Source organism: Streptomyces sp. NPDC047017 (assembly GCF_040644175.1).
In the GTDB taxonomy this organism is placed as follows: Bacteria; Actinomycetota; Actinomycetes; order Streptomycetales; family Streptomycetaceae; genus Streptomyces.
Genome location: NZ_JBEYVW010000002.1, coordinates 285,818 through 341,834, shown reverse-complemented (window position 1 = coordinate 341,834; position 56,017 = coordinate 285,818). Strand labels below are relative to the sequence as shown.

The window sequence follows — 56,017 nt, the reverse complement described above, 5'->3', positions numbered from 1 at the left end:
CCACCTCAACGGCTGGCCGGTCCTCGTCTTCATCCTCGGCGCGCTGCTCACGCTCGCGCTGATGGTGCGCAAGGTGCCCGGCGCGATCCTCATCTCGATCGTCACGATGACCGTCGTGGCGGTCGTGATCAACGCCGTCGCCACGGTGCCGTCCTGGGGCCTGACCACCCCGAAGTGGCCCGGCAACCCCGTCTCCACCCCCGACTTCGGCCTGCTCGGCAAGGTCAGCCTGTTCGGCGGTTTCGACAAGGTCGGCGCGCTGACCGGCGTCCTGTTCGTCTTCACCGTGCTGCTGTCCTGCTTCTTCGACGCCATGGGCACGATCATGGGCATCAGCGACGAAGCCCGGCTGACGGACGCGCACGGCCAGATGCCCGGCATGAACAAGGTGCTCTTCGTCGACGGCATCGCCGTCGCCGCCGGCGGCGCCAGCTCCGCCTCGGCCACCACCTGCTTCGTGGAGTCCACGGCCGGCGTCGGCGAGGGCGCGCGGACCGGCTTCGCGAACGTCGTCACCGGCCTGCTGTTCGCCGTCGCGCTCTTCCTCACGCCGATCGCCACCATGGTCCCGTCCCAGGCGGCCACCCCGGCGCTGCTCGCGGTCGGGTTCCTGATCCTGTCCGGTTCGATCCGGGAGATCGACTGGGCGGACTACACGATCGCGGTCCCGGCCTTCGTGACGATGCTGATGATGCCGTTCACGTACTCGATCACCAACGGCATCGGCATGGGCTTCATCACCTTCGTGGTGCTGCGCCTGGCGGCCGGCCGCGCCCGCGAGGTCCCGGTGGCGATGTACGTGGTCGCGGCGGTCTTCGCCTTCTACTACCTGATGCCGGCCCTGGGCCTGACCTGACCGGGCCGGGCCGGGCCTGACCTGCCCTGACCTGGCTGGACCTGACCTGGCCACCGCGCTCAGATGACCCCGCCACCGCGCTCAGGTGACCCCGTAGAACCGTTCCGTCTCCTCCACGGCGGACTGGAACCGTTCGTCGAAGTCATCTCGGATGAGCGTCCGGACGACATAGTCCTGGACGCTCATTCCTCTTTTCGCGGCATGGGACCGGAGCCGGTCGAGCAGCTCGCGGTCCATGCGCAGGCTGAGCACGCTGGTGATCCCCATGGGGACGAGGGTCGCGGCAGCGTTCCGCGCCGGGGGTCGCGTTCCGGACGCGTATCACTCGAACGAGTGAGAAGAGTGCTCCGGTAGTGGCAGGAGTCACGGGCCGTGTGCGTGTCCCCGGTGGTCTTTAGCGAGAGTAATGAGTTACGCTAAAGAACATGCCGGACCTTACCCATGGCGACGACGCCGCCGCCGTGAACTCCCTGCGATCGGCCGTGATGCGGCTGTCCCGTCGGCTCAAGCACCAGCGGGTCGACGAGTCGCTGAGCCCCACCGAGATGTCGGTGCTCGGCACCCTCTTCCGCTGCGGCTCGGCCACCCCCGGTGAGCTGGCCCGCAAGGAGCACGTACAGCCGCCGTCGATGACGCGCATCGTGGCGCTGCTGGAGGCCAAGGGCCTGGTCCGGCTGGAGCCGCACCCCGAGGACCGGCGCCAGAAGGTCGTCACCCAGACCGAGCAGGCCGAGACCATGCTCGAAGAGAGCCGCCGCAAGCGGAACGCCTTCCTGGCCGGCCTGGTCGACGACCTCGACGAGGACGAGTGGGCGAAGCTGCGCGCGGCCGCCCCCGTACTGGAAAAGCTCGCGCACCTGTGAACCACGTCAGCAGCCACCGCCACCGAGGAGGCGACCGTCTTTGAGTACGGGATCCGGAGCAGCTTCCGCCCCCGCACCGGCCACCCACGACTCCCCGCCCGCCCCCGACACCCCTGACACATCCGCCGCACCCACATCCACACCCACACCCATACCCGCACCCGCACCCGCACCCGCACCCGCACCCGGGCCCACACCCCCCGGTCCCCCCGCCGCCTCCCGTAAGTCCTCCCGGTCGATGTTCAGCTCGCTGAAGGTCCGGAACTACCGCCTGTTCTTCCTGGGCCAGGTCGTCTCCAACACCGGTACGTGGATGCAGCGCATCGCGCAGGACTGGCTGGTGCTCAGCCTCACCGGCTCCTCCGCCGCCGTCGGTGTCACCACGGCCCTGCAGTTCCTGCCGATGCTGTTGTTCGGGCTGTACGGCGGTGTCCTCGTCGACCGGCTGCCCAAGCGGCCCACGCTGCTCGCGACGCAGTCCGCGATGGCCCTCACCGGCCTGGCGCTCGCCGCGCTCACCCTCACCGGGCACGTCGAGGTCTGGCACGTCTACGTCGCCGCCTTCGCGGTCGGCCTCGCCACGGTCCTGGACAACCCGGCCCGGCAGTCCTTCGTCTCCGAGATGGTCGGCCCGGGGCAGTTGCAGAACGCGGTCAGCCTGAACTCGGCGAACTTCCAGTCCGCCCGGCTGGTCGGCCCCGCCGTCGCGGGCCTCATGATCACCGGCGTCGGCACCGGCTGGGCGTTCCTCGCCAACGGCCTGTCCTTCGTCGCGCCCATCACCGGACTGCTGCTGATGCGCGCCCGTGAGCTGCACGTGGTCGAGCGCACCCCGCGCGGCAAGGGCCAGCTCCGGGAGGGCCTGCGCTATGTCGCCGGCCGCCCCGACCTGATCTGGCCGATCGTCCTGGTCGGGTTCATCGGCACCTTCGGCTTCAACTTCCCGGTGTGGCTGTCGGCCTACGCCGACACCGTCTTCCACTCCGGCGCGGGCGCCTACAGCCTCTTCAACACGCTGATGGCGGTCGGTTCGCTCGTCGGCGCCCTGCTCGCGGCCCGCCGCGGCACCGCCCGGCTGCGGGTGCTGATCGCGGCCGCCGCGGCCTTCGGCGTGCTGGAGGTGGTGGCCGCGCTGGCGCCGTCGTACTGGCTGTTCGCGCTGCTGATGGTGCCGATCGGGGTCTTCGGCCTGACGGTCAACGTCACCGCCAACACCACGGTCCAGATGGCCACCGACCCGGCCATGCGGGGCCGTGTGATGGCGCTGTTCATGATGGTGTTCATGGGCGGCACCCCGCTCGGCGCCCCGCTCGTCGGCTGGGTCACCGACGCCTACGGCGCCCGGGTCGGTTTCGCCCTCGGCGGCCTGATCTCGCTCGCCGCGGCCGTCACCATCGGCCTGGTCCTGACCCGCCTGGGCGGCCTGCGCGTGTCCGTCGGCTGGCACGGCGGCCACCCGAAGGTGAGCTTCGTACCGCGCGAGCGCCGCGAGACCCCCGAGGAGATGGCCGCGGCCTGAGCCGGCCGGCGGCGACTGCCCCGCCGGGGCGCGGGACGGGGAACCGGGCGCGGGCAGTCGGCGTACAGGAAATCCCGGTGAGATTGATCTTGGCCGGCCGGCACACCGTTCCGCAGGGCGACGGCGTTGAGGGCGAGACCGAGGTCGGCGGGCTGGTCCTCCTGGCCCTCGCGGTACGCCCGGCGGATCTGGTCGCGGCCGCCGTGGCAGATCCTGTCGATCCGGCCCGTACCCGGCGAGCGCGGCGCCGAGCGGGGCCGGGCCCTGTGGCGACCTGCTGCCGGTGGACCGCTTCACGCTCACCCGGCCCCGCCGCGCCCGATCCGCCGGCGGGGGCCGGTCCTCCGGCTTGACTTCGAGCGCGCTCCAAGTCCTGGCGTCGAAGGCGTTCGTCAGCCCTTGAGGTACCGCCCGGTCCGCCGGCCGGAGGAGTATCCGCGCATGATCACCCGAACCACGCTCGGCTCGCCCGGTCTCACCGTCAGCGCGATGGGCCTGGGGTGCATGGGGATGAGCGAGAGCTACGGCGCCGCCGACCGGGACGGCGGACTGGCCACCATCGACCGGGCCCTGGAGCTGGGCATCACGTTCCCGGACACCGCCGACGCCCACGGCACCGGGCACAACGAGGTGCTGGTGGGCCGGGCCGTCCACGGCCGCCGGGACCGGGTGCGGCTGGCCACCAAGTTCGGCATCGACCGCAGTGCCGGCGACCGGGCACGCCGCGTCCGCGGTGCCCGGGACTACGTGCTGCGCTCCCGCGGCGCCTCGCTGCTGCGGCTGGGCGTCGAGGTGATCGACCTGTACTACGCCCACCGCCCGCCCCAGGACGTGGAGATCGAGGAGACCGTCGGGGCGATGGCCGAGCTGGTCGAGGCGGGCAAAGTCCGCCATCTGGGCCTGTCCGAGGTCGACGGCGAGCTGCTGCGCCGTGCGCACGCGGTGCACCCGATCACCGCGGTGCAGAGCGAGTACTCGCTGTGGACCCGCGACGTCGAGGCGGTCACCCCGGTGATGGCCGAGCTGGGGGTCGGACTGGTGCCGTACTCGCCGCTGGGGCGGGGGTTCCTGACCGGCACCCTGGACCGCTCCACCCTGGGCGAGAAGGACTTCCGGCGCGCCAACCCCCGCTTCGCCGGCGAGGCGGGCGAGGCCGACGAGAAGATCGCGCAGAGCGTGCGCGAGGTGGCCGACCGGCTGGGTGCCACCCCGGCCCAGGTGGCGCCGGCCTGGGTGTACGCCCGGACCGAGCGGCTCGGGGTGGCGGTGGCGGCCGTTCCGGGCACCCGCAGCCCGGCCCGGCTGGAGCAGAACGCGGCCGCGCTGGAACTCACCCTGGACGCCGAGGCGCTGGCCGCGCCGAACCCGCTGGGCGACCAGGTGACGGGCGAGCGCTACACCCCCGCGCACACCGCCGAGGTCACCCGGGGGTAGCTGGTGGGCTCGACGCGCCCGCCACCCTTGGCCCGGTGGAACACCGCACTCGGTGATCAGCCTTCGATGACACGAACTCGCGTCCGTCCACGTTCGACGGCACAGGACAGGGACACACTGGCCCCATGAGGCTCTTCGCCGCCGTGCTGCCCCCCGAGGACGTCACCGACGCGCTGGCGGCCGAGGTCGCCGAGTTGCGGAAGCTGCCCGGGGCCGACCGGCTGCGCTGGACCGGGCGGCCCGGCTGGCACTTCACGCTCGCCTTCTACGGCGAGGTCCCCGAGGAGACCGTCCCCGAGCTGGAGAGCCGCCTGGCGAAGGCCGCGCGGCGCACCGAACCGTTCGCGCTGGCGCTGCGCGGCGGCGGTCGGTTCGGGGGCGGCAAGGCGCTGTGGACGGGCGCGGACGGCGATGTACGGGCCCTCGGGCTGCTCGCCGGGCGCGCGATGGCGGCGGCGCGCAAGGCGGGCGTGGCGGGCGCGGCGGGCGCGGACACGGGGGAGCACCGCCCCTACAAGGCCCACCTGACGCTGGCCCGCGGCCGCGACGGAGTGGACGTACGGCCGCAGGTGGAGGCGCTGCGCGCCTTCGGCAGCCGGAGCTGGACGGTGGACGGGATCGTCCTCGTCCGCAGCCGGCTGCCGAGGTCCGGCGTGCCCGGCGAGCAACCCCGTTACGAGCCGGTCGCCCGCTGGGCGCTCGGCGGCGCCGGTTAGTCTCGGACCTGTGGACCCGAAGACCCGGAACCGGATCATGGCCGTTGTGCTGGTGCTGATGCTGGCTGTCGTCGCCGTGGCGGCCGCGCTCGGCAGGTGAGGCCGGAAGACGGCGGAGGCCGGGGGGCGGCGGAGGCCGCGGGGGCGGAGGCCGGAAGGCCGGCCTCCGCCTCCGCCCCCGCCCCCGTCTCACCCCCCGAGCGCCGGGCCGCGGGCGGTCACCAGGCGAACGCCTCCGGCGCCGGCCCCGGACCGGGGAAGATCTCGTCGAGCCCGGCCAGCACCTCCTCGCTCAGCTCCAGCTCGACGGCGCGCAGCGCGGACTCCAGCTGACCGGAGGTGCGCGGCCCGACGATCGGCCCGGTGACGCCGGGCCGGGTGAGCAGCCAGGCCAGCGCGGCCTCGCCGGGCTCGATGCCGTGCTTGCCGAGCAGGTCCTCGTACGCCTGGACCCGCGTGCGGGCGGCCGGGTCGGCGAGGGAGTCGACGGTCCGCCCGGAGGCGCGCCGGCCGCCCTCGGCCTGCTTCTTGAGCACACCGCCCAGCAGCCCGCCGTGCAGCGGCGACCAGGCGATGACCCCGAGCCCGTAGTCCCGCGCGGCCGGGATGACCTCCATCTCGGCGCGCCGCTCGGCGAGGTTGTACAGGCACTGCTCGCTGACCAGGCCGTACGTCCCGAGCCGGGCGGCGGTCTCGTTGGCCTGGGCGATCTTGTAGCCGGGGAAGTTGGAGGAGCCGGCGTAGAGGATCTTGCCCTGCCGTACGAGGGTGTCGATCGCCTGCCAGATCTCCTCGAAGGGGGTGCTGCGGTCGACGTGGTGGAACTGGTAGAGATCGATGTGGTCGGTCCGCAGCCGCTTCAGGCTGGCGTCCACGGCGCGCCGGATGTTCAGCGCGGAGAGCTTGTCGTGGTTGGGCCAGGCTTCGCGGTCGGGGCCCATGTTGCCGTAGACCTTGGTGGCCAGGACGACCTTGTCGCGGCGGCTGCCGTCCTGCGCGAACCAGTTGCCGATGATCGACTCGGTGCGGCCCTTGTTCTCGCCCCAGCCGTACACGTTGGCCGTGTCGAAGAAGTTGATGCCGGCGTCCAGCGCGGCGTCCATGATCGCGTGGCTGTCGGCCTCGTCGGTCTGCGGACCGAAGTTCATGGTGCCGAGGACGAGCCTGCTGACCTTGAGTCCGGTGCGTCCGAGCTGTGTGTACTCCATGGTCTCCAAGCCAACGGCCTGGAGTGCGCTCGAAGCAAGAGCGGAGCGGTCCCTCCGCGGGCCGGCCCCTCAGCCCCGCCGGTAGGCCCCGCCCCAGCCCCACCCTTGGTGCATCGCCGCCGCGAACGCCCCCGCGATCGCGTGCTCGCCCCGTTCGTTGGGGTGGGTGCCGTCGTAGGTGTCGGTGTCGAGGGCGTAGTCGTGCGGCGGGGAGGCCAGCAGCAGCGGGGAGCGCGGCTCGTCCAGGTCGGCGGCGGCCTTCGCCAGCAGTTCGTTGAAGAGGGTCACCTGACCGGCGAAGGGCGGGTCGGTCCGGGCGCGGACGTTCGGGATCACCGGGAGCACGACCATCCGTATGCGCGGATTCGCCGCGCGGGCCGCCGCGACGAAAGCGCGTACGTTGGCCGTGGTCTGCTCGGCGTTGGTGTAGAAGCCGAGGTCGATCAGGCCGAGCGAGACGAGCAGCACGTCCGCGCGGCACTCCCGCACCGCCGGGCCGATCAGCGGCGCCATGTGCTGCCAGCCCTCGCCCCAGCCGGCCAGGTGGGCGCGGGGGAAACCGGGGCCGGCGTCGGCGTAGGCGTACGAGACGGGGGCGTCCGCCGTCTTGTCGTACAGCGTCTCGCGCGGGCCGACCAGCGTGAACGGGCCGTCGTACGTCACGCACAGGTGCTGCCACAGCCGGTAGCGCCATGTGTGTTCGCCCGTGCTTCCGATCGTCATGGAGTCACCGACGGGCATGAACCTGAGCATCCGCTCATAATGAACGATCGGAAGGCGGCCGGAGTGCCCGGCGGGATGTGAGGCCCACCACGCGCGGTGAACACCCGTGCGGGATGGCAGGCTTGGAGGATGCGCCGATCGTCCACCCTGCTCGCCGGGGCCCTTCTCGCGGGTGTGTGCACCGTGTCCGCCGTATCCGCCGTGTCCGCCTCCGCCGCCGACGGGAACAACGGGAACGGAAACAGCGGAAACAGCGGAAACAGCGGAAACAGCGGGAACATCGGGAACAGCGGGAACAGCGGGAACAGCGGGAACAGCGGGAACAGCGGGAACAGCGGGAACAACGGATTCACGATCAAGGATCCGCGGATCAAGGAGTCCAGCGGCCTGGCCGCCTCGCACCTGCACCCCGGCATCTACTGGACCCACAACGACAGCGACGACGGCCCTTACGTCTACGCCGTGGACAGCCGCACCGGCGAGACCGTCGCCAAGGTCACCCTCAGCGGCATCGGCAGGCCGCGTGACGTCGAGGCCATCTCCATCGGCCCCGGCAACGAGATCTACCTCGGGGACATCGGCGACAACCTCGGCGGCACCTGGCCGTACGTGTGGATCTACCGGCTGCCGGAGCCGAAGGTGCTCAAGGACCAGACGGTCCGGGCCACGCAGTACGTGGTGAAGTACGCGGACGGGCCGCGCAACGCCGAGTCGCTGGTCGTGCACCCGAAGACGGGGCGCGTGTACATCGTCGACAAGAACGAGGACGGCGGCCACCTGTTCGAGGGTCCGGCGCGGCTGTCCACCTCCGGGACGAACGTCTTCAAGCCGATCGCCCCCGTCGACCTGTGGGCCACGGACGCGGCCTTCTCCCCGGACGGCACCCGGCTCGTCGTGCGCGGCTACTTCGGCGGCATCTCCTACGCCTGGAACGGCGGCAGGATCCAGCGCGAGGGCCGGCTCGACGTGCCCCTGCAACGGCAGGGCGAGTCGGTCACGTACAGCACCGACGGCACCAAGCTGATGTACGGCAGCGAGGGCGCCGAAAGTCCCGTACAGCCGGAGGACGCACCGGGGGACGGCGGAGGAAGCGGCGCGGGCTCCAAGGCGCCCTCGAAGGACGGGGATTCACAGGCATCGGGCGGCAACGGTGGCGGCGGCCTGTCGGGCACGCTCAAGACCGGCGGGGCGGTGGCCGTCGTCGCCGTGCTGGCGCTGTTCGGGCTGGGGCGCCTGGCGCGGCGCCGGCGGCGGCCGTGAGGAGGACGCACCCAGCGGACACGCCAGACCGGGACGCGCGCGGTTCGGGGAACAGGTGACCACGGCCAGGCACAGGTACGAGGGCCGCTCCAGGTAGAACCCCAGGGACAGGTCGTCACCGGAACCGAGCCGTTCGGTCGCGGAGGCGAGGAGGGCGGCCAGCCGGCCGGGGTCACGCTCGGTCCCGGCCGCGAACCGGGGCGCGTACTCGGCCAGCCGCGCACCGACCCAGTGGGCCGCCTGCCCCGGGTCGGGCCAGGTCCCGCGGACCAGGGACTCCGGCTTGACCAGCCAGTACGCCGTCTCCAGCGGAGGCAACCCGGAAGCGGGAAACTCGGCGGCGACCTCCCGGTACCGCTGGATCAACTCGGGCCGGCTGCCGGGCGGGGGCGGCTCGGGGTGCGGCGGCCGCCGCAGCGCGTCCTGATCGAAGCGGGCTTTCGGGCCGGTCCAGAGGTAACCGTGGTGGTGCACGGGCGGTCCCCTTCGATGGGCGGCCCCGACCGGCCGCGCGGCTCGGAACCGCGGAGACCGGATGGGGCCGTGGGTGCGGAGGAGCCTTCAGAGAGTCAGACCGAACCGCGTCGGATCGATCCCGGCCGCGCTCAACTCCTCCGAGCTGAACCGCAACGGCTCCAGATCGGGCCGCTTGCTGTCACCGAGGGCCCAGGCGTCCTCCCCGAGGCGGGCCAGAACCAGGCACCCCTCGGAGCAGGGCCCGCCGCATGCCTGCACGAAGGTGACGGAGGCGAGGTCGAGGGCGTAGAGGTCGTGTGTGTCGGGCATGGGGGTCCTTCCCGTATCGCCTTGTGGCTGGGTGATTGCTCTGGGTGATGAAGGTAGGACGGGAAGGGTGAACTCGGATGAGAATATTCGCCGTTATTCTCGCGCGGTCACTCTGGATGCATGGACATTCACCTAGCGGAGTCGGAATGCTGTGATCACGGACTCCGGCGAGCGAGGGAAGAGGTGGCTGCGCATGGCGCGGCGGTTACGGTTCAACGGGACGGGGAGCGACATCGACGGATGCCCGGCTGTGCACGAGGACTTGGACAGCGGGGAGGTGATCGTGCACGGTCCCCCGCTGACCGGCACGGACGACCTGGCCCAGCTCCAGCGCTTGTCGGAAGGAGAGGTCGCGGTCGTGGTGCCGCGTGAATTGCTGGTCGACTGGGGGCCGAAGGACAGGGCACGGCAGGCGCGGACGATCGACCTGAACGAGTTCAGAAGCTTGTTCAGGAAGTTCGAACACACCGCCTGGCGCCTGGAAACTCGTCGGCGGTACGCGAGCGATGAGGCCAGCGACCGTTGGCAGGGTTTCATCCAGACCGGACGTGTCATTGAGAACTGGCCGGAAGGCTCACCGGGCAGGGAATTCCGCGACATCATGCGCGCGCAGACCGCAGAGGGGAAACGCATCGAGCGGGTGCGGATCGTGGACCAGCCCCCCACTGCCGGGCAGCGGTACCTCCTCGACGGCGCGAGGTGGAACATCGAGTCCGGTGAGGACATCCGCAACATGTGGCGCGCCGATGCGGAACGACTCCGGCTCCCCGCCGAGGACTTCTGGCTGTTCGACAGCCGCCTCATCGCGCTCCTTCGGTTCGATGACGACGATCAGCTCACACACGTCGACCTGATCACCGAGCCCGCAGAGGTGGTGCGCTGCGCCATGATCCGGGATGCTGCTTGGCATCACGCCGTACGGTGGGAGCAGTTCACGGCGGAGATGCGCAGCGAAGTGTAGGAACAACAGTGGGTACCGGTGAGCACGGACTATCAGCGAGCGCGCGAAGAACTCGGCCGCCAACTCCGGGAAATGCGCCTCGAAAGCGCTGAGGGCCGGCTCACCGGTGCCCAGCTCGCACAGCGACTGGGTTGGCAGCAGTCGAAGATCAGTAAGCTGGAGAACGGTCGCCAGACGCCCACGGACGACGACTTGCGGGCGTGGGCCGAGGCTGTGGGGCGGCCTGCTGTGTTCCCGGAGCTGCGGGCACGACTCAGGGGCTTCGAGAGCCACATCCGTTCCTGGCAACGGCAGCTTTCCGCAGGGCACGCCCCTGTCCAGGAAACCTGGAACACCCTCGTCTCCAACACCACGACCATGCACGCGTTGAGCGGCGCAGCTGTCAACGGCATGCTCCATACTGCCGATTACGCTCGGCATATCTTCGAGCGGCACGCCGCACTCCGGAAGTCGCCGAAGGACGCGGATGCCGCGGTACGGGCTCGCATGAAGCGGCAGGAGTGGTTGTACCGACCGGGCAAGCGCTTGAATCTGATCATGCCCGAGAGCGTGCTGTGGGCTCGGATCTGTCCACCGGAGACACTCGCGGCCCAACTCGACCGGCTGCTTGGGGTAGTGGGCATGGACACGGTCCGCTTGGGCATCCTGCCGCTCGAAGGCGCGCTGCCGCTGGCTCTGGGTAACTCTTTCAACATGCTGGACGACCGCCTGGTCGTAGTGGAGGACTGGCACGCCGAACTCTGGCTCGACGATGCCGAAACGATCGCTCTCTACCGCCGCGTCTGGGACACCTTCGCGGAGTCGGCGGTCTTCGGTGCGGAGGCCCAGCAGGTCATCGCCCGGGTCCGCCGGAGCCTCAAGGTCTGAGGACGTAGGGCCGCACCACGTCGTCCTCGGACGGCCAGGCAGCGGCCGGCTGCGGACGATCCGGAACCGCCCAGCACGCCTCCTCGCGCGGAAACGGCAGGTAACACCTCGCCGCCCGGCACCGCTTGGCCCAGCGGCGCCACCGCGCTTCGTACGGGCTGGGCAGCCGCCATACGTACGGGTCGGGGGCCCGGACCTCCCGGCCGAGGTCCTGGTCGCTCATCTCGGGGGCGCCGGTGAGCAGCCGGACGACCGCGTCACGCACCCGCCGGAACGGCACGGCTCTCCTCCGCCGACTCCGCGAGGCGGAACCGCGCCCACACGCACTTCGTGTACGGCTCCTGGCGCCAGCCCCAGGCGTCGGACAGCGCCGCGACGAGGGCCAGCCCGCGCCCGCCCTCCTCGTCCGGGGTGGAGTGATGGGGCTGGGGCAGCCGGTCGCGGTCCGGGTCGGAGACCTCAAGGACCAACTCCGGCCCGTCCAGGATCAGCGTGACCCTGACCTGGGCGCAGGAGAGCCGGCAGTGCAGCACGGCATTGGTGACGAGTTCGCTGACCAGCAGGGTCACGGAGTCCGCGAGTTCGTCGGTGACGCCCCAGCCCGCGAGGGCTGCGCGGACGCGCTGCCGGGCGGCGGGGACGTGCCTTCGGTGCTTGGGGGTGCGGAAGGTTTCGGTTGAGGGCATGGCGGCGAAGCTACGGCTGTATTCCACGGGTCTGCAATACGCTTCAGTGAATGCATTCACTTGTCCACTCGATCGAGTGATGGGCTCTCGGAGGCGATGACCTCTGTGGCATCGTGGCTGCCAGAAGAGGGGAGGGCGCCATGCCCGCAGGTGGACGGCCGACCGTACGCAGTAGGCGCCTTGGTACGGCGCTCAGGCAGTACCGGCAAGCTGCCAAGCTCGACCAGCCGCAGGCCGCCGAGGTCATTGCCGCAAGCCAGGCCAGGATCAGTCGGCTTGAGAGCGGCAGTGTCACTGCGCGAGTCATCGAAGTGAGGCTGCTGCTGGACGCCTACGGCGTCGAAGACTCAGAGACGCGGGCCAAGCTGGAGGATCTGGCCAAGCACTCCAAGAAGCGGGGCTGGTGGCTGGAGCATGCGGAACACCTGCGGCCGGATTACCTGGACCACATCGCCCTGGAGGACGACGCGACGTACATCCGGGAGTGGCAGCAGGTGCTGGTGCCCGGGCTTTTGCAAACCCCGGCCTATACAGAGGCTGTCATCCAGACGAGTCCCACCTACATGGCTCCCGAGCGCGTCACCGAGATGGTCAAAGTGCGGGAGGCGCGCCAGGCGAAGATCGATGAGGGCGGGGCGACGTATTCCGCTGTCGTCTGGGAAGCGGTAATCAGCCATCCGCTGGTAGGCATCGATGTTCACCAGGAGCAGTTGTCAGCGATCCTGGAGGCTGGGGCGAGGAAGAACGTCACCGTCCAGGTGCTTCCGTTCAGCGTGGGAGCGCTGGCCACGGTCACCTCGGCCTTCTCGACGTTCAGCTTCGACTCTGAACCGACGGTCCAAGCGGTTGCCCTGGAGAACCTCAGAGGCACATCGGTCCTCGAAGGCTCCGAAGACCTTGCTGCTTACGCGAATATGTATGACCTACTACGATCGTCGGCACTGGCGCCGGACGCGAGCGCGAAGCTCATCCGGGGTGTACTGCGAACCTTGAAGGAAGACGCATCGTGACCGAGGTTATAGGCCCCTTCCGGAGATCGTCGCATTCGGGAGCGGAGAGCAACTGCGTCGAGGTGGCTCTCACCGTTGGCCACGGCCGGGCTTTCCGCGACAGCAAGCGGCAGAACGGCCCCCTTCTGACCGTCTCCCGCGAGGGTTGGCACGCTTTCGTCCGGCAGTTCGCCTAGGTATCACGTGTGAGGAGGCGCGCTGGTCGTGTTGGCACTGGCGTGCGGCTCATCCGGGACCGTACCGATCTGAAAGAGGAGTGACATGACCGTGGTCGTAAGTCCCTTCAGGAAGTCGTCGTACTCGGGGGCGGAGAACGCCTGCGTCGAGGTGGCCGACACTGCCCCCGGCGGCCGAGCCGTCCGCGACAGCAAGCAGCCGAGCGGCCCCCTCCTCACCGTCTCCCGCGACGGCTGGCACGCCTTCGTCCGGCAGTTCGCCTAGGCGCCAAGCGCACCGAGGGTCCACGAGCCGCAGGCTCTCACCTCATGCCACCCCGGGCCGGGAAGGCGGCGTGGAAAAGAAGTTGAGCCGCGCTGACGTACGCCAATAGCGTCCCGCCGGACCAAGCCGTCCAGGCAAAGTCCAAGCAAGGTCCGGGCAGCCACGTGCTGATGTGCGGGAGAGAAGCGGAGGGCCGCATGCGGACGCGCACGCTCAGGTTCGGGCTGTACGCCGATGAGCAGGGGCTCGCCCGGGTCCGGGAGATCCTCGCGGCGGCCGTGGCGGCGCGGAGTGCGCGGATCGCGGAGGAGACCGTGGTGCGCGCCCTCGACGGCGGGACGACGACCGCAGAGGCGTACGACTTGCTGGCCGAGCAGTGGGCCTGGGAGCACCCCGGCGGGGACAGCGGCGCGCGGGAGGCGGTGGAGCTGCGGGCCCGGCTGGTGTGCTCGCTGCGGACCTGGCGGGGGGTCCGCAAGGCGGTGCTCAAGGGACTGTGCCCGGAGGGCGACGCGCCGCACGTGTGCCAGGTGCCGTGGTTCGCGAGGCAGTGAGGAGTGACGAGTGACGGCGCTGGGCGAGGACGGGGGCGGACGGACGAGGGCGCCCGGCGGTCATCGCCGGGCGCCCTCGTCGTAGCGGACGTGCCGGGAACGGCTACAGCTTCTCGATCACATAGTCGACGCACGCCGTCAGCGCCTCGACGTCCGCCGGGTCGACCGCCGGGAACATCGCGACGCGGAGCTGGTTGCGGCCCAGCTTGCGGTACGGCTCGGTGTCGACGACGCCGTTGGCGCGCAGCACCTTGGCCACGGCGGCGGCGTCGATCTCGTCGGAGAAGTCGATCGTGCCGATGACCTGCGAGCGCTTGGCCGGGTCGGAGACGAACGGGGAGGCGTGCTTCGACTCCTCCGCCCAGCTGTACAGGCGGGTCGAGGAGTCCTTGGTGCGGGCCGTCGACCAGTCCAGGCCGCCCTGGCCGTTGATCCACTCAAGCTGCTCGTTGAGCAGGAAGAGGGTGGCCAGCGCCGGGGTGTTGTACGTCTGGTTCTTGCGGGAGTTGTCGATCGCCGTGGGCAGCGAGAAGAACTCCGGGATGTGGCGGCCGGAGGCGTGCACGCGCTCGGCGCGCTCGATCGCGGCGGGGGAGAACACGCCGATCCACAGGCCGCCGTCGGAGGCGAAGGACTTCTGCGGGGCGAAGTAGTAGACGTCGGTCTCGGTGACGTCGACCGGGAGGCCGCCCGCGCCGGAGGTGGCGTCCACGAGGACGAGCGCGCCCTCGTCGGCGCCGGCCACGCGCTTGATCGGCATGGCGACACCGGTGGAGGTCTCGTTGTGCGTGTAGGCGTAGACGTCGACGCCGGACTCGGCCTTCGGCTCGGGGTGGGTGCCCGGGTCGGCGGAGACGAGGGTGGGCTCGGCCAGCCACGGGGCCAGCTTGGCGGCCTTGGCGAACTTCGAGCTGAACTCGCCGAAGGTGAGGTGCTGCGACTTGTCCTCGATCAGACCGTGGGTGGCGACGTCCCAGAACGCGGTGGAGCCGCCGTTGCCGAGGATCACCTCGTACCCGTCGGGGAGCCGGAACAGCTCGCTGATGCCCTCGCGCACCTTGCCGACCAGGTTCTTGACGGGTGCCTGGCGGTGGGAGGTGCCCATGAGGGACGTACCGGTGGCGGCGAGGGCGTCCAGCGCCTCGGTGCGCACCTTGGAGGGGCCCGCGCCGAAACGTCCGTCGGCGGGCTTGATGTCAGCGGGGATCTCGATGTCGGCCACGAGTCGGAGGGTAGTCGGTGGGCGAAACCGGACGGAACCGTGTCCGTCCGATGAGACGAGCGTGCCGGGGAGGGAAGGGGGGAGGGAGGCATGAGTTTGCGTGGTGGCTTACGTGGTGGTGGCTTGTGTGGTTGTACGACGAGTGGGGTGTGGCTGTGGAAAACTTTCGGTGACTGTCCGTGAGCGGATGCATGCTGGAGCCATGACGGATCTCTCGGGGCTTGAGGCGGAGCTGCGGGGTGTCGTCCGGGGCGAGGTCGGCTTCGGCGCCACCGACCGGGCGCTGCACACCATGGACGCGTCCAACTACCGGCGCGTCCCGCTGGGGGTGGCCGCCCCGCGCGACGCCGACGACGTGGCGGCGGTGCTCGCAGTGTGCCGGGCGCGCGGTGTGCCGGTGGTGGCGCGCGGCGGCGGCACGTCGATCGCCGGGCAGGCCACCGGGACGGGCGTGGTGCTGGACTTCACCCGGCACATGAACCGCCTGGTCAGCCTCGATCCGGGGCAGCGGACGGCCGTCGTCCAGCCGGGGCTGGTCCTCGACCGGCTCCAGGAGGCCGCCGCCCCGCACGGACTGCGCTTCGGCCCCGACCCGTCCACGCACGGCCGGTGCACGCTCGGCGGCATGATCGGCAACAACTCGTGCGGCTCCCACTCGGTGGCCTGGGGCACGACCGCGGACAGCGTGCGCGAGCTGTCGGTGCTCACCGCGCGCGGTGAGCCGCTGCGGCCCGGGAGGGGCTGGGCCGGGGCGCCGCAGGGGCTGCGGGAGCTGGTCGGGGGCGAGCTGGCACGGCTGCGGACGGGCTTCCCGGAGCTGCCCCGCCGTATCTCCGGGTACGCGCTCGACGCCCTGCTGCCGGAGAAGGGCGCGGACGTGGCCCGTTCCTTCTGCGGCTCGGAGGGCACGCTCGGCATCCTCACCGAAGCGATCGTCGACTTGGTCGAGGCGCCCCGCGCGCGGGCCCTGGCCGTGCTGGGGTACGCCGACGAGAGCGCCGCCGCCGACGCCGCGCCCGCCCTGCTCCCGCTGGGCCCGCTCACAGTGGAGGGGATGGCCCGCGATCTGGTGCCGGGCGCGCCGGCCGACCTGCCCCGGGGCGACGCCTGGCTGTTCGTGGAGACGGGCGGCGACACCCCGGCGCAGGCCCGCGCGCGGGCGGAGGCGATCGCGGGCGCCGGCGACGCCGTGGACGCGCTGGTCGTCACCGACCCGGCCGCGCGGCGCGCCCTGTGGCGGGTCCGCGAGGACGCGAGCGGCACGGCCACCCGTATGCCGGACGGCACCGAGGCGTGGCCGGGCTGGGAGGACTGCGCGGTGCCGCCGGCCCGGCTGGGCGCGTATCTGCGGGACTTCCGGTCCCTGCTCACCGCCCACAACCTGCGCGGCACGCCCTACGGGCACTTCGGGGACGGCTGCATCCACGTCCGTATCGACTTCGACCTGCTGACGTCCGCCGGGACCGGCCGTTTCCGGCGGTTCTCGCGGGAGCTGGCGGAGCTGGTGGTGGCGCACGGCGGTTCCCTGTCCGGGGAGCACGGGGACGGGCAGGCCCGGGCCGAGCTGCTGCCGGTGATGTACGGCGCGCCGATGGTGGCCCTGTTCGAGCGGGCCAAGGCCGTCTGGGACCCGGACGGCCTGCTCAACCCGGGGATGCTGGTCCGCCCGGCCCCGCTGGACGCGAACCTGCGGTTCGCCGTGCTGCCGCGCGAGCCGGTGGACGTCGCCTTCGGCTACCCGGCCGACGGCGGCGACTTCACGGCGGCGGTACGGCGGTGCGTGGGCGTCGCCAAGTGCCGCACGACGGAGGTGTCCGGGGCCGCCGTGATGTGCCCGTCGTTCCGGGCGACCGGCGCGGAGGAGCACTCCACGCGCGGGCGGGCCCGGCTGCTGCACGAGATGCTCGCGGGCGAGCTGGTGACCGACGGCTGGCGTTCGACGGAGGTCCGGGACGCCCTGGACCTGTGCCTGTCCTGCAAGGGCTGCGCCTCCGACTGCCCGGTCGGGGTCGACATGGCCACCTACAAGGCGGAGTTCCTGCACCACCACTACGCGGGCCGGCGCCGCCCCGCCGCCCACTACGCGCTGGGCCGGCTGCCGGTGTGGCTGCGCTGGACCGCCCGCACCCGCACGGCCCCGGCCGTCAACGCGCTCACCGCCGTCCGCCCGCTGGCCGCCGTGGCGAAACGGCTGGCCGGAATCACACCCGAACGAGCGATCCCGCCTCTGGCGCCGGAGCCCTTCACCCGATGGTGGCGCGGCCACCGGCCGGGGGCGGTGCGGGCGGAGGACGGCGGTGAGGCGAGGCGCGGCGGCGAAATGGCGGTCGACGGTGAAGCGAGGCGCGGCGGCGATACGGCGGACGGCGGCGAGCTTGCGGATGGCCGCGAAGCGAGGCACGGCGGCGAGAAAGAAGGTGGCCGCGAAGCGAGGCGCGGCGGCGAGAAAGAAGGCGGCCGTGAGGTGAGGCGCGGCGGCGAGAAAGAAGGCGGCCGTGAAGTGGGGCGCGGCGGCGAGAAAGAAGGTGGCCGCGAAGTGGGGCACGGCGGCGGACTGGTCGTCCTGTGGCCGGACACCTTCACCGAGCACCTCTCGCCGTCCGTGGGCCGCGCGGCCGTGCGGGTGCTGGAGGCGGCCGGGCTGCGGGTGGCGCTGCCGCCGACCCTGCGGCTGCGCCGACCACCGGTCGGCGACGGCGTTTCCAAGCTCGTGAACCCGCTGGCCGTGCTGCGCGGCCGGGGCCGGGTCTGCTGCGGCCTGACCTACGTCTCCACCGGCCAGCTCGACCGGGCCCGCGCGGTGCTGCGCCGCACCCTCGACCTGATGGAACCGGTGCTGGAGACCGGCGCCCCGGTCGTCGTCCTGGAGCCGAGCTGCGCCGCCGCCCTGCGCACCGACCTGCCCGCCCTGCTGCCCGACGACCCGCGCGCCCACCGCCTGGCCGACCGCGTGCTGACCTTCGCGCAGACCCTGGAGAGACACGCACCCGCCTGGCGGCCGCCCCGCCTGGACCGGCCCGTCGCCGGACAGACCCACTGCCACCAGCACGCCGTGCTCGGTGACGGCGCCGACCGCCGGCTGCGCGAGGCGGCGGGCCTGACCGGGGAACTCTCCGGCGGCTGCTGCGGACTGGCCGGCGACTTCGGTTTCACGAGAGGCCACTGGGAGGTCTCCACCGCCTGCGCCGAGGAACAGCTCCTGCCGTCACTGCGCGAGGCCCCGCCCGGCACGGAGATCCTGGCGGACGGCTTCTCCTGCCGGACACAGCTGGAACAGCTGTCCGGGACCCGGGGCCGGCACCTGGCGGAGGTGCTGGCCGAGGCGCTGGACACCGAGGCGGACGCGGGGCCGGAGGCAGGGGTGCACGCGGGACCGGACGCACGGGAGGAGGGAAGCCAGGAGCGGCCGGGGCGGATCAGCTGAGCGGCCGAGGTGGGGAGGGGAGGCGGGCCAGGCGCGCTACGCGAGGGGCGAACACCCCGCCATGAGCAGCGCGTCCGGGCCTCGACGATGGCCGCATGCCCATGCCCATGCCCATGCCCATGCCGCTGAACCGTATCGCCGTCCTTTCCGACATCCACGGAGTCCTGCCCGCCCTGGAGGCGGTGCTCGCCGAGCCGGAGGTGGCCGCCGCCGACGCCATCGTGCTCACCGGTGACCTCACGGCCGGCCCGCAGCCCGCCGAGGTGCTGGACCTGCTGCGCGCCCAGGGCGAGCGGGTGCGGTGGGTGGCGGGCAACGCCGACCGGGAACGGGTCGAGTTCCGCCGGGGCGAGCGGACGGAGATCCCCGACCCGATCGGCCCGTTCGCGGCCGGGGCGCTCCGCGCGGAGCAGGTGGACTTCCTGGCCGGTCTGCCCCGGACGCTCACCCTCACCGTCCGTGGCCTGGGCGAGGTGCTGTTCTGCCACGCCACGCCGCGCGACGACGAGGAGATCGTCCTGGTCGACTCCGGCCCGGCCCGCTGGGCGGAGGTCTTCTCCGGGCTCGGTGACGAGATCCGCGCGGTGGTCTGCGGCCACACCCACATGCCCTGCGTCCGCCTCGCGCACAGCCGCCCGGGTCGTCAACCCCGGCAGTGTCGGCATGCCCTACGGCCGTCCCGGCGCCCACTGGTGCCTGCTGGGACCCGGCGCCGATCTGCGGGTCACACCGTTCGACGTGCGGGCGGCGATCGCCCGGCTGGTGGCGGAGTGCGGGTACGACGACATCGCCGCCTGGGCCGACTACTTCCTGGCACGCCCGGGCGACGGACGTGGAGGTGCTGGCGGTGCTCCGGAGCCGGATTCCTTCGGAATGACAGCTTCCGGGGCGGGGGCGTAAGTTCCATAAGAGGTTCACACGCCTGACTTGGTCCACTACTGTGGACGTGCAAGTACATCACGATGCACGATGGACGAAGCAGGGCCGCCGCCCGCCCCCGCTGGCGACCCCTGCCGCCGACCCTGCCCGCCGACCCCGGCGGACCCTGGCCCGCCGACCGGGCGGACCGGACCCTGCCCCTGCCTCGCCCCCGAACCAGCCCTTGGACCGCCCGTGAACACCCCCGACACCGCACCCCTGTCCTCGGCGCCGTCGTCCCCCGGAACCACGGCGGCGACCACGTCGACGGCCGCCTCGAACGCGGCCTCGACCTCGAACGCGGCCTCGACCTCGAACGCGGCCTCGACCTCGTCCGCGTCGGCGCCCGGCGCTCCGGGCGCTCCGGGTGCCCCCGGCGGGCCGGGCCGTCTGGGCTCCTTCGGGCCGGTCGGGCTGGTGCTCGCCGGGTGCGTCTCCGTGCAGTTCGGCGGCGCGCTGGCCGTGACGCTGATGCCGAGGGCGGGAGCGCTCGGTGTCGTGGCGCTGCGGCTGCTGGTGGCCGCGGTCGTGCTGCTGGTGGTCTGCCGGCCCCGGCTGCGCGGGCACTCGCGGGCCGACTGGGGCACGGTCGTCGTCTTCGGCGTCACCATGGCCGCGATGAACGGCCTGTTCTACCAGGCCGTGGACCGCATCCCGCTCGGCCCCGCCGTCACCCTCGAAGTGCTCGGACCGCTGGCCCTGTCCGTCCTGGCCTCGCGCCGGGCGGTCAACGCGCTCTGGGCGGGCCTCGCCCTGGCCGGTGTCTTCCTCCTGGGCGGCGGGGGCTTCGGCAGCCTCGATCCGGCGGGCATCGCCTTCGCGCTGGGCGCGGGCGCGATGTGGGCGGCGTACATCGTGTTCAGCGCCCGCACCGGCCGGCGGTTCCCGCAGGCCGACGGGCTGGCCCTGGCGATGGCGGTGGGCGCGGTGCTGTTCCTGCCGCTGGGCATCGCCGAGTCCGGCACGAAGCTGGCCGATCCGACGACCCTCGGCCTGGGCGCGGCGGTGGCCGTGCTGTCCTCGGTCCTCCCGTACACCCTCGAACTCCTCGCCCTGCGCCGCCTGCCCGCCTCCACCTTCGCCATCCTCATGAGCCTGGAACCGGCCATCGCCGCCACCGCCGGCTTCCTCGTCCTGGGCCAGTCCCTCACCCCCTTCGAGGCCGCGGCGATCGTCCTGGTCATCGCGGCGAGCATGGGCGCGGTGCGGACGCAGGTGGGGCGGGGGAAGGCGCCCGCGCCCCGGGTGGACGCCTGATCCGTTCCGCGACGGGAGGGGGCGCGGACGGACTAGAGTCGGCGGTGTGCCCCTGGGCCCCGCCGACGTGCGGCGGCCCTCGGTGCGGAGGACACGGAGGGAACGTCGAATGAGCGTGCAGCACACCGAAGCGGCGTCCGACGGCCCGCTGATCCCGCGCCCGGAGCGCACTCCGGGCGCCCTGCGTGCCGCGTGCGCCGTCGTGGCGCCGCAGCTTCTGCCGGCGTACGACCAGGCCAAGGAGCGGGCGCTCGCCGAAGCGGTGGAACACGGCTCGCTCAAGCCGATCCACGCCTACCTCGGTCACTGGGCGGCGCTCATCGAGATCGAGCGCCATCCCGACACGGCCAAGCGGTATCACCGGGCCGAGTACCTCGCCCAGGTCTCCGCCGAGCCGGAGCAGGCCCGTACCCATCTGGCCACGGCCGCCACCCTCTACCGCGCCGCCGCCGAAGCGGTGCGCGCGGAGTGACCTGACGCTGGGAGTACGTCCCCGACGGCGAGACCGTGGCGGCCGGTGCCCCACCGGAGTTCCTCGCCCAAGTGGAGAGGGCGGCCGACGAACTGGTGCGGGCCGCCGAGGCGCTCTTCCTGCACGGGCCCGCGTATCAAGGGACGGACGAGGGAGCCAGGCACGCGTTCGTCGCCGGCGGCTTCTTCGTGTACATGGTCACGGCGCGTTCCGAACTCGTCTCCCTCTGGCAGATCAGTCCCGCTCCCCTCGCCTGACGTCGAACCGCCCCCTCCCGCAGCCGTTCCTTCGTGCGGCCCGAACAAATTCATGCAAGCACGCTTGATTGTTTCTCGCCCCGCTGCCATGCTCCCCCCATGTCCGATCCGACGCCCGTCTTCGGTGACCTGTGTGAGGAAAGCGAGCAACTCGACCGGATGGTGGCCGAGTTGCGGAGCGAGCAGTGGGGGCTCGCGACGCCCGCTGCCGGGTGGAGTGTCGCTCATCAGATCGCGCACCTCGCCTGGACCGACCGTTCCGCGCTGCTGGCCGTCACCGATCCCGAGGGGTTCAAGGGGCTGGTGGAGAAGGCGCTCGCGGCGCCGGGCTCCTTCGTGGACCAGGGGGCGGAGGAAGGGGCCGGGCTGCCGCCCGGGGAGCTGCTGGAGCGGTGGCGGGCGGGGCGGGCCGCGCTCGACCAGGCGTTGCGGGCGGTTCCGGCCGGTGCCCGGCTGCCCTGGTACGGGCCGCCGATGTCCGCCGCGTCCATGGCCACCGCCCGGCTGATGGAGACCTGGGCGCACGGCCTGGATGTGGCCGGGGCGCTCGGGGTGACCTCCGCGCCCACCGATCGGCTGCGGCACATCGCCCGGCTGGGCTTCCGCACCCGCGACTTCGCGCACGTCGTGCACGGGCTGCCCGTCCCCGCCGAGCCGTTCCGCGTCGAGCTGCGCTCCCCTGCGGGGGAGGTGTGGGCGTACGGGCCCGAGGACGCCGCCCAGCGGGTCACCGGTCCCGCGCTCGACTTCTGCCTGCTGGTCACCCAGCGCGCCCACCGCGCCGACCTCGCCCTGACCGCCACGGGCCCCGGCGCCGACCGCTGGCTGGACATCGCCCAGGCGTTCGCGGGACCGCCCGGCGCCGGACGCGCCCCCGCCCGCAAGGGGGCCGCCCGGTGACCCCGCTGCGCATAGGCAACGCCTCCGGCTTCTACGGCGACCGCTTCGACGCCATGCGCGAGATGCTCACCGGCGGCGCACTCGACGTCCTCACCGGCGACTACCTCGCCGAACTGACCATGCTGATCCTGGGCCGCGACCGGCTCAAGGACCCGTCCGCCGGATACGCCCGCACCTTCCTGCGGCAACTGGAGGAGTGCCTGGGGCTCGCCCAGGAGCGCGGCGTGCGGATCGTCGCCAACGCCGGGGGCCTCAACCCCGCCGGACTCGCCGGGCGGGTGCGGGAGCTGGCCGGACGGCTCGGCATCCCCGTCCGCGTCGCCCACGTCGAGGGCGACGACCGCACCGCCGCCCACCCGGGCAGCCTCGCCGCCCACGCCTACCTCGGCGGCTTCGGGATCGCCGCGTGCCTGCGCGAGGGCGCCGACGTCGTCGTCACCGGACGCGTCACCGACGCCGCCCTGGTCACCGGGCCCGCCGCCGCCCGCTTCGGGTGGGAGCCCGGCGAGTACGACAAGCTCGCCGGCGCCGTCGTCGCCGGGCACGTGCTGGAGTGCGGCGCCCAGGCCACCGGCGGCAACTACGCCTTCTTCACCGAGCACCCCCTCGACCGGCTGCGCCACCCCGGCTTCCCGCTCGCCGAGATCCACGCCGACGGCACCTGCGTCATCACCAAGCACCCCGGCACCGGCGGCGTCGTCGACGTGGGCACGGTGACCGCCCAACTCCTGTACGAGACGGGCGGGGCGCGGTACGCCGGGCCCGACGTCACCACGCGCCTTGACACCGTACGGCTCACCCAGGACGGCCCGGACCGGGTACGGATCGACGGGGTGCGCGGGGAGGCGCCGCCGCCCACCCTCAAGGTCGGCCTCAACCGCCTCGGCGGCTTCCGCAACGAGGTCACCTTCGTGCTCACCGGACTCGACATCGAGGCCAAGGCGGACCTCGTACGGCGGCAGCTGGAGGACGCGCTCGGCGCCGCCGGCTCCCGGCCCGGCGAGGTGCGCTGGGAGCTGGTGCGCACCGACCGGCCCGACGCCGCCACCGAGGAGACCGCCAGCGCGCTGCTGCGCCTGGTCGTCCGGGACCAGGACCCGCAGGCCGTGGGCCGCGCCTTCAGCGGGGCCGCCATCGAACTCGCGCTGGCCGGCTACCCCGGCTTCCATGTCCTCGCACCTCCCGGCAAGGGCGCTCCCTACGGTGTCTTCGAGGCCGCCCGCATCCCGCAGGAGGACGTCCCGCACACAGCCGTCCTTCCCGACGGCCGCCGTATCGCCGTACCGGCGCCGCAGGGCACGCGCGCACTGGAGGACGTACCGGAACCGGAGCCGCCGGCGCGGCTTCCGGCCGGGCCCGTACGCCGCGCCCCGCTCGGCCTGGTCGCCGGGGCCCGCAGCGGCGACAAGGGCGGTGACGCCAACGTCGGCGTGTGGGCGCGCACGGACGACGCCTGGCGCTGGCTCGCCCACGAGCTGACCGCCGACCGGTTCCGTGAGCTGATCCCGGAGGCACGGGCGCTGCCCGTCACCCGGCACGTGCTGCCCGCGCTGCGCGCCCTGAACTTCGTCGTCGAAGGCATCCTCGGCGCGGGCGTCGCCGCCCAGCACCGCTTCGATCCGCAGGCCAAGGCCCTCGGGGAATGGCTGCGCTCCCGCCACCTGGACATCCCGGAGGCCCTGCTGTGACCGTCCTGCCCACCGCCCTGGACACCGGCTCCGCCGACTACCGGGCCCACCGCGAGGCCATGCTCGCCAAGCTCACCGAGCTGGCGGCCGAGCACGCCAAGGCGCTCGCGGGCGGCGGCCCCAAGTACGTCGACCGGCACCGGGGGCGCGGCAAGCTGCTCGCCCGCGAACGCGTCGAGCTGCTGCTCGACCCCGACACGCCGTTCCTGGAGCTGTCCCCGCTGGCCGCCTGGGGCAGCGAGTACGCCGTCGGCGGCTCGCTGGTCACCGGGATCGGGGTCGTCGAGGGCGTCGAGTGCCTGATCACCGCCAACGATCCGACCGTGCGCGGCGGCGCCAGCAATCCGTGGAGCCTGAAGAAGGCGCTGCGCGCCAACGACATCGCGCTCGCCAACCGGCTGCCCTGCGTCAGCCTCGTGGAGTCCGGCGGCGCCGATCTGCCCTCCCAGAAGGAGATCTTCATCCCCGGGGGCGCCATCTTCCGTGACCTCACCAGGCTTTCGGCGGCCGGCATCCCGACCGTCGCCGTCGTCTTCGGCAACTCGACGGCCGGCGGCGCCTACATACCCGGCATGTCCGACCACGTCATCATGGTCAAGGAACGCGCCAAGGTGTTCCTCGGCGGGCCGCCGCTGGTGAAGATGGCCACCGGCGAGGAGAGCGACGACGAGTCGCTGGGCGGCGCCGAGATGCACGCGCGCGTGTCGGGCCTGGCCGACTACTTCGCCGTGGACGAGCGCGACGCGCTGCGCCAGGCGCGCCGGGTCGTCGCCCGCCTCCACCACCGCAAGGCCCATCCCGATCCCCCCTTCGCCCAGCCTCCCAAATACGACAACGAGGAACTTCTCGGGATCGTTCCCGGCGATCTGAAGATCCCCTTCGACCCGCGCGAGGTGATCGCCCGGATCGTCGACGGCTCCGACTTCGACGAGTTCAAGCCGCTGTACGGGACCAGCCTGGCCACCGGCTGGGCCGGCCTGCACGGCTATCCGGTCGGCATCCTCGCCAACGCGCAGGGCGTGCTGTTCAGCGCCGAGTCGCAGAAGGCAGCCCAGTTCATCCAGCTCGCCGATCAGCGTGACATCCCGCTGCTGTTCCTGCACAACACCACCGGCTACATGGTCGGCCGCGAGTATGAGCAGGGCGGCATCATCAAGCACGGCGCCATGATGATCAACGCCGTCGCCAACTCCCGCGTGCCGCACCTGTCCGTGCTCATGGGGGCCTCCTACGGCGCCGGGCACTACGGCATGTGCGGCCGGGCCTACGACCCGCGCTTCCTGTTCGCCTGGCCCAGTGCCAAATCGGCCGTCATGGGGCCGCAGCAGCTCGCGGGCGTCCTGTCGATCGTCGCCCGGCAGTCGGCGGCGGCCAAGGGGCAGCCCTACGACGACGACGCGGACGCGGCGCTGCGCGCGATGGTGGAGCAGCAGATCGAGTCCGAGTCGCTGCCGATGTTCCTGTCCGGGCGGCTGTACGACGACGGCGTCATCGACCCGCGCGACACCCGCACCGTCCTCGGCCTGTGCCTGTCGGCCATCCACACCGCCCCCTACGAGGGCGCGCGCGGTGGCTTCGGCGTCTTCCGGATGTGAGGGATCGACCAGTGATTTCGACGGTACTTGTCGCCAACCGGGGCGAGATCGCCTGCCGTGTCTTCCGCACCTGCCGCGAGCTGGGCGTGCGCACGGTCGCCGTGCACTCCGACGCCGACGCGGACGCCCTGCACGGGCGTGTGGCCGACGCCGCCGTACGCCTGCCGGGCGCGACGCCCGCCGAGACGTATCTGCGCGGCGACCTGATCGTGAAGGCCGCCCTGGCGGCCGGCGCGGACGCCGTGCACCCCGGTTACGGCTTCCTGTCGGAGAACGCGGACTTTGCGCGGGCCGTCCTGGACGCCGGCCTGGTGTGGATCGGGCCGCCGCCCGGGGCGATCGAGGCGATGGCGTCCAAGACCCGCGCCAAGCAGCTCATGGGCATCGAGCCCCTCCAGGAGGTCACCGAGGCCGAGCTGCCGGTGCTGGTGAAGGCGGCGGCGGGCGGCGGCGGGCGCGGCATGCGGATCGTACGGCGCCTGGAGGACCTGGACGGCGAACTGGCCGCCGCGCGCGCGGAGGCGGCGAGCGCCTTCGGGGACGGCGAGGTGTTCACCGAGCCGTACCTGGAGGGCGGACGCCATGTCGAGGTGCAGGTGCTGGCCGACACGCACGGCACCGTGTGGACGCTGGGCACCCGCGACTGCTCCCTTCAGCGCCGCCACCAGAAGGTGATCGAGGAGGCCCCGGCGCCCGGACTGCCCGCGGCCCTGGAGCGGGAGCTGTACGAGCTGGCCGGGCGCGCCGCCCGCGCCGTCGGCTACGTCGGCGCCGGCACCGTCGAGTTCCTGGTCGCCGGCGGCCGGGCGCACTTCCTGGAGATGAACACCCGCCTCCAGGTGGAGCACCCGGTGACGGAGGCCGTGACCGGGATCGACCTGGTGGCCCTCCAGCTCCGGGTGGCCGAGGGCGAGGCGCTGGGACAGGAGCCGCCGCCCGCGCGCGGGCACGCGATCGAGGCCCGCCTGTACGCCGAGGACCCGGCCCGCGACTGGGCCCCGCAGACCGGCACACTGCACCGCCTGGCCGTCCCCGACGGCGTACGCCTGGACACCGGGTACACCGACGGCGACACGATCGGCGTGCACTACGACCCGATGCTCGCCAAGGTGATCGCCCACGCCCCCACGCGCGCGGAGGCCGTCCGCCGGCTCGCCGGGGCGCTGGAGCGGGCCGAGGTGCACGGCCCGGTCACCAACCGCGACCTGCTCGTCCGCTCGCTGCGGCACGAGGAGTTCACGGGCGGCCGCATGGACACCGGCTTCTACGACCGCCACCTCGCCGCGCTGACCGGGCCCGCCGCCGACCCGTACGCCCCGCTGGCCGCCGCGCTCGCCGACACCTGCGGCCGGTCCCGGTTCGGCGGCTGGCGCAACCTGCCCTCGCAGCCGCAGGCCAAGCGCTACCTGATGGCCGGCGAGGAGCACGAGGCGCGCTACCGGCACACCCGCGCCGGCCTGGCCGCCGACACGGACGAGGTGCGCGTGGTGCACGTGGACGCGCACCGGGTCGTCCTCGAAGTGGACGGCGTGCGCCGCCCGTTCGCCGTGGCCCGCTACGGCGACCAGGTGCACGTGAACGGCACCGCCCTGACCGCTCTGCCCCGCTTCCCCGACCCGGCCGCCCAGCGCGCCCCCGGGTCCCTGCTGGCCCCCATGCCCGGCACCGTCGTCCGCGTCGCCGACGGCCTGGCCGAGGGCGCCCCCGTACAGGCCGGCCAGCCCCTGCTGTGGCTGGAGGCCATGAAGATGGAACACAAGATCACCGCCCCCGCCACCGGCACCCTCACGGCCCTGCACGCGGCACCTGGGCAGCAGGTCGAGGTCGGCGTACTGCTGGCGGTGGTCCAAGCCACCTAGAGGCGCGGGACCGTAACACCCATGCGGCTTCGCCGCGTGGGCGCGAGCAACCACACTCAACTCGCACCCGGGAGACCACATGACCCCCGTCATCGAATCCGCAGAGCACAAGGCGCTGCGCGCAGCGGTCGCCGCACTCGGCAAGCGCTACGGCCGCGACTACCTGACCCGCACCGTCGCCGAGGGCCGCCCGCCCACCGAACTCTGGTCCGAGGCAGGCAAGCTCGGCTACCTCGGCGTCAACCTGCCGGAGGCGTACGGCGGCGGAGGCGGCGGCGTCACCGAACTCTCCCTCGTCCTGGAGGAACTGGGCGCGGCCGGCGCGCCGCTGCTGATGCTGGTCGTCTCGCCCGCCATCTGCGGCACCGTCATCGCCCGCTTCGGCACCGAGGAGCAGAAGCGCGCCTGGCTGCCCGGCCTCGCGGACGGCACCCGCGTCATGGCGTTCGGCATCACCGAGCCGGACGCCGGGTCCAACTCCCACCGGATCACCACCACGGCCCGCCGCGACGGCGAGGACTGGCTGCTCAGCGGCCGCAAGGTGTTCATCTCGGGCGTCGACACAGCCGACGCCGTGCTCATCGTGGGCCGCACCGAGGACGCCCGCACCGGCCGGCTCAAGCCCTGCCTGTTCATCGTCCCGCCGGACGCGGAGGGCTTCCGGCGCCGGCCCATCGAGATGGAGCTGAACGCCGCCGAGAAGCAGTTCGAGCTGGTCCTGGACGACGTACGGCTGCCCGCCGACGCCCTCGTGGGTGACGAGGACGCCGGTCTGCTCCAGCTGTTCGCCGGACTCAACCCCGAGCGCATCATGACGGCCGCGTTCGCCATCGGCATGGGCCGCTACGCGCTGGGCCGGGCCGTCGAGTACGCCCGGGAACGCTCGGTGTGGAAGGCCCCCATCGGCGCCCACCAGGCCATCGCCCACCCGCTCGCCCAGGCGCACATCGACCTGGAACTCGCCCGGCTGATGATGCGGAAGGCGGCCCACCTGTACGACGCGGGCGACGACATGGGCGCGGGCGAGGCCGCCAACATGGCCAAGTACGCCGCCGCGGAGGCCTGTGTGAAGGCCGTCGACCAGGCCGTGCACACCCTCGGCGGCAACGGCCTGACCCGCGAGTTCGGCCTCGCCTCCCTGATCACGGCCTCCCGGGTGGCCCGGATCGCCCCGGTGAGCCGGGAGATGATCCTCAACTTCGTCTCCCACCAGAGCCTGGGCCTGCCCAAGTCGTACTGACCGCCGCCCGGCGGGGCGAGGGGGAACGCGTTTTGCGGCGAGTACGCGGACGCCCCGGCGGGCGGACCGCCGTCCGCGACACCGCCCTCGCCCCGCACCGCCCGAACACGACCGACACCGCCCTCGCCCCGCACCGCCCGAACACGACCGACACCGTGACCGTGCCACGGGGCCGCCACCGGCGAGGCCCCGCGGCGACAGCCCAGGGAGCGCCCATGACCGCCACCATCGGCCGTAGCCGCACCCGCGGCGTCGAGGTCCTCAGCCTGGACGCCGTGGCCACCCGCAACGCGCTGTCCGCCGCGCTCGTCGGCGCCCTCACCGACGCCCTGACCGCGTGCGCGGACGACCCGGACGTACGCGCCGTCGTCCTCACCCACAGCGGCACCACCTTCTGCGCCGGCGCCGACCTGCGCGACCCGCCGCACCCCGACGCGCTCGTGGCGCTGCTCCGGCAACTCGTCGCCCTGCGCAAGCCCGTCGTCGCCCGGGTGACCGGCCACGTCCGCGCGGGGGGCCTCGGCCTGCTCGCCGCCTGCGACATCACGGCCGCCGCCACCACGGCCACCTTCGCGTTCACCGAGGTACGCATCGGAGTCGCCCCGGCCGTGATCACGCTGACCGTGCTGCCCCGCGCCGATGCGCGCGCCCTGGCCCGCCACTACCTCACCGGCGAGCGCTTCGACGCCGCCGAGGCCGTCCGCACCGGCCTGCTGACGCTCGCCGCGGACGACGTCGACGCCGCGCTCGCCCCGGTCCTTGACGGTCTGCGCAGATCCTCGCCCGAGGGCCTGGCCGAGACGAAACGGCTGCTCACGGCTAAGGTGCTGGAGACCTTCGACCGGGACGCGGCGGACCTGACCGCGCTCTCGGCCCGGCTGTTCACCTCCGACCAGGCCAGGGAGGGGATGACGGCCTTCCTCGAACGACGGGATGCCGCATGGGTGCTGTGACCGCAGCCGACCGCCGCCCCAAGCAGGACCGCAGCCGGGCCACCCGGCAGCGGCTCCTGCAGGCCGCCGTGGCCTGCCTGGCCGAGCACGGCTGGGCCGGCTCCACGGTGTCCGTCGTCGCCGAGCGCGCCGGGGTCTCCCGGGGCGCAGCCCAGCACCATTTCCCCACCCGCGAGGACCTGTTCACCGCCGCCGTCGAGTACGTCGCCGAGGAGCGCTCCACCGCCCTGCGCGCCGCGCTGCCCGGGACCGCGGCCGGGGACCGGCGCGCCGTCGTCGCCGCCCTGGTCGGCCTCTTCACCGGGCCCCTGTTCCGCGCCGCCCTCCACTTGTGGGTCGCCGCCTCCAACGAGGACCAGCTACGCGCGCGGGTCACCGAACTGGAGGCCCGCGTCGGCCGCGAGACCCACCGCATCGCCGTCGAGCTGCTGGGCGCCGACGAGTCCCGCCCCGGCACCCGGGAGACCGTCCAGGGCTTCCTGGACCTGGCCCGCGGCCTGGGCCTGGCCAACCTCCTCACCGACGACGCCGCCCGCCGCGAACGCGTGGTCGCGCAGTGGGCGGCCCTTCTCGACGAGGCACTGGGCTGAGCCGCCGCCCCGGGTCCCGTTCGCCCGGGGTTCCGTTCGCCCGGGGCCCGGCGTCCGTACGGACACCGGGCCGGCGGGCGGCGGGCGGCAGGGCTCAGCGCGCGATGTCCTCGTACCCGGTGACCTCGTGCGGGCCGCGCGGGCCGGGACCGATGTACCGCGCGGAGGGACGCACCAGGCGGCCGGTCCGCTTCTGCTCCAGGATGTGCGCCGACCAGCCCGCGGTACGGGCGCAGGTGAACATCGAGGTGAACATGTGCGCCGGCACCTGGGCGAAGTCCAGCATGATCGCCGCCCAGAACTCCACGTTCGTGGCCAGCACCCGGTCCGGGCGCCGGCTGTGCAGCTCCTCCAGCGCCGCCTTCTCCAGCGCCTCGGCCACCTCGAAGCGCGGCGCGCCCAGCTCCTTGGCGGTGCGGCGCAGCACCCGCGCGCGCGGGTCCTCGGCCCGGTACACCCGGTGGCCGAAGCCCATCAGCCGCTCACCGCGGTCCAGGGCCTGCTTGACGTACCCCTCGGCGTCCCCGGTCCGCTCGATCTCCTCGATCATGCCGAGCACCCGGGAGGGCGCCCCGCCGTGCAGCGGCCCGGACATCGCGCCCACCGCGCCCGACAGGGCGGCGGCCACGTCGGCGCCGGTGGAGGCGATCACGCGGGCGGTGAACGTGGAGGCGTTCATGCCGTGCTCGGCGGCGGAGGACCAGTAGGCGTCCACGGCCGCCACGTGCTTGGGGTCGGGCTCGCCCCGCCAGCGGATCATGAACCGCTCGGTGATGGAGGTGGCCTTGTCGATCTCCCGCTGCGGCACCATCGGCAGGCCCTGCCCGCGCGCCGACTGGGCGACGTACGACAGCGCCATCACCGCCGCCCGCGCCAGGTCGTCGCGGGCCTGCTCGGCGTCGATGTCCAGCAGCGGTTTCAGGCCCCACACCGGGGCGAGCATGGCCAGCGCCGACTGCACGTCGACCCGGATGTCACCCGAGTGCACCGGGATCGGGAACGGCTCGGCGGGCGGCAGCCCCGGGTTGAAGGCGCCGTCGACGAGCAGCCCCCACACATTGCCGAAGGAGACGTGCCCGACGAGTTCCTCGATGTCGACGCCCCGGTACCGCAGGGCGCCGCCCTCCTTGTCCGGTTCGGCGATCTCCGTCTCGAACGCGACGACTCCTTCGAGTCCGGGTACGAAGTCGGACATCAGGCGGCTCCTCGTGGTCAGTGCGACGACTGGTGCGTGGGGACGGCGGCCCAGTGTCGGAGGTCGGAAACGGGTGTGCGCCGGGCGCTGCTCGCACGCCGGCAGGTGTCCGCCGTACGGTTCCTCGGCCGGGTGCGGCGGCTCGCGGTCCGGGGCGGTCATCCCTGTCATGCCCCGCGCGGCCGGCGATCACCCCACCGGGGCGGCAGCAGCACGATATCCCCGAGTGCCATCGTTGGGGAGGGGGCGCGGCACTCAGTGCCACTCAGTGACCAAGGACACGCACCGGGACCCGGTCGCGGATACGGCAGGATGACCGGGTGACCGACCGAGAAGCCGGCGAGAGCGCGCCCTTCGAACTCGCCTCCATGCGCAAGCACTACCGCGCCGAGGGACTGTCCGAGGCCGAGCTGGCCGACACGCCCGTGGCGCAGTTCGCCCGCTGGTTCCAGCAGGCCGCCGCCGAGGCCCACCTGTTCGAACCGAACGCCATGGTCGTCTCCACCGCCGACGCCGAGGGCCGCCCCAGCTCCCGCACGGTCCTCCTCAAGGGCTTCGACGAGCAGGGCTTCGTCTTCTACACCAACTACGAGTCCCGCAAGGCCCGCGACCTCGCCGAGAACCCCTGCGTCAGCCTGCTCTTCCCCTGGCACCCGATGGCCCGCCAGGTCATCGTCCAGGGCATCGCCCGCCGCACCGGCCGCGACGAGACCGCCGCCTACTTCCGCAGCCGCCCGCACGGCTCCCAGCTCGGCGCCTGGGCCAGCGCCCAGTCCACGGTCATCACCACCCGCGGCTCCCTGGACGCCTCCTACGCCGAACTCGCCGCCCGCTACCCCGAGGGCGAGCAGGTCCCCGTGCCGCCGCACTGGGGCGGCTTCCGGGTGGCCCCGCGGTCCGTGGAGTTCTGGCAGGGCCGCGAGAACCGCCTCCACGACCGCCTGCGTTACGTCGCCGAACCCGACGGCGGCTGGCGGACCGAGCGGCTGAGCCCCTGACCGGCGGCCGTGCCTGCCGGACGTGGCCGCCGGGTGGGACTGCCGGGTGGGACTGCCTGGGGGGACTGACAGTCGGGACCGCCGGACGGACTGACGGGCCGTATTGACACGGCTGTGGTCCAGACCTCACCGTGATCCGCGACACGCAGCCACCCCGAAGGGACGGACCCCGCATGAGCGACCGCACGCCGGCCGGCCAGTTCTTCGACGCGGCCATCGGCCTGCTCCAGCGGGTCCGCGACGAAGAGGCCGGTGCCGTCGCGGCCGCCGGCACCCTGCTCGCCGACACCGTGGCCGCCGGCGGCCGGCTGTTCGCCTTCGGCGCGGGACACTCCTCGCTCGCCGCCCAGGACATCGTCTACCGGGCCGGCGGCCTCGCCCTGATGAACCTGCTCGCCGTCCCCGGCGCCGTGGGCGTCGACGTCACGCCCGCCACCCTCGGCTCCGCCCTGGAACGCGTGGACGGCCTCGCCGCCGCCGTCCTGGACAGCTCGCCGCTGCGGGCCGGCGACGCGCTGGTGATCGTCTCGCTGTCCGGCCGCAACGCCCTGCCCGTCGAGATGGCCCTGAACGCCCGCGCGCTCGGCGTCCGGGTCATCGGCGTCACCTCGGCCGCCTACGCCACCGGGACCACCTCACGGCACTCCTCGGGGACGTTCCTCAAGGACCACTGCGACCTCGTCCTCGACTCCAAGATCGCCGTCGGGGACGCGGAACTCACCCTGGACACCGTCCCGGCGCCCTTCGCGCCCGCCTCCACCGTCGTCACCGCGGCCCTCCTCCAGGCGGTCATGGCCACCGCCGCCGCCGACCTCGCCGCCCGCGGCATCGAACCCCCGCTGCTGCGCTCGGGCAACGTGGACGGCGGCCACGAGTGGAACCGCCGCGTCTTCGACCAGTACGCGGACCGCATCTTCTACCGGCGCTGACCCCGGCACGGAAGGGGCGCACACACGCGCGTACCGGCACGGGAGGGAGCACGCGCGCGGCCACGCGACCCGCGTGAACGACCCCGCACAACGATTCACTCCATCTTGCGGGAACACAGTGTGGGCTGCGTCACGTTCCAGTTGAATGAAGGCCAGTGAGCCAAGGCCAGTGAGCGAACGACGCGCCGTACGTGCGGACGCAGCCTGCAGGGGGTCCAGGTGAGTGCTTCCCGGCGTAGAGGAACCACCGACGAACTCGGTCCGGACGAGCCCGGTCCGCGCCGGGACGGTGCCGCGGGGCAGGACGCCCCCGGCGGTCCCGACGGCTCCGACCTGCTCGCCGCCCTGCTCGACGGCATGGACGCGGCCCTGTGCGCCTTCGACGCGGAGGGCACCGTCACCCACTGGAACCGCGAGGCCGAGCGCATCCTGGGCTGGAGCGCCGCCGAGGCCGTCGGACGGCACGGCTTCGCCGGCTGGGCCGTGCGCAGCGCGGACGCCGAGGAGGTGGAGCAGCGGCTGCTGGCCGCCATGCGGGCCCCCGGCCGCCAGGTCCACGAGTTCGCCCTGCTCACCAAGGACGGCGGCCGCGTCCTGGTGCGCACCCAGTCCGCCGCCGTGCGCGGTCCCGACGGCACCCCCGCCGGCCTGTACTGCGCCTTCAGCGAGGTGCACACCCAGATCGACCTGGAGCGGTCCATCGCGCTCAGCGAGGCCCTGTTCGAGGACGCCTCCTGGGGCGTGGTCCTCGTCGACGCCGACCTGCGCCCCGCCGTGGTCAACGCGCACGCGGCCCACGCCCTCGCCACCGGCCGCACCGCCGCGCTCGGCCGCCCCCTCGGCGAACTCCTCTCCCAGGGCGTGGAGGAACTGGAGAGCGTGCTCACCCACGTCCTGGCCGAGGGCGCGCCGCCCGCGCCCGCCGAGATCTGGGTCGGCGTGCGCACCCCCGAGGGCGAGCGGCGCCGCTGCTGGCGCAGCGGTTTCGTCCGGCTCTCCTCCCCGCTGGCCGAGGAACCCGTCCCGCTCGGTGTCGCCTGGCTCTTCGTGGACGTCACCGAGGCCCGCCAGACCGAGCAGGAAGCCTCCCTGCTGCGTTTCCGCACCAACCAGCTGCATCGCGCGGCCCGCGCCGCCGCCGAGTGCGAGGACCCGCTGGACGCGGCCACCGTCCACCTCGACTTCGCCCTCGCCGGGTACGCCGACCACGCCCTGATCGACCGCGTCGACCACGCGGCGGGCGCCCCGGAGGCAGCCGACGACGCCTGCGCGGGCCCGGCCCGGCTGATCCGGGTCGCCGCCACCCCCACCGCCGGGCCCGGCCCCAGCCGGCTCACCGCCCGCTCCGGACTGCCCGTCCGCTACGGCGAGGGCCACCCGGCCCTCCAGTGCCTCGAACGCAACGGGACGGTCCGCGCCACCGTGGGCAGCGCCCCGCCCGGACAGGCCGGTGACTGGGCCCTGTCCCGCCAGTGGCCGGCCGACACCGTGCACGCGCTGTGCACGGTCCTGCGCAGCCGGGGCCGCACCCTGGGCGCCGTCACCTTCCTGCGCTCCTCGGGCCGTACGCCCTTCGCCCGCGCCGACGCCGCGCACGCCGAGGACGTGGCCGTACGCATCGCGACCGCCCTGGACCTGGCGGACCTGCTGGCGGACGGCCGGGACTGAGGGCGAGGGGGGCGAGGCGGGCCCGAGGGGCCCGAGGGGTCTGAGCGTCGGGGGGGGGCCGAGGGCCGGGGGTCAGGCCTCCGGCCCCCGGTGCCTGCGGGCGTCCACCTCGATCTCGATCTTCATCCGCGGGTCGGCCAGGCCGCAGACCATCATCGTCGCGGCCGGCCGCACCCGGCCGAACACCCGCCGCAGCACCGGCCAGCACGGCTCGAAGTCCGCGCGGTCCGGCAGCAGGTACCGCACCCGCACCACGTCCTCGAAGCCGCACCCGGCCTCCGCGAGGGCCGCCCCGATGTTCCACAGGCACTGCTCGGCCTGCTCCACCACGTCCTCGGAGATCGTCATCGCCGTGTAGTCGAACCCGGTCGTCCCGGAGACGTGCACCCGGTCCCCGTCCACCACGGCCCGCGCGTAGCCGATCTGCTCCTCGAACACCGAGCCGCTGAGAATCACCTGTCGTTTTGTCATGCCCGGAACGTTAGGGCCTGTCTGACCATTCCCGTCGTCGCCCGGAGGGCGGTCGCGCGGCGTCAGGTGCGTGCTCTCGGGGTGCCGGGCGGAGAGCCTCGTACTGGGTGTGTACTCGGCTCTGCGCCCGGTGCGGCGAGAGGGCGTGCATGGCGTCGCGCGGCAGACGGGAGTGGTCAGACAGGCCCTGAGCTGGGCGGCCCGGGAAGGGGGGCCGGAAAAAAGCGGTTGAACGCGGCCGGGCCGGTTCCTAGGGTGTGGAGTACACGAGAAGGGAGGTGGTTCGGCAGATGTATGGAAACCGGACGCGTGAGGTGGCTGCGGGCTAGCGGCCCGTCACCACACCCAGTGCGGTGCCGGACAGCGCGCGAGAGCGCGTGCCACCGGCCCAGCCCCAAGCAGTCACCCGACCCGCGAGCTGCCGGTACGTCCGGCCGGCTTCTCCGCCGCCAGGCGGAGGGACCCAGCTCGCGGGTCGTCTGCGTGCGCGGCCGGCCGCGGTGGCGCGGCCCCGTCCGGGCCCCGCGTCCGGCGCGGCGCACCGGTTGTCAGTGGTATGCGTCAGAATTGAGTTCAGGGCCAGCGAACGCGCCGGGCAGCCGCAGAGCTTCCGGCAGAGGTAATCGAGGGGCACGTATGTCCGGACTGATCGACACCACGGAGATGTATCTCCGCACCATCCTCGAACTGGAGGAGGAAGGCGTCGTCCCCATGCGCGCCCGGATCGCGGAGCGGCTGGACCAGAGCGGGCCGACGGTGAGCCAGACGGTCGCGCGGATGGAGCGCGACGGGCTCGTCTCGGTGGCCACGGACCGTCACCTGGAGCTGACGGACGAGGGCCGCCGGCTGGCCACGCGGGTGATGCGCAAGCACCGGCTCGCGGAGTGCCTGCTGGTCGACGTGATCGGCCTGGAGTGGGAGCAGGTGCACGCCGAGGCGTGCCGCTGGGAGCACGTGATGAGCGAGGCGGTGGAGCGCCGGGTGCTGGAGCTGCTGCGGCACCCGACCGAGTCGCCGTACGGCAATCCGATCCCGGGCCTGGAGGAGCTGGGCGAGAAGGACGGCGCGGACCCGTTCCTGGACGAGGGCATGGTGTCGCTGGCGGACCTCGACCCGGGCTCCGACGGGAAGACGGTCGTGGTGCGCCGGATCGGTGAGCCGATCCAGACCGACGCGCAGCTGATGTACACGCTGCGCCGGGCGGGCGTGCAGCCCGGCTCGGTGGTGAGCGTGACGGAGTCGGCGGGCGGTGTGCTGGTGGGCAGCGGGGGTGAGGCCGCCGAGCTGGAGTCGGAGACCGCCTCGCACGTCTTCGTCGCCAAGCGCTGAGGCGGCGGGGCCGGCCCGGGCCGCCGGCCTGGGCCCCCTCCGTTTTCCGCCCCCGGCCGTCGCCTTTCGGGGCCGCCTTGTTTTCCGCGCGTCGGACCGGCGCGCTCGGGTCTTTCGCGTGCGAGGCTGGCGCGTGAGGCATATGACTCGAAGAGGTGGGGGAGGATGTGCCGCAGACAGGGGGAGGGCCCCGGCGCCGTGTGGCGCCGGGGCCTGTCCTCCCCTGTGCGACCCGGAGCCCCGAGCTCTCAGGGTCGTCCCCCTCGGACCGCTTTTCCCCGAGTGGTCCGCCTCCCGTTGAAGATCTCCCCCCGGCGGCGGCGATCATTCCTCGCGGAGGGTCACTCGAACGAGCGGTGTTCGCCGCGCAAGCAGCATTTTCGAATAGGCATTCGATAGCCTGGGTGTGACGGGTCTCCTGGGCCCTGCGCTACAGGAATGTGCACGACAGCAGCGGAAGCGGAACGCGGAACGCGGTCCGGAGGACCGGCCGGCTCGACCGGGAACGAGCGGTCCGAGCGGAGCTAGGGGGGTGCCAGGACCAATGGTGCGGCGCATCGACGTGACCGGGGCGGGCGGTGTACGGCTCGCCGCCTGGGAGTTCGCCGAGCCCCCGAAGGACCGGCCGTTCGTGCCGGCCCAGGCCAGGACCCACCGGCACCACCCGCAGCGGCCGGAAGGGGCGGAGCGGCTCCAGGAGCCGCCCGATCCGCCCGGCCCGCCGGACACCGACGGGCCCGCGGGCGGCGTGCTCTTACTCCATGGACTCATGGGCCGCGCCGCGCACTGGGCGTCGACCGCCCGCTGGCTCTCCGAGCGGCACCGGGCCGTCGCCCTCGACCAGCGGGGCCACGGCCAGAGCGAGAAGCCGCCGCGGGCCGCGCACACCCGTGAGGCGTACGTCGAGGACGCCGAGGCGGCCGTGGAGCAGCTCGGTCTCGGCCCGGCCGTGGTCATCGGGCACGCCATGGGCGCGCTGACCGCCTGGCAGCTCGCCGCCAAGCGCCCCGATCTGGTGCGCGCCCTCGTCATCTGCGACATGCGGGCCTCCGCGCTCGGCGCCGCCTCCCAGCGCGAGTGGGAGGACTGGTTCAAGACCTGGCCGACCCCCTTCGCCACCCTCGCCGACGTGCGCCGCTGGTTCGGCGCGGACGATCCCTGGGTGGAGCGCCCCCATCCGGCCCGCGGCGCGTTCTACGCCGAGGTCATGCACGAGGTCGCGGACGGCTGGCGTCCGGTGTTCGACCCGGAGCACATGCTCGCCTCCCGCGAGACCTGGGTGTACGACGCGCACTGGGACGAGCTGGCCCAGGTGCGGTGCCCGGCCCTGGTCGTCCGCGGCCTCGACGGCGAACTCGGCCGCGCCGAGGCCCAGGAGATGGTCCGGGTCCTGCCGCGCGGCCAGTACGCGGAGGTCTCCGACGCCGGCCACCTCGTCCACTACGACCAGCCCGAGGCATGGCGCACGGTCATCGAGCCCTTCCTGGACACGGTCCTCACCCCGAACGCGCCCGACACCCCGGAACACCCCTGAGCGGGGCGGAGCCTGGCCGTACAGGGGGGCGGCACGAACGCGCCGTACGGGGGCACGACCGGCCGTACGGGGGCACGGCGACCGTACGGAGGCCGCGCCACCCGCCCGTGGGGAGGCCCGCCACCGGCCGTACGGGGCTGGTCCTGCCCGTGCGGGCCTGTCCCGCCCGTGCGGGGGCGCCCCCACCGGCTCGTATGGTGGCGCCCTCACCGGCTGTACCGAGGTGGCGGTCCCGCCCGGGCGGAGGCGTCGCCACGGGCTCTCCGGGGCCGGCGGTCCTGCCCGTACGGAGGCGGAGCCACCGGCCCCTATGGGGGGGGCACCCCAGCCGTACGGAGGCGGCCTCCGGCCCTACGGAGGCGGCCTCCGGCCCTACGGAGTCGGTGTCCCGCCCGTGCGGCGGCGCCGTCTCACCTGCTGACGGCCGAGAGGATCTCCGGGAGCCGGGCCGCTGTGCGCGGTGCTGCCAGGCGCAGTCCCAGCAGGGCGATCCCGGCCCCGTACACCGCGCCGACGGGCAGCAGCAGCCGGCTCCAGCCGTCGCCGCTCGCGCCGAGGTGCGTCCACAGGGCGAGCGCGATGACGGGGGAGCACAGCAGGGCCGCGCCGATCATGCCGCCGAAGATGGAGATCCAGGCCAGGCCGGCCTGCCCGGGGGCCACGTTCTTGTAGCCCTCCTGCGGGATGGAGTACGGGGTGTTCGCCGACGCCCAGGCCCCGGACGCCAGCATGGCGCCGAGCAGGGCGAAGGACAGGCCGAGCACCTCGGGCAGCCGCGCCCAGTCGCCGCGCAGCGCCGTCGTCAGCACCGTGACGAGGGTGGCGTACGGCAGGGTCACCACCAGCAGGGCCAGGGCCCGGCCGCGCAGTTCGAGGTAGGCGTCGCGCGGGGCGGAGATGGTCAGGGCGACCATCCAGAAGGCGGAGGTGTCCTGGCCGAACTGGTTGTACATCTGCACGCCGAGCATCCCGGCCGCGAAGCAGGCCAGATAGGCGGAGCCGGTGCCCTGCGCCGCGTTGAACACCGGCACGATCAGCCCGATGGCCAGCGAGGTCACCCAGGACGCCTTGGTCTTGGGGTCGCGCCAGACATAGCGCAGGGCGCGTTCCATGACGGCGCCGGTACGGCCGGCGGGCAGCAGCCGGGCCAGGCCGCCGCCGGTGCGGGCGCGGGAGCGTCCGGCGCGGTCGGGGGCCTGGACCGTGGAGGCGTCGGGGGCGGTCATCAGCCGGGTCAGGCTGCGCGCCCACGCGGCCACCAGCGCGGCCAGGGCGGCGGCGGTCAGGGCCAGCTGGGCGACGGCGACCCCGTAGGACCCGGCGCTCGCCGAGTCCACCGCGTCCACCGCCGAGGCGGGCGGCACCCACCGCAGCACGTCCGTGACCGGGTCCAGCCGGCCGAGCCCCGAGGAACCCAGCCGCTGCGCGCCGAAGTTGACCAGCTGCGTCCCGACCGCGATGACCAGCCCGCTGAGCACCGCCAGGTCGCGGCCCCTGCGGCTGGTCAGCAGCCGGACGTTGGCGGCGGCCACGGCCCGGGCGAGCGCCACGCACACCAGCAGCGCGAGGACCACGGCGGCCACGGCGATCACGTACGCCGCCGCCCCGTGCGCCACCGAGATCACGCAGCCCGCCAGCAGCAACACCGTGAACAGCGGGCCGATGCCGACCAGGGAGGCCGTGAGCAGGGCCGAGACCAGCGGTCGCGGGCGCAGCGGCAGCATCACCAGGCGGGTCGGGTCCAGGGTCTCGTCGCCGCTGGGGAAGAACAGCGGCATCACCGCCCAGCCCAGGGCGAGGACGGCGGTGCCCAGGACGGCCACCGAGGCGGCGTGCGGATGGCCGCGCAGCAGCACGAACCCGAGCAGCTGCACCGCGGCGAACAGCAGGGCGACGACGGCCGACGCGACGTAGGCGGCGCGCCGGCCGCCCGACTGCCGCAGCCCGTTGCGCAGCAGCGAGAGTTTCAGCCGGACGACGACGGGCGTGATGCCGCCCGGTGCGGCACCGGCGCTCACCGGGCGCTCCCGCCGAGCCAGTCGAGGTCGGAACCGGCGTCGCGGCCCCGCGCGCCGACGAGTTCGAGGAACGCCTGCTGAAGACTGGGGGCTTCGCCGCGCACCTCGGCGAGGGTGCCGTGGGCGCGGATGCGGCCGGCGGCCATGACGGCGATCCAGTCGCACAGGGACTCGACCAGCTCCATGACGTGCGAGGAGAAGACGACGGTCGCGCCGGAGGCGGTGTACCGCTCCAGGACGCCCCGGATGGTCTGCGCGGACACCGGGTCGACACCCTCGAACGGTTCGTCGAGGAAGAGGACTTCGGGGTTGTGCAGCAGCGCGGCGGCCAGGCCGATCTTCTTGCGCATGCCGGTCGAGTAGTCGACGACCAGCTTGTGCTGGGCGCCGGCCAGGTCGAGCACGTCGAGCAGCTGGCTGGCGCGCCGGGCGACCTCTGCCGCGGGCAGGCCGCGCAACCGCCCGGAGTAGGTGAGCAGTTCGCGCCCGGAGAGCCGCTCGAAGAGACGCAGCCCTTCCGGCAGTACGCCGATCCGCGCCTTGACCGCGACCGGGTCGCGCCACACGTCGTGCCCGGCGATCTCGACGGTGCCCTGGTCGGGCCGCAGCAGCCCGGTCACCATGGAGAGCGTGGTGGTCTTCCCGGCCCCGTTCGGCCCGACCAGGCCGATGAACTTGCCCGCGGGCAGCTCCAGATCGACCCCGGCCACGGCGACCTGCTGCCCGAACCTCTTCCACAGCCCCTGGACCCGTACGGCACTGCTACTCGCCACTGCTGCTCCCTCCGTCAGGTGAAACCCTACGGCGGGGCGGGGGAGGCGGCGGCGGGTCCGGGTGACAGGCCCTAGCGGTCCCGGCCGCAGGCGTACGTCAGGGCCGGGACCAGTTCTTCCGTGTCCGGCAGCCAGCGGTTGGCGGGGGTGGGGCGGCAGGCCCACTGGACGGCGCCGCGCGATCCGCAGCGGGTGGGCGGCGCGGCCACGTACGCCCCCTCGCCCAGCGCGGCCAGGTCGAGCGCGCCCGGCGACCAGCCCAGCCTGCGGACCAGGCCGGGCAGCTTCGCGCCGGCGCCGGGCAGGACGAGGAAGCGCATCCGCCGCTGGGGGGTGAGGATCACCGGGCCGAGGGTCAGCTCCATGCGCTCCAGCCGGGCCAGGGCGAGGAAGCCGGCCGTCTCCGGGACGCACAGGGCGTCGAAGGTGCGCCCGGTGGGCAGCAGGATCGACGCCGTCGGCTGCTGCTGCCACAGGCGGCGCACGGCACCGGCACTGCCGGTGGCCTGGGCCGCCCAGTCCGCGCGCGCCGGGTGCGCGCCGGGTGCGGCGCACCCGGGGTCGCCGCAGGAGCAGCGCTGCGTCCCGTCGACGGCCTCCAGCCAGGTGCCCGGGACCACGTCCCAGTGGCGTTCCTCGGCGTAGCGGACGGCGGTCTCCAGCAGGGAGTCCCCGCGCTGCTGGGGGATGTGAGCGGCGGTGTGTGCGGCGTGCGTACCCGGGATCGTCTCTTCCACGTTCCTCTCAACTCCCGCGCCCACCTGGAGTTACGGGCGGCCGGGCCGCTCCGGCGGGCCGGTGCGCGCGCCGGGAGGAGCACCGGTCCGCCGCCCGGGGCGCACGGATGCATGACTGGGGGCGCGCGGTGGGGTCACCGGGGGGCGCTGGGTAGTGCTGTGTGGAGGGTGTCCGCCGGTACTCCGGCAAACTTCGCATGTCCCGCATTTTCGGTATGGCGACGGGGCATTGATCTTCACGGCCGGATCTCTCCGCAGGACCCGGTGGATCGGTCCGGTACCGGTCCGGCCAGGCACGTCACGTCAACTCCGGTGCGCGGGGCAGGCACCGCAGCCAGACGGCGGGCGCCCCGGGGCGAGCCGCCGAGGAGCAGGGGGTTCACGCCATGGCCGCACGGCCTCTCGTCGCGCGGCAGCCGAACGAACGGCTGCAGGCGCTCATTCAGGAAGCGGGTTGCTCGAACGCCGGACTGGCCCGCCGGGTCAACATGTGCGGCGCCGAGCACGGCCTCGACCTGCGGTACGACAAGACGTCCGTGGCGCGCTGGCTGCGCGGACAGCAGCCGCGCGGGCGGGCCCCGGCGGTCATCGCCGAGGCACTGGGCCGCAAGCTGGGCCGTACGGTCACGATCGACGAGATCGGCATGGCCAACGGCAAGAACCTCGCCTCGGGCGTGGGCCTCCAGTTCTCGCCGACGGTACTGGGGGCCATCGAGCAGGTCTGCGAGCTGTGGCGCAGCGACGTGGGCCGGCGGGACTTCCTGTCCGGTTCCTCCGTGGCGGCCTCGGCGCTGGTGGAGCCCAGCCGGGACTGGCTGATCTCCGCGCCGGACGGGCAGGTGGCGCGCTCGGCCGGCCCGAGGGTGGGGCAGTCCGACGTGGCGGCGGTGCGGGCCATGACCCAGGCGCTGGTCGACCTGGACCACACCTACGGCAGCGGGCATGTGCGCCCGGTGGTCGTGCACTACCTCAACAGCGTGGTCTCCGGGCTGCTGGCCGGGTCGTACCGGGAGGCGGTGGGCCGCGATCTCTTCGGCGCCGTCGCCCGGCTGACGGAGCTGGCCGGGTACATGGCCGTGGACACCGGCCAGCCGGGCCTCGCCCAGCGGTACTACATCCAGGCGCTGCGGCTCGCCCAGGCGGCCGGGGACCGCGGCTACGGCGGCTATGTGCTGGCGGCCTCCATGAGCCACCTCGCCGCCCAGCTCGGGAACCCGCGCGAGATCGCGCAGTTGGCGCGCGCGGCGCAGGAGGGGGCGCGGGGCCGGGTGAGCCCGCGCGCGGAGTCGATGTTCCACGCCGCCGAGGCGCGCGGGCACGCGCTGCTGGGGGACGTACGGGCGGCCCAGCTGGCCTGCGGGCGGGCGGTGGGCGCGCTGGAGGCGGCCGAGCCGGACTCCGGGGACGACCCGGCGTGGATCGCGCACTTCGACGAGGCGTATCTCGCCGACGAGTTGGCGCACTGCCACCGGGACCTGGGCCAGGCGGAGGCGGCGGCGCGCTGCGCGGAACAGGCGCTGGCCGGGCATCCGCCCTCCCGGGCCCGGCGGCGCGCCATCGGCTATGTGCTGCTCGCCACGGCGCAGGTGCAGCAGCGGGAGATCGAGCTGGCCTGCAACACCGGCCTGAAGGCGGTGGAGTTGCTGGAGACGCTGCGGTCCAACCGGGGCGCGGAGTACCTGGAGGACTTCCAGCAGCGCCTGGACCCGTTCCGGGACGAGGCGGTCGTCAGGGAGTTCGGTGCGCGGCTGGAGGTGCAGATGGCCGCCTGAACGCGGCGGTGCGGACCGTATCTGTGAACCGTGTACAGCGCACCGCGCGTGGGTTTCGTCACTGCGGGCACTGGTGAGCAGGGCGACTCCTGTGCTGCGTGGCCCCGGACTCGGGGGACCCGGTAGCGTGACCCGACGATTCCGCAAGTCCCCCATTCGTAGGAGTCCCGGTGACGCAGAGTGGACAGGGCGAGGAGCCCTCGGCGCAGCCCGCGCGCGAAGGCATCGTGCTGCCCTCCGACGGCGGGCAGCCCCTGCTGCCGGGCACGACGGGGCAACCGGGCGGCCCGCAGCCCGCGCAGCCCGCAGGACACCTCCCGGCCCAGGCCCCGCCCGCCGGCCAGGCGTGGGGCCAGCCGTGGGGCCCGGACCAGCAGAACGGGGCCCCGCAGCCGGGCCAGGACCCGCAGGCCGGGCCCTGGGGCTCCCCGGAGCCGTATCCGCAGGCGACCCAGGCGCCCCAGGCGCAGTGGGGCGGCCACGGTCCGGTCACCCACGCGGGCGCCGGACCGCTGCCCCCGGAGGGCGCCCCGGCCCCCGCGTACGGCGGCCAGGGCCCGCACAGCACCTATGGAGGGCATGGCGGGTATGGGGGCCATGGGGGCGCCCAGCCGCCGTACCAGGCCGACGGCCGGAACCCGCAGCCGCACGCGCACGCGTCCCAGGCGGGCCCGTACGGCGGCGGCCCGCAGCTCAGTGGGCCGCGGCACGGTGGCCCGTCGGGCGGCGCGCCGTCGGGCGGTGGTCCGCTGCCGCCCGCGTACGGCGCCCCGCACCCGGCGGCGGACTCCGGCATGCCCGGTGACGAGGGCGCGACCCAGTTCCTGCCGCCGGTGGTGAACGCCCCGGAGGACGAGGGTGCCACGCAGTACATCCCTCCGGTCGGCTCCGGTCCGGCGGACGAGGGCGCCACGCAGTACATCCCCCCGGTCGGCTCCGGTCCGGCGGACGAGGGGGCCACTCAGTACATACCGCCGATCGCCCCGGGCGCGCTGCCGCCGCAGGGCGCCGGTGACCCCTCGACCCGGTTCCTGGGCCGTGTCCCGCAGGGCGACGGCGCCCCGGACGCGCAGCCCACGCAGTACATCCCGCCCGTGGACGCCCGCTCCGGCGGGCCGCAGGCAGGGCCGTACGGCGCGGGGCCCGGCGGCGCGGGAGCGGGCGGCGCGGGCGGGCGGCAGACGCCCGCCGAGTTCGACAACCTGTTCCGCAGCGAGGCGGGCGAAGGAGCCCCGGCGACCCAGCAGCTGCCCGGCCTCCCGCCGCACGGCGCCCGGCCCGGTCCGGGCGTCGCCCAGGGCCGTCCCGGCCCCGGTGGTCCCGGCCGTCCCGGTCCCGGCGGACCGGGCGGACACCGTACTTCCGGCGGCCCGGGCGGTCCGATGGGGCAGGGCGGTCCCGGCGGTCCGGCGTTCGGCGGGCAGTTCGACGGCGGTGACGTCGACGGGGACGGCGGCGGGCGGAAGCGCTCGCGGCTGCCGGTGATCGCGGCCGTCGGCGTCGGCATCGTCGCCCTCGGCGTCGGCGCGGGCGCCCTGCTCAGCGGCGGCGGCGGCGACAGCGACAGCGACAGCAAGGACAAGAACGCCCCCGTCTCCGCCACCAGCGATGCCACCGGCGGACCCGCCTCGCAGCCCGCCGCCGACGACCCGGCCCGGCAGCAGGCGGTGGCGCTGGACAAGCTGCTCGCCGACAGCGGCAGCAGCCGCGCCTCGGTGATCAAGGCGGTGGCCGACGTCAAGACGTGCGACAACCTCCCCCAGGCCGCCTCCGACCTGCGCGACGCCGCCGGGCAGCGCGGCGATCTGGTGACCCGGCTGGGACAGCTGTCCGTGGACAAGCTGCCCGACCACGCCGCCCTGACCGCGGCCCTCACCAGCGCGTGGAAGGCGTCCCAGTCGGCCGACCAGCACTACGCGGCCTGGGCCGACCAGGCGCACGCCAAGAACGGCTGCAAGAAGGGCCACCCGCGCACCACCGGCGAGGCCCAGGCCGGCAACCGCCAGAGCGGGGAGGCCACCATCCAGAAGGGCAAGGCCGCGCCGCTGTGGAACGCGATCGCGACCAAGTACGGCCTCACCCAGCGCCAGCCGACCCAGCTCTGAGCCAGAGTCCTTGAGCCAGGGGCCCTGGAGCCAGTGTCCTTGAGGCAGGGCCCTTGAGCCGGGGTCCTTCGTCCGGACCAGGCCGGGAACGGGCCGGACGCGCCGCGCGGCCGGCCCGGGACTCAGTCCACGACCGCGTTCTGCAGGGTCTTCGTGACGTCCACGACGCCCCGGGCGGTCGGCACCAGCCGCCCCTGGCGCACCGTCTGGAGGGTCACGTCGGCGTTGGCCAGCCTGGCGAAGCCGGTGGAGGCGAACGGGCCGGACAGCGGCCACCGCAGCGGCGGCGTCAGACCGCCGGTGCCGAAGGACGCCCCGCTGTCGAGGGTGTGCCGCACGGTGTCGGCGCTCACCGCCCCGCCGCCGATCTTCTCCAGCACGGCCCGCAGCACGGAGTAGGCGAGCCACGTGGTCTGCACCCCGGGGTCCTCCGGGTCCACGCGGTTGTCGCCGAACGCCTCCTCGTTGATCACCTTCTTCATCGGGTTCCAGCGCGGATCGTCCGCCACCGGGTACCAGCCGGCCACCGACGCCCCTTCGTACGGCCCCGCCTGCGCGCCGCTGGCGTCGATGACCGTCTGGTCGACGCTGCCGACCACGGCGGCGGTGCGCACCGCCGGGTAGCGGTCCCGGGCACGGCGGAAGGAGTCCATGAAGATGCCGGTGCGCTCCCCGAGGTCCGGCACGACGCATCCCGTACGGCCCGTCCCGGCGGTGGCCCGCCGCAGCGCCTGGTCCGCCTGGCCGGAGTACTCGGTGGCGTCGTCGGCGGCCATCTGGTCGCGGGCGGCCCCGTGCCCGCCGGCCTTCAGCCCGGCGTCGAGCAGGCCGGGCAGTTCGTCACCGGCGATGCTGTCGGGCCGTACCAGGGTGACCGGGCCGCAGTCGGCGGCGAGCACCCGGCCGAGCCCGACCAGCAGGGCGGGCTGGCCGCCGTTGACCGGATAGGACAGCGCGCGGGTGAACTCGGCGGTGGTGACGCCGTAGCCGCCGATGTACGGGATGCCCGCGCTCTCCAACGGCGGGAAGAAGGAGTCGCTGTACTGGCTGTAGGAGCCGACGACGGCGACCACGCCCTCCTTGACGGCGAGCCGGGCGCACTTCGCCGCCTCCACGCTGTCATTGCTGTCGTTGCAGGTCAGGACCTTCAGCTTGTGGCCGGCGATGCCGCCCTCGGCGTTGACCCGGCGGGCGTAGGCGCGCGCCATGGCCGGCATGCCGGGCTTGTTGGTCGCCGGGGTGTTCTCCGGTGCCCAGGTCATCACCGTGACGGTGCCGCCCCCGGAGCCCCCCGTGGCACCGGGGACCGCACCGCACCCGGCGGCGAGGGACGCGCACGCCGCCAGGGCCGCCGCGGCCGACAGGGCCCTGCGCCGTCCGGCGGGCATCGGGAGGGCGGAGGGGGATGCGGTGCGCCTGTGTCGCCTTCCGGTCATGCTCCCGCACGATTCCGGCACATCGCCAACCCCGGAGTGACTCATGGTCGACAATGGGCGACGGCGCGGTGAATTACGGGGGGCGGCGATGACGCCGGTAAGGAGAACGTACGATCGATGACCGTGCAAGGTTCGGAGAACTCTTCCCGTCGCGGCCGCCGCTCCTCCACCATGGGCGGCATGCCTCTCAACGACATGCCGTGGTGGCGCTGGCGCAGCAATGTGCGCTCCGCGCTGCACATGCTCTCCGACCCGGTGTTCCAGCGGGACGTCTGGCTGGCGGGCGCCGAGGGGTACGGCGACGTCACGGACGCCGTCTACCGCCTGGTCGAGGACACCTGGCTGGACAACTGGTCGGCGGAGAAGTACGTCGGCACGATCTTCCGGGACTCCCAGGAGGCGGCGCTCGTCGACACGGCCGTGCTGCGGGTGCTGCGCATCATGCACCAGGTCGGCCCGGACGCGCCGGTGGCCGCCTATCTCGACCACCACGGCTGGCCGGAGGCGGTGCGGGCGGCCCGGGACGCCCATGTGCGGATGGCCGCGAGCGACGGCGAGGACCCCGACACCGTGCCGCGCAGCCTGGAGACACTGCGCACCCTGACCCGCTCCGCGTAGCGGGGGGCAGGGGCGCGGACCCAGTGTCCGGGCCGGGCGGCCGGTCCGTCCTGCGGGACGGCGGCCCGCGGCGGGCGGCCCGTGTGGGACCCTGTCCTGCATGAACGAGCAGTCCCCCCGAGCCGCCGCGGACCAGCCGGCCGACCAGTACGTCCTGACCCTCTCCTGCCCGGACAAGCGGGGCATCGTGCACGCGGTGTCCAGCTACCTGTTCATGACCGGCTGCAACATCGTGGACAGTCAGCAGTTCGGTGACCAGGACACGGGACTGTTCTTCATGCGCGTCCACTTCTCCGCCGAGGCGCCGGTGACCGTGGACAAGCTGCGCGCCAGCTTCGCGGCGGTCGGTGACTCCTTCGGGATGGACTGGCAGATCCACCGGGCCGGCGAGAAGATGCGCGTCGTGCTGATGGTGAGCAGGTTCGGGCACTGCCTGAACGACCTGCTCTTCCGGGCCCGGATCGGGGCGCTGCCCGTCGAGATCGCCGCGGTGGTGTCGAACCACACCGACTTCGCCGAGCTGGTGGGGTCGTACGACATCCCCTTCCACCACATCCCGGTGACCCGGGACACCAAGGCCGAGAGCGAGGCGCGCCTCCTCGAACTCGTCCGCGAGGAGGACGTCGAACTGGTCGTCCTCGCCCGCTACATGCAGGTCATCTCGGACGACCTGTGCAAGCAGCTCAGCGGCCGGATCATCAACATCCACCACTCCTTCCTGCCGAGCTTCAAGGGCGCCAAGCCGTACCACCAGGCGCACGCCCGGGGCGTGAAGCTGATCGGCGCGACGGCGCACTACGTCACCGCCGACCTCGACGAGGGCCCGATCATCGAGCAGGAGGTCGAGCGGGTCGGCCACGACGTCACCCCGGACCAGCTCGTCGCCATCGGCCGGGACGTGGAGTGCCAGGCGCTGGCCCGCGCGGTGAAGTGGCACGCCGAGCACCGCATCCTGCTCAACGGCCGCCGCACGGTGGTGTTCGCGTAGCAGCGGCGCACCGTGCGCCGGCGCGCCGGGGCTCGGGTGGGCTCACATCCGGCTCAGTGACGCCGCCGCGTACAGCACCTCGGTGATCGCCTCCGGATCGCCGAGCCGGCCGGCCGCCGCCTCGCGCGGGGCGATGTGACCGGCCGCGAGCCGGCAGAACTCCACGCCGTCCAGCGCCACATGGGCCACCTCGTGCTCCGCGGAGCCCGCCGCGCCCGGTGCGTCGAGCGGGATCAGCCACTCGCCGCCGCCCAGCCCCTCGATCTCCAGCCGCAGGCTGCGGCCGGGTTCGCCCGCGGTCACCAGCTGCCGGGTGCGGGCGGGCGCGGCGAGCCCGGCCCGGCGCCGCGCGGCCAGCGCGCCCGGCAGCATCCGGGCCGCCAGGGAGATCAGCTGGTGCAGATGGCGCGGGGCGGGCGGATCGTAGGGATAGTCCACGGCCTCGGCGATGTCCTCCGCGTGCACCCAGCACTCGAAGGCCCGGTCGAGCAGGGCGTCCCGCAGCGGCAGTTCGAAGCCGCCGTACGGCACCGCCGGCCCGCCGTCCCCCGCGGCCTGGCCCGCGCCCGTGCCCGTGCCCGCTCCCTCGCCCGCGTCGGCGGCTGACGCCGTGCGCACCAAGGCGTGCGCCTGCTCCCGCCAGGGCGCCCGCACCGAGCGGATGGGCGGCACGCGCGGGACCCGCCAGTACGCCTCGGTGCGGTCCGCGGGCGTCACCGTGCGGGGCGGCACCTCACCGAGCGGGTCCGGCAGCCCGAGCGCGACCGCCACCAGCCCGTCGACGCTGGTCAGATGCGTGATGACCCCCGCGACGGTGGTACGGCGGCTGGTCGCCCGCCCGCCGTCGAACCAGCGCAGCCGCACCGGCGCGTGCCACTCGGTGTCCCCCATGTCCTGGAGCAGCGCGTCCAGGCGCGCGGTCTCGGCGTCGTAGGGCGCCGCCCAGCCGGGCACCGGGACACGCGGCGGGCGGCGCTCCAGGCAGCTCTCCAGGACGCGGCCGCGCAGGGCCGGATCGAGGTCGAGGCTGTCGGGCCGGTGCAGCAGGCCGACCGCCTCCCGCAGCAGCCGCGCCTCCCGCGCGCAGTCGCCGCACCCGCCCAGGTGCTCCTCGACGGCCGCCGCCTCCGCGGCCGGGCAGGCGGCCAGCGCCCACGCCCCGAGCAGCGACTTCAGGACGTGATGCGGCGGGGCGGCGCGGTCCGTCGCCGGTCGCCCCGCCGTGGCCGGCGGCCCGCCGTCCGCGCCGCTCATGCCGGCGTCCCCGGGCCGGGCGGTGCGCCGGAGCCGCCGGTGTTGCGGGCGGTGGACAGCAGCCGCAGGCCGAGGCGGAGCCGGCGGCGCGCCTCGTCCTCGGTGATGCCGAGTTCGGCGGCGGTACGGCGGTAGTCGCGGCGCTGGAAGTAGGCCAGCTCCAGGGCGGCGCGCAGCGGGACGGGCAGGGAGTGGACGAGGGAGTCGGCGCGGGCGGCGACGGAGGCGCGGCGCACCCTGTCCTCCAGTTCCCCGGGCACGTCCGCGCCGCTCTCCGGGAGGCCGGCGGCCGCGGTGGCGCGCAGGCGCCGTACGGCGAGGCGGCGGGTCAGGCCGGTCAGCCAGGGGCGCAGCGGGCCGAGATCGGGGTCGTAGGCGCCGGGGTGCTGCCAGACGTGGGCGAAGACCTCGCGGGTGAGGGCGTCGGCGGCCCGGTCCGCGCCGAGGACCCGGTGGGCCAGGCCGTGCACGAGCGGGCCGAACCGGTCGTACAGCTCACCGAGGGCGGCCGCCTCTCCCTGGACGAGCCGCCGGTGCATCCAGTGGTCCCAGCGGGGTGGTGCGTCCGTCCGCGTCATGCGACCCCCTCCACGCCCGGCCGTGCCGTGCAGCCGTTCCGGTCCGTTGCTGGTCCAGCGTGTCTGCCTGGTCTCCTCGAATGTAGTTGGCACGTCCGACGGCGTACGCCCCTTTGTGGCAATGTGCGCCCCCTTCTGCTGGTGCGCTTACCCCTTTGTTTTTGGATCACGTCGTGGATTGAGAACGATCGCGTGTGATCACTTGAGATCGAACAGATTTGCATATGACTGAAATAAGTCCCCCGAGAAACAGCCCCGGTTTGTGGTGCGGTGTTTGGGGGAACGGCCGCTGGGCAGCCGCGCGGAAAGAAGCGTAGGAACTGCTTCCGTTTCCGGGCGGTTCCGGGGAAGATCCGGCGAGCGGAGGACGGACCGTGGTGTTGAAGGTGACCGGCGGCCAACGGGGCGAGTGGAGTGTGCTCAGGGTCGCGGGCGAACTGGACCTCGTGACCTCGCCGGCGCTGCGCCAGCGCATCCACGAGGTGGTGGCCGAGGGCCGCCACGACCTCGTGCTGGACCTCTCCGACGTCTTCTTCTGCGACTCCAGCGGTGTCGGCGTGCTCATCGCCGGCCGCCGGCTGATCCGCTCCTGCCAGGGCCGGTTGCGGCTGATCCTGCCGGCCGGCGGCGCCGAGGAGGGCTCCCACGTCAACCGGGTGCTCGGCGCGCTCGGCGTACGCCGTCTCTTCGACGTCTATCCGGACCTCGCCGCGGCACTGGACGACGAACCCCTGTCCGCCTGAGCCTCCGCCGTACCGCTACGGCTACCGCCGCCGTACCGCAATCGCACCCGCGTTCGGAATTCCCCCGTCCTTGGCACAACCGTCACTTTCCCGTCGCCGGGCGGCCTTCCGCGTCGTACGCTCCCTGCCAGACGCAACCCCCGACGTGAGGCGGCCCGAGAAGACATGGTGAGCAGCGAGTACGAGCGCAGGATCGCGGCCCGGTTCGCCACCTTCGACCAGGACGGCAACGGCCATATCGACCGCGGAGACTTCAGCGTGGCGGCCAGGGCGCTGCTCACCGAGTTCCACCGCCCCGCCCGCTGTGACCAGGGCCAGGCCCTGTACGCCGGGGCGGAGGCGTTCTGGCAGGGCATGGCCGGGATCGCCGACCGCGACGGCGACCAGCGCATCACCCGCGAGGAGTTCGTGACCGGCGCGGTCAAGCGGCTGCGCGACAACCCCGAACGGTTCGCGGAGATCGCCCGCCCCTTCCTGCACGCCGCCCTGGCCGTCGCGGACACCGACGGCGACGGCGCCGTGACCGTCGCGGAGACCGCGCGCGTGCTCCGGGTGCTGGGCGTGCCCGCGGACACCGCGAGCACCATCGCCGCCGCACTCGACGCGGACGGCGACGGCAAGGTGGGCGAGCAGGACGTGGTGCCCGCCTTCGCCCGCTACTTCACCGTGCCCGAGTAGCGCGGTCCCGCCCGCACGGCGTACGCAACACGCCCGGGCGCGCGAGCAGTTCGGGCGGGCGGCGGAGCCGCCGGGGACCGACGTGAGGGCCCCTGTGCGCGGTGCGGCGCGCGCCGGTGCGGGCGGGGGCGCACGGGCGGGGCGGCCGGCGCCCGCCGAGGTGTCCGGCCGGCGCTTCACCGCCTCCGGCGGACGGTACGGCGACCACGGCCACGCACCCGGCCACGCGCGCCCCACCTGGGAGTCCGTCCCGCGCGACGGCGGATTTCCGCGCCGGGCCGGAGCGGCGGAAGGGGAGCGGCTGTCCGCGCGGGAGGCGGCCGGCGGGTGATCGCCCATCAGGACGGACGGGGGCGACCCCGGTCCGGTGATCACACACCGTGGCGCCGCCCGGTTACGGAGAGTCGCCGCCGATGGTGGCCCGGACGATGTCCGTCACGTCCCGGAGTCGCCGCCCCGCTCCGGTACCTTGGGTGGGATGCGAGTGGTTGCGAGGGCCGGCCGTCCCGGTGTCGCCTCAGAGGCGGCCCCGGATTCGGCGGTGCGCGCCGCTGCTCGCAAGGTCGGACGGCCTTCGCCGCCCGCCAGTTCGACTCCCCGCGACGAGCGTCGCACAGTATGCCGCACAGGTACTCCTTCGTGCGGGAATATGCCCGAAGCGCTTGTTGCGGTGACGGTACGTCAACCATGCTGTCTGGCAAGGGAGTCACAATCCGTGACCCTTGCTCTGGCCGTTGTTCTGGCCATGCAGAAAATGGCGGTGCTCGGGACCCTCGCGCGGCGCGGGGCCATGGGGCCGCCGGTTCGGATGGTGTGAGCGGTGCAGGTGCTTCAAGTGCAGCTGGAGATCCGGCCCGACCCCGCTGAGGTGGGGCGGGCCCGCGAGTGGGCGCGTTCGCGGCTGGCGGGGTCGGGGATAGCGGCCGACGAGCCGCTCGCCGAGACCCTGGTCCTGCTCGTCTCGGAACTCGCCACCAACGCGGTGGTGCACACCGGCTGTCCGGCCGTGCTGAGACTCTTCCTGCCCGGCGCGCCGGCCGAGGCGGCCACCGTGCGCCTGGAGGTGGCGGACATCAGCACCCGGGCCCCCGTGCCGCGCTGCGCGGGCGACGAGGCCACGGGCGGCCGCGGCCTCGCCCTCGTGGACGGCCTCGCGGACCGCTGGGGCTGGACCGCGGAGGGCGCGGGCAAGCGCATCTGGTGCGAACTGGACCGCTGTGCACCGCCCGTGGCGGCGGCCGCCCCGGCGGCCTGCCGCGGCCACGCCCCGGCGGGCGAGGAACCGGGCCGCGCGGTACCGGCGTACCAGAGCGCGGCGTACCAGGGCACGGCATACCAGGACGCGGCGTACGAGGGCACGGTGTACGAGAACGCGGCGTACGGGAGTGCGGCGTACGACGGTACGGCCTACAAGGGTGCGGCGTGCGAGGGCGCGGCGTACCACGGGCTGACGTACGAGGCGGTGTAGGCGGCGCGGCCGGAGCGGTCCTCGCCGCTCCGGGGGAGCCCGTGCGCCGGGGGTGCTTCTGTGCGCGCCCGTTGCGATCCCGGCATAACGGGTAATTCGCCGAGGGCCTGTTGACGTGTCGTGTCCGTTTGATCACGCTTGTGGCAGCGATTCGCTGTGAGGGGACGGCGAGGGTCCGGGTGGCGGAATCCTCGGCGAGTGTGAGTCGTGCGGTCGGCGCCGGCCGGTCCCGTCAGGGGGCGAGGGGGGTGGGGCCGGTGCGCCGGAGCCGGACGGCGGCGTGCGGTGCCGTGCTCGGGGCGGGCATGGGCACGCCGCCGTCCGGGAAGCCGTCCACAGGCTGTGGAAAGGGCGGCGGGCGACTGGAGGGGGCTGCCGGGGTCAGCGCCCGGCCGTCGCCGAGGCCACGGCCGCCCGTGCCGTCCGCTGGACCAGCGAGACACCCTCGTCCATCGAGGAGTTGCCGTCCGACAGGACCGCCACGAGATAGCGGTGACCGTCCACGGTGATCCGCCCGACGCTGTTGACGTCCCAGAGCCCGGACGCGTCGCGCCGCAGCCAGCCGTTCTTCAGCGCGGCCACCGTCTCCGTGCCGGCCGCCGACACACCCCACGCCTGCTCGGGCGCGACGCTGTTCATCAGGGTCCGGATGTAGCTCCGGGAGGCGGCGTCCAGGGGAGTGGCTCCGTCCGTGCCGAACACCGCGCTCAGCAGCCGTATCTGATCGCTCGCCGTGGTCCGGGTCAGCCCCCATCGGGCGCCGGGGCCGCCCTGCGTCGCGGTCAGTCCGAGGCGCTCGTTCGCCGCGGCCAGCCCCGGGGCCTCGCCGATCTCCCGCCACAGCGCGTTCGCCGACGCGTTGTCGCTGTGCCGGATCATGGGCTCCGCCCAGGCGCGCTCCTGGGCGGTGAGCGGGCGGCCCGCGTCCTGCGCCCGCAGCAGCACCGTGGCGAGGATGTCCACCTTGATGATGCTGGCGGTGTCGTAGGGGACGTCGTCGCCGTAGACCGTGGGCCGCGCCGCGCCGCCGTCCAGCGGGAGCACGGCCGCGGTGACCCGGGAGGCGCCCGCGGCATGCGCCGGCGCGGCGGCACCGAGGGTGCCCGCGGACAGCAGCAGCGCGGCGGAGGCGAGAAGGGCGCCGGTCCTGGGACGCGGCAGCGGGCGCGAGCGATTCGGCATGGGGCCCTGTTCCTGTGTACGGGGGAGGGGGGTACGAGTGAGGGGGTGTGGGTGAGGGGGCACGGGTGAGGGACGAGTTGGAGTACGAACATAGGCAGAACAGCCGTCCGGTTCGGTGACCCTCGTCACCGAAAGCTCCGTTATCGCCCTTTTGTGAGAAGAGCCATAGAACAGGCGGCCCGCCGCCGGGCCGCCGGGCCGCCGGGCCACCGGGCCACCAGGCCGCCGGGCCACCAGGCCGCCGGGCCGCCGGGCCGCCGGACCGGTCAGGCAGTGGTGGTGCCGCTCCTGATGCGGAACGTGCGCCGGTAGGCGGTCGGCGTCACCCCGAGCGCCGCCTGCAGATGCTGCCGCATGGACTGCGCCGTGCCGAACCCCGCCTCCTGCGCCACCTGGTCCACGGACAGGTCCGTGGACTCCAGCAGATGCCGGGCCCGCTCCACGCGCTGCTGGGTGAGCCACTGCCCCGGGCTGACGCCGACCTCCTCGCGGAAGCGCCGGGTGAACGTCCGTACCGACATCGCCTCCTGCTCGGCCATGTCGCGCAGCTGGATCGGCTCGCCGAGACGGCCCAGCGCCCAGGCGCGGGCGGCGGTCGTGGTGGCCAGCTGCGGGTCCGGCAGCGGGCGGTCGATGTACTGCGCCTGGCCGCCGTCGCGGTGCGGCGGCACCACCGTGCGGCGGGCCACGTCGTTGGCGACCGCGGTGCCGTGGTCGCGGCGCACCATGTGCAGGCACAGGTCGATCCCGGCGGCCACCCCCGCCGAGGTCAGTACGTCGCCGTCGTCGATGAACAGCACGTCCGCGTCGACCTCGATGCGCGGGAACAGCCGCTGGAAGCGGTCGGCGTCGGCCCAGTGCGTGGTGGCCGGGCGCCCGTCCAGGTACCCGGCGGCGGCCAGCACGTACACGCCCGTGCAGATGGAGGCGAGCCGGGTGCCGGGCCGGATCAGCGCGAGGGCGGCGGCCAGCTCGTCGGTCAGCCGCCCCTCCTCGAAGACCGGGCCCAGCTCGTACGAGGCCGGGACGACCACCGTGTCGGCGGTGGCCAGCGCCTCGGGACCGTGGGCGACCTCGATCGAGAAGTCGGCGTCCGTGTTCACCGGCCCCGGCGGCCGCACCGAGCAGGTCACGACCTCGTACAGGAGCCGTCCCCCGGCGTCCCGGGGGCGCCCGAAGATCCGGTGCGGGATGCCCAGCTCGAAGGGGAGCAGGCCGTCCAGGGCGAGCACGACGACGCGGTGCGCGCGGAATTCCGTGGCCGTATCCATGGCCCGATCCTAA

At 73.6% G+C, this 56,017-nt stretch carries 52 protein-coding genes and 2 pseudogenes (1 of these 54 only partly in view); 36 read left to right on the top strand and 18 right to left on the bottom strand.

Features of this window, described 5'->3' with window-relative positions:
• Positions 1-856 carry the 3' portion of an NCS2 family permease gene (locus ABZ858_RS04850; RefSeq protein WP_361372638.1) on the top strand. It extends 596 nt beyond the left edge of the window, so the window shows 856 of its 1,452 coding nt (coding positions 597-1,452); its start codon lies off the left edge, out of view; the stop codon is at positions 854-856.
• Positions 857-937: 81 nt separating this feature from the next.
• Here ABZ858_RS04850 and ABZ858_RS04845 read toward each other — a convergent pair whose 3' ends face one another.
• On the bottom strand, positions 938-1,123 hold the full coding sequence (locus ABZ858_RS04845; RefSeq protein ID WP_361372636.1) for a ribbon-helix-helix protein, CopG family: 186 nt from the start codon (positions 1,121-1,123) through the stop codon (positions 938-940).
• A gap of 158 nt (positions 1,124-1,281) precedes the next feature.
• Here ABZ858_RS04845 and ABZ858_RS04840 point away from each other — a divergent pair, with 158 nt between their 5' ends.
• The 4 genes from ABZ858_RS04840 (at position 1,282) to thpR (ending at position 5,388) form a co-directional block, all read left to right on the top strand.
• On the top strand, positions 1,282-1,719 hold the full coding sequence (locus tag ABZ858_RS04840) for a MarR family transcriptional regulator (RefSeq protein WP_361372634.1): 438 nt from the start codon (positions 1,282-1,284) through the stop codon (positions 1,717-1,719).
• 151 nt (positions 1,720-1,870) lie between these two features.
• Positions 1,871-3,238 carry an MFS transporter gene (locus tag ABZ858_RS04835; RefSeq protein ID WP_361372968.1) on the top strand — a complete coding sequence of 456 codons (1,368 nt, stop codon included), beginning with the start codon at positions 1,871-1,873 and terminating at the stop codon, positions 3,236-3,238.
• A gap of 441 nt (positions 3,239-3,679) precedes the next feature.
• Positions 3,680-4,672, top strand: coding sequence for an aldo/keto reductase (locus tag ABZ858_RS04830; protein WP_361372632.1), 993 nt, complete (start codon positions 3,680-3,682; stop codon positions 4,670-4,672).
• Between the two features lie 125 nt (positions 4,673-4,797).
• The gene (thpR, locus tag ABZ858_RS04825) at positions 4,798-5,388 is read left to right on the top strand and encodes an RNA 2',3'-cyclic phosphodiesterase (RefSeq protein ID WP_361372630.1); all 591 of its coding nucleotides are present in this window, start codon (positions 4,798-4,800) and stop codon (positions 5,386-5,388) included.
• A 218-nt stretch (positions 5,389-5,606) separates the two neighbouring features.
• Here the strand turns inward: thpR and ABZ858_RS04820 are convergent, their stop codons facing one another.
• Positions 5,607-6,596 (bottom strand): aldo/keto reductase, encoded by a 990-nt coding sequence (locus tag ABZ858_RS04820; RefSeq protein ID WP_361372628.1) that lies wholly within the window; start codon positions 6,594-6,596, stop codon positions 5,607-5,609.
• Positions 6,597-6,665: 69 nt separating this feature from the next.
• On the bottom strand, positions 6,666-7,349 hold the full coding sequence (locus ABZ858_RS04815; RefSeq protein WP_361372626.1) for a GDSL-type esterase/lipase family protein: 684 nt from the start codon (positions 7,347-7,349) through the stop codon (positions 6,666-6,668).
• 99 nt (positions 7,350-7,448) lie between these two features.
• Here ABZ858_RS04815 and ABZ858_RS04810 point away from each other — a divergent pair, with 99 nt between their 5' ends.
• Positions 7,449-8,579, top strand: coding sequence for a WD40 repeat domain-containing protein (locus ABZ858_RS04810; RefSeq protein WP_361372624.1), 1,131 nt, complete (start codon positions 7,449-7,451; stop codon positions 8,577-8,579).
• Between the two features lie 12 nt (positions 8,580-8,591).
• Here ABZ858_RS04810 and ABZ858_RS04805 read toward each other — a convergent pair.
• Positions 8,592-9,053, bottom strand: a pseudogene (locus tag ABZ858_RS04805) (hypothetical protein); the annotation flags it as partial.
• A gap of 87 nt (positions 9,054-9,140) precedes the next feature.
• Complete coding sequence (locus tag ABZ858_RS04800) at positions 9,141-9,365, bottom strand: DUF397 domain-containing protein (protein ID WP_361372622.1); 225 nt, start codon at positions 9,363-9,365, stop codon at positions 9,141-9,143.
• 193 nt (positions 9,366-9,558) lie between these two features.
• On the opposite strand from ABZ858_RS04800, the gene ABZ858_RS04795 reads away from it, so the two are divergent.
• Entirely contained in the window at positions 9,559-10,326 is a 768-nt protein-coding gene (locus ABZ858_RS04795) for a DUF6879 family protein (RefSeq protein WP_361372966.1), read from the top strand.
• 18 nt (positions 10,327-10,344) lie between these two features.
• Entirely contained in the window at positions 10,345-11,193 is an 849-nt protein-coding gene (locus ABZ858_RS04790) for a helix-turn-helix transcriptional regulator (protein ID WP_361372620.1), read from the top strand.
• On the opposite strand, the gene ABZ858_RS04785 is transcribed toward ABZ858_RS04790, so the two are convergent.
• Positions 11,183-11,473 (bottom strand): hypothetical protein, encoded by a 291-nt coding sequence (locus ABZ858_RS04785; protein ID WP_361372618.1) that lies wholly within the window; start codon positions 11,471-11,473, stop codon positions 11,183-11,185. The genes ABZ858_RS04790 and ABZ858_RS04785 overlap by 11 nt on opposite strands.
• Complete coding sequence (locus ABZ858_RS04780; RefSeq protein WP_361372616.1) at positions 11,451-11,879, bottom strand: ATP-binding protein; 429 nt, start codon at positions 11,877-11,879, stop codon at positions 11,451-11,453. Before ABZ858_RS04780 ends, ABZ858_RS04785 begins: the two co-directional genes overlap by 23 nt.
• Positions 11,880-12,019: 140 nt before the next feature.
• Between ABZ858_RS04780 and ABZ858_RS04775 the strand changes: the two genes are divergently transcribed.
• The 4 genes from ABZ858_RS04775 (at position 12,020) to ABZ858_RS04760 (ending at position 13,884) form a co-directional block, all read left to right on the top strand.
• The gene (locus ABZ858_RS04775) at positions 12,020-12,889 is read left to right on the top strand and encodes a helix-turn-helix transcriptional regulator (RefSeq protein ID WP_361372964.1); all 870 of its coding nucleotides are present in this window, start codon (positions 12,020-12,022) and stop codon (positions 12,887-12,889) included.
• Positions 12,886-13,065: a DUF397 domain-containing protein gene (locus ABZ858_RS04770; RefSeq protein ID WP_361372614.1), complete on the top strand. Its 180-nt coding sequence runs from the start codon at positions 12,886-12,888 to the stop codon at positions 13,063-13,065. Before ABZ858_RS04775 ends, ABZ858_RS04770 begins: the two co-directional genes overlap by 4 nt.
• An 85-nt stretch (positions 13,066-13,150) precedes the next feature.
• Entirely contained in the window at positions 13,151-13,330 is a 180-nt protein-coding gene (locus ABZ858_RS04765; protein WP_361372612.1) for a DUF397 domain-containing protein, read from the top strand.
• Between the two features lie 197 nt (positions 13,331-13,527).
• Positions 13,528-13,884 (top strand): hypothetical protein, encoded by a 357-nt coding sequence (locus ABZ858_RS04760; RefSeq protein WP_361372610.1) that lies wholly within the window; start codon positions 13,528-13,530, stop codon positions 13,882-13,884.
• Between the two features lie 103 nt (positions 13,885-13,987).
• Here the strand turns inward: ABZ858_RS04760 and serC are convergent, their stop codons facing one another.
• A complete protein-coding gene (serC, locus tag ABZ858_RS04755; RefSeq protein WP_361372608.1) occupies positions 13,988-15,106 on the bottom strand; it encodes a phosphoserine transaminase in 1,119 nt (372 codons plus the stop codon).
• Between the two features lie 202 nt (positions 15,107-15,308).
• On the opposite strand from serC, the gene ABZ858_RS04750 reads away from it, so the two are divergent.
• From ABZ858_RS04750 to ABZ858_RS04695, 12 genes and pseudogenes are all read left to right on the top strand, one after another.
• Complete coding sequence (locus tag ABZ858_RS04750; protein ID WP_361372606.1) at positions 15,309-18,530, top strand: FAD-binding and (Fe-S)-binding domain-containing protein; 3,222 nt, start codon at positions 15,309-15,311, stop codon at positions 18,528-18,530.
• A 113-nt stretch (positions 18,531-18,643) separates the two neighbouring features.
• Positions 18,644-19,407, top strand: a pseudogene (locus tag ABZ858_RS04745) (metallophosphoesterase family protein).
• A gap of 236 nt (positions 19,408-19,643) precedes the next feature.
• Positions 19,644-20,705, top strand: a complete 1,062-nt coding sequence (locus ABZ858_RS04740; protein ID WP_361372604.1) for an EamA family transporter — start codon at positions 19,644-19,646, stop codon at positions 20,703-20,705.
• 109 nt (positions 20,706-20,814) lie between these two features.
• A complete protein-coding gene (locus ABZ858_RS04735) occupies positions 20,815-21,177 on the top strand; it encodes a DUF6247 family protein (protein WP_361372602.1) in 363 nt (120 codons plus the stop codon).
• A 35-nt stretch (positions 21,178-21,212) separates the two neighbouring features.
• On the top strand, positions 21,213-21,434 hold the full coding sequence (locus ABZ858_RS04730) for a hypothetical protein (RefSeq protein ID WP_361372600.1): 222 nt from the start codon (positions 21,213-21,215) through the stop codon (positions 21,432-21,434).
• Positions 21,435-21,533: 99 nt separating this feature from the next.
• Positions 21,534-22,334, top strand: a complete 801-nt coding sequence (locus tag ABZ858_RS04725) for a TIGR03084 family metal-binding protein (protein ID WP_361372598.1) — start codon at positions 21,534-21,536, stop codon at positions 22,332-22,334.
• Positions 22,331-24,022 carry an acyclic terpene utilization AtuA family protein gene (locus ABZ858_RS04720; RefSeq protein WP_361372596.1) on the top strand — a complete coding sequence of 564 codons (1,692 nt, stop codon included), beginning with the start codon at positions 22,331-22,333 and terminating at the stop codon, positions 24,020-24,022. Before ABZ858_RS04725 ends, ABZ858_RS04720 begins: the two co-directional genes overlap by 4 nt.
• On the top strand, positions 24,019-25,617 hold the full coding sequence (locus tag ABZ858_RS04715; protein WP_361372594.1) for a carboxyl transferase domain-containing protein: 1,599 nt from the start codon (positions 24,019-24,021) through the stop codon (positions 25,615-25,617). The genes ABZ858_RS04720 and ABZ858_RS04715 overlap by 4 nt, the downstream gene beginning before the upstream one ends.
• 11 nt (positions 25,618-25,628) lie before the next feature.
• Positions 25,629-27,476, top strand: a complete 1,848-nt coding sequence (locus ABZ858_RS04710) for a biotin carboxylase N-terminal domain-containing protein (protein WP_361372592.1) — start codon at positions 25,629-25,631, stop codon at positions 27,474-27,476.
• A gap of 79 nt (positions 27,477-27,555) precedes the next feature.
• Positions 27,556-28,716: an acyl-CoA dehydrogenase family protein gene (locus ABZ858_RS04705; protein ID WP_361372590.1), complete on the top strand. Its 1,161-nt coding sequence runs from the start codon at positions 27,556-27,558 to the stop codon at positions 28,714-28,716.
• 215 nt (positions 28,717-28,931) lie between these two features.
• Positions 28,932-29,669, top strand: coding sequence for an enoyl-CoA hydratase family protein (locus tag ABZ858_RS04700; RefSeq protein WP_361372588.1), 738 nt, complete (start codon positions 28,932-28,934; stop codon positions 29,667-29,669).
• Positions 29,657-30,259 (top strand): TetR/AcrR family transcriptional regulator, encoded by a 603-nt coding sequence (locus ABZ858_RS04695; protein ID WP_361372586.1) that lies wholly within the window; start codon positions 29,657-29,659, stop codon positions 30,257-30,259. Before ABZ858_RS04700 ends, ABZ858_RS04695 begins: the two co-directional genes overlap by 13 nt.
• 94 nt (positions 30,260-30,353) lie before the next feature.
• Here ABZ858_RS04695 and ABZ858_RS04690 read toward each other — a convergent pair whose 3' ends face one another.
• The gene (locus ABZ858_RS04690) at positions 30,354-31,454 is read right to left on the bottom strand and encodes a citrate synthase 2 (RefSeq protein WP_361372584.1); all 1,101 of its coding nucleotides are present in this window, start codon (positions 31,452-31,454) and stop codon (positions 30,354-30,356) included.
• A 320-nt stretch (positions 31,455-31,774) separates the two neighbouring features.
• Between ABZ858_RS04690 and pdxH the strand changes: the two genes are divergently transcribed.
• From pdxH to ABZ858_RS04675, 3 genes are all read left to right on the top strand, one after another.
• The gene (gene pdxH / locus ABZ858_RS04685; protein ID WP_361372582.1) at positions 31,775-32,452 is read left to right on the top strand and encodes a pyridoxamine 5'-phosphate oxidase; all 678 of its coding nucleotides are present in this window, start codon (positions 31,775-31,777) and stop codon (positions 32,450-32,452) included.
• 173 nt (positions 32,453-32,625) lie between these two features.
• Entirely contained in the window at positions 32,626-33,381 is a 756-nt protein-coding gene (locus ABZ858_RS04680; protein ID WP_361372580.1) for an SIS domain-containing protein, read from the top strand.
• A 219-nt stretch (positions 33,382-33,600) separates the two neighbouring features.
• Positions 33,601-35,049, top strand: a complete 1,449-nt coding sequence (locus tag ABZ858_RS04675; protein ID WP_361372578.1) for a PAS domain-containing protein — start codon at positions 33,601-33,603, stop codon at positions 35,047-35,049.
• 72 nt (positions 35,050-35,121) lie between these two features.
• Here the strand turns inward: ABZ858_RS04675 and ABZ858_RS04670 are convergent, their stop codons facing one another.
• Complete coding sequence (locus ABZ858_RS04670) at positions 35,122-35,520, bottom strand: RidA family protein (protein WP_361372576.1); 399 nt, start codon at positions 35,518-35,520, stop codon at positions 35,122-35,124.
• A gap of 636 nt (positions 35,521-36,156) precedes the next feature.
• Here ABZ858_RS04670 and ABZ858_RS04665 point away from each other — a divergent pair.
• Positions 36,157-36,849 carry a metal-dependent transcriptional regulator gene (locus ABZ858_RS04665; protein ID WP_361372574.1) on the top strand — a complete coding sequence of 231 codons (693 nt, stop codon included), beginning with the start codon at positions 36,157-36,159 and terminating at the stop codon, positions 36,847-36,849.
• A 544-nt stretch (positions 36,850-37,393) separates the two neighbouring features.
• Entirely contained in the window at positions 37,394-38,383 is a 990-nt protein-coding gene (locus tag ABZ858_RS04660; RefSeq protein WP_361372962.1) for an alpha/beta hydrolase, read from the top strand.
• Positions 38,384-38,793: 410 nt separating this feature from the next.
• On the opposite strand, the gene ABZ858_RS04655 is transcribed toward ABZ858_RS04660, so the two are convergent.
• The 3 genes from ABZ858_RS04655 to ABZ858_RS04645 are packed head-to-tail and all read right to left on the bottom strand — an operon-like array spanning position 38,794 to position 41,911.
• Positions 38,794-40,401 (bottom strand): transporter, encoded by a 1,608-nt coding sequence (locus tag ABZ858_RS04655; protein WP_361372572.1) that lies wholly within the window; start codon positions 40,399-40,401, stop codon positions 38,794-38,796.
• Entirely contained in the window at positions 40,398-41,192 is a 795-nt protein-coding gene (locus tag ABZ858_RS04650; RefSeq protein ID WP_361372960.1) for an ABC transporter ATP-binding protein, read from the bottom strand. Before ABZ858_RS04650 ends, ABZ858_RS04655 begins: the two co-directional genes overlap by 4 nt.
• Before the next feature lie 53 nt (positions 41,193-41,245).
• The gene (locus tag ABZ858_RS04645; RefSeq protein ID WP_361372570.1) at positions 41,246-41,911 is read right to left on the bottom strand and encodes a bifunctional DNA primase/polymerase; all 666 of its coding nucleotides are present in this window, start codon (positions 41,909-41,911) and stop codon (positions 41,246-41,248) included.
• Positions 41,912-42,297: 386 nt separating this feature from the next.
• Here ABZ858_RS04645 and ABZ858_RS04640 point away from each other — a divergent pair, with 386 nt between their 5' ends.
• Positions 42,298-43,683: a transcriptional regulator gene (locus ABZ858_RS04640; protein WP_361372568.1), complete on the top strand. Its 1,386-nt coding sequence runs from the start codon at positions 42,298-42,300 to the stop codon at positions 43,681-43,683.
• A gap of 170 nt (positions 43,684-43,853) precedes the next feature.
• Positions 43,854-45,788, top strand: coding sequence for a hypothetical protein (locus ABZ858_RS04635; protein ID WP_361372566.1), 1,935 nt, complete (start codon positions 43,854-43,856; stop codon positions 45,786-45,788).
• Positions 45,789-45,910: 122 nt separating this feature from the next.
• Here ABZ858_RS04635 and ABZ858_RS04630 read toward each other — a convergent pair whose 3' ends face one another.
• Positions 45,911-47,224: an ABC transporter substrate-binding protein gene (locus tag ABZ858_RS04630; protein WP_361372564.1), complete on the bottom strand. Its 1,314-nt coding sequence runs from the start codon at positions 47,222-47,224 to the stop codon at positions 45,911-45,913.
• Between the two features lie 117 nt (positions 47,225-47,341).
• Between ABZ858_RS04630 and ABZ858_RS04625 the strand changes: the two genes are divergently transcribed.
• Both ABZ858_RS04625 and purU read left to right on the top strand, forming a co-directional pair.
• Positions 47,342-47,842, top strand: coding sequence for a hypothetical protein (locus tag ABZ858_RS04625; RefSeq protein ID WP_361372562.1), 501 nt, complete (start codon positions 47,342-47,344; stop codon positions 47,840-47,842).
• Between the two features lie 100 nt (positions 47,843-47,942).
• Positions 47,943-48,830 carry a formyltetrahydrofolate deformylase gene (gene purU, locus ABZ858_RS04620; RefSeq protein ID WP_361372560.1) on the top strand — a complete coding sequence of 296 codons (888 nt, stop codon included), beginning with the start codon at positions 47,943-47,945 and terminating at the stop codon, positions 48,828-48,830.
• Positions 48,831-48,872: 42 nt separating this feature from the next.
• Here the strand turns inward: purU and ABZ858_RS04615 are convergent, their stop codons facing one another.
• Positions 48,873-50,084, bottom strand: coding sequence for a zf-HC2 domain-containing protein (locus ABZ858_RS04615; protein WP_361372558.1), 1,212 nt, complete (start codon positions 50,082-50,084; stop codon positions 48,873-48,875).
• Entirely contained in the window at positions 50,081-50,662 is a 582-nt protein-coding gene (locus tag ABZ858_RS04610) for a sigma-70 family RNA polymerase sigma factor (protein WP_361372556.1), read from the bottom strand. Before ABZ858_RS04610 ends, ABZ858_RS04615 begins: the two co-directional genes overlap by 4 nt.
• 374 nt (positions 50,663-51,036) lie before the next feature.
• Here ABZ858_RS04610 and ABZ858_RS04605 point away from each other — a divergent pair, with 374 nt between their 5' ends.
• The 3 genes from ABZ858_RS04605 to ABZ858_RS04595 all read left to right on the top strand — a co-directional run bounded on the left by ABZ858_RS04605 (position 51,037) and on the right by ABZ858_RS04595 (position 53,551).
• Positions 51,037-51,405 carry an STAS domain-containing protein gene (locus ABZ858_RS04605; protein ID WP_361372554.1) on the top strand — a complete coding sequence of 123 codons (369 nt, stop codon included), beginning with the start codon at positions 51,037-51,039 and terminating at the stop codon, positions 51,403-51,405.
• Positions 51,406-51,570: 165 nt separating this feature from the next.
• On the top strand, positions 51,571-52,083 hold the full coding sequence (locus ABZ858_RS04600) for an EF-hand domain-containing protein (protein ID WP_361372552.1): 513 nt from the start codon (positions 51,571-51,573) through the stop codon (positions 52,081-52,083).
• A gap of 835 nt (positions 52,084-52,918) precedes the next feature.
• The gene (locus tag ABZ858_RS04595) at positions 52,919-53,551 is read left to right on the top strand and encodes an ATP-binding protein (RefSeq protein WP_361372958.1); all 633 of its coding nucleotides are present in this window, start codon (positions 52,919-52,921) and stop codon (positions 53,549-53,551) included.
• A gap of 381 nt (positions 53,552-53,932) precedes the next feature.
• On the opposite strand, the gene ABZ858_RS04590 is transcribed toward ABZ858_RS04595, so the two are convergent.
• Positions 53,933-54,733: a serine hydrolase gene (locus ABZ858_RS04590; RefSeq protein WP_361372550.1), complete on the bottom strand. Its 801-nt coding sequence runs from the start codon at positions 54,731-54,733 to the stop codon at positions 53,933-53,935.
• Between the two features lie 266 nt (positions 54,734-54,999).
• Entirely contained in the window at positions 55,000-56,004 is a 1,005-nt protein-coding gene (locus tag ABZ858_RS04585; protein WP_361372548.1) for a helix-turn-helix domain-containing protein, read from the bottom strand.
• Positions 56,005-56,017 lie beyond the last annotated feature (13 nt).

Excerpts from the sequence above, each read along its gene's own strand:
- ABZ858_RS04845 (WP_361372636.1), bottom strand. The coding sequence starts at position 1,123 with ATGGGGATCACCAGCGTGCTCAGCCTGCGCATGGACCGCGAGCTGCTC.
- ABZ858_RS04840 (WP_361372634.1), top strand. The coding sequence starts at position 1,282 with ATGCCGGACCTTACCCATGGCGACGACGCCGCCGCCGTGAACTCCCTG.
- ABZ858_RS04830 (WP_361372632.1), top strand. The coding sequence starts at position 3,680 with ATGATCACCCGAACCACGCTCGGCTCGCCCGGTCTCACCGTCAGCGCG.
- thpR (WP_361372630.1), top strand. The coding sequence starts at position 4,798 with ATGAGGCTCTTCGCCGCCGTGCTGCCCCCCGAGGACGTCACCGACGCG.
- ABZ858_RS04820 (WP_361372628.1), bottom strand. The coding sequence starts at position 6,596 with ATGGAGTACACACAGCTCGGACGCACCGGACTCAAGGTCAGCAGGCTC.
- ABZ858_RS04815 (WP_361372626.1), bottom strand. The coding sequence starts at position 7,349 with ATGCTCAGGTTCATGCCCGTCGGTGACTCCATGACGATCGGAAGCACG.
- ABZ858_RS04810 (WP_361372624.1), top strand. The coding sequence starts at position 7,449 with ATGCGCCGATCGTCCACCCTGCTCGCCGGGGCCCTTCTCGCGGGTGTG.
- ABZ858_RS04800 (WP_361372622.1), bottom strand. The coding sequence starts at position 9,365 with ATGCCCGACACACACGACCTCTACGCCCTCGACCTCGCCTCCGTCACC.
- ABZ858_RS04795 (WP_361372966.1), top strand. The coding sequence starts at position 9,559 with ATGGCGCGGCGGTTACGGTTCAACGGGACGGGGAGCGACATCGACGGA.
- ABZ858_RS04780 (WP_361372616.1), bottom strand. The coding sequence starts at position 11,879 with ATGCCCTCAACCGAAACCTTCCGCACCCCCAAGCACCGAAGGCACGTC.
- ABZ858_RS04775 (WP_361372964.1), top strand. The coding sequence starts at position 12,020 with ATGCCCGCAGGTGGACGGCCGACCGTACGCAGTAGGCGCCTTGGTACG.
- ABZ858_RS04765 (WP_361372612.1), top strand. The coding sequence starts at position 13,151 with ATGACCGTGGTCGTAAGTCCCTTCAGGAAGTCGTCGTACTCGGGGGCG.
- ABZ858_RS04760 (WP_361372610.1), top strand. The coding sequence starts at position 13,528 with ATGCGGACGCGCACGCTCAGGTTCGGGCTGTACGCCGATGAGCAGGGG.
- ABZ858_RS04750 (WP_361372606.1), top strand. The coding sequence starts at position 15,309 with ATGACGGATCTCTCGGGGCTTGAGGCGGAGCTGCGGGGTGTCGTCCGG.
- ABZ858_RS04735 (WP_361372602.1), top strand. The coding sequence starts at position 20,815 with ATGAGCGTGCAGCACACCGAAGCGGCGTCCGACGGCCCGCTGATCCCG.
- ABZ858_RS04725 (WP_361372598.1), top strand. The coding sequence starts at position 21,534 with ATGTCCGATCCGACGCCCGTCTTCGGTGACCTGTGTGAGGAAAGCGAG.
- ABZ858_RS04705 (WP_361372590.1), top strand. The coding sequence starts at position 27,556 with ATGACCCCCGTCATCGAATCCGCAGAGCACAAGGCGCTGCGCGCAGCG.
- ABZ858_RS04700 (WP_361372588.1), top strand. The coding sequence starts at position 28,932 with ATGACCGCCACCATCGGCCGTAGCCGCACCCGCGGCGTCGAGGTCCTC.
- ABZ858_RS04695 (WP_361372586.1), top strand. The coding sequence starts at position 29,657 with ATGGGTGCTGTGACCGCAGCCGACCGCCGCCCCAAGCAGGACCGCAGC.
- ABZ858_RS04690 (WP_361372584.1), bottom strand. The coding sequence starts at position 31,454 with ATGTCCGACTTCGTACCCGGACTCGAAGGAGTCGTCGCGTTCGAGACG.
- ABZ858_RS04680 (WP_361372580.1), top strand. The coding sequence starts at position 32,626 with ATGAGCGACCGCACGCCGGCCGGCCAGTTCTTCGACGCGGCCATCGGC.
- ABZ858_RS04670 (WP_361372576.1), bottom strand. The coding sequence starts at position 35,520 with ATGACAAAACGACAGGTGATTCTCAGCGGCTCGGTGTTCGAGGAGCAG.
- ABZ858_RS04665 (WP_361372574.1), top strand. The coding sequence starts at position 36,157 with ATGTCCGGACTGATCGACACCACGGAGATGTATCTCCGCACCATCCTC.
- ABZ858_RS04660 (WP_361372962.1), top strand. The coding sequence starts at position 37,394 with ATGGTGCGGCGCATCGACGTGACCGGGGCGGGCGGTGTACGGCTCGCC.
- ABZ858_RS04640 (WP_361372568.1), top strand. The coding sequence starts at position 42,298 with ATGGCCGCACGGCCTCTCGTCGCGCGGCAGCCGAACGAACGGCTGCAG.
- ABZ858_RS04630 (WP_361372564.1), bottom strand. The coding sequence starts at position 47,224 with ATGACCGGAAGGCGACACAGGCGCACCGCATCCCCCTCCGCCCTCCCG.
- ABZ858_RS04625 (WP_361372562.1), top strand. The coding sequence starts at position 47,342 with ATGACCGTGCAAGGTTCGGAGAACTCTTCCCGTCGCGGCCGCCGCTCC.
- purU (WP_361372560.1), top strand. The coding sequence starts at position 47,943 with ATGAACGAGCAGTCCCCCCGAGCCGCCGCGGACCAGCCGGCCGACCAG.
- ABZ858_RS04615 (WP_361372558.1), bottom strand. The coding sequence starts at position 50,084 with ATGAGCGGCGCGGACGGCGGGCCGCCGGCCACGGCGGGGCGACCGGCG.
- ABZ858_RS04610 (WP_361372556.1), bottom strand. The coding sequence starts at position 50,662 with ATGACGCGGACGGACGCACCACCCCGCTGGGACCACTGGATGCACCGG.
- ABZ858_RS04600 (WP_361372552.1), top strand. The coding sequence starts at position 51,571 with ATGGTGAGCAGCGAGTACGAGCGCAGGATCGCGGCCCGGTTCGCCACC.
- ABZ858_RS04590 (WP_361372550.1), bottom strand. The coding sequence starts at position 54,733 with ATGCCGAATCGCTCGCGCCCGCTGCCGCGTCCCAGGACCGGCGCCCTT.
- ABZ858_RS04585 (WP_361372548.1), bottom strand. The coding sequence starts at position 56,004 with ATGGATACGGCCACGGAATTCCGCGCGCACCGCGTCGTCGTGCTCGCC.